The organism is Fictibacillus solisalsi (assembly GCF_900103485.1).
In the GTDB taxonomy this organism is placed as follows: domain Bacteria; phylum Bacillota; class Bacilli; order Bacillales; family Fictibacillaceae; genus Fictibacillus_C; species Fictibacillus_C solisalsi.
On sequence record NZ_FNHW01000001.1, the window covers coordinates 3,220,487 to 3,278,157 of the forward strand.

Here is a 57,671-nt window from a genome sequence, read left to right on the forward strand (position 1 = left end):
AAACATACTATTTCCAGTTCTAGCATGCACAAGAACTTCAGGTAAATTATACATTTTACTAGAGTTAACCAACATTCTAACCCACAAATAATAATCTTCATTCCAACTAAAGCTTTTATAATTTCCAGCTTTTAATACTGCTTGCTTTCTATACATTACCGTCATATGATTTAAAGGATTTCTTTTTTTTGCATAATTATAAATATCGTAATGATGAATTGGAACTCTCTTTATGGCTAAGACATTGTTTATGTTGTCCTCAAACTCTTCTATATAACTACCTACCAGATCAATCTCAATGTTATCTCTTAAATAACTTAATTGTTTTTGAAACCTATCCTTTACAGCAATATCGTCAGTATCCATTCGTGCAATTATTTCATAACTACACGCCTTAACTCCTTCTCTTAAGGCTTTCCCAAGACCCTGATTCTCTTTAAAATCAATAATTTTAAAAAGAGATGGGTACTTTTTAATATATTTATTTATTATCGAATTTAACTCTTCAGTTAATATTCCATCTTTAACTAAAACTATTTCATTGGGAACAATAGTTTGATTTATAATACTATTTATAGATTGATCTAGAAAATAAGGGTTTTCTTTAAAATAAACTGACATTAATACTGAAAATTTCACAGAATCACCTCGCTTAGCTTTTATTAATTTCACATAATTCTTTTTCAATTTCAATTAAAGTCCTTTTGCAACTACCCTCATTAATTGCATTAAAGAACTCATTCACTTTCTTTCTTTCTTCATAGAAATAGGTTTTATCACTTAATAAATGTTTAATTTCTAATAAAAACTGTTTCTGGCTTTTAGGCTTAGGGCCTGGCGTAACTTCATCATAATCAAAATTTAGTCCTCTAGAAGATAAGTAATCCTCTCTATCATAATCAAGAAAAACAATTGGTCTCTCAAGTATCAAATAATCTATAAATATACTTGAGTAATCTGTTATTAATAAGTCAAAAAGTTTCAAAGCCTCCATTATATCATCTACTTTATCGCTATTAATAAAGAAGATTCTTTTTAAACTACTTAATTCATCTAATCCCTTTTCTAAAGGATGGTTTCGTATAAAAATAATCAATTGGTTTTCCTCTAAAAACCTATCTACTTCGCTTAAATTCCGGTCATTAAAAGGGAAAAAGTTTGTGCAGGTATTTTCTCGGAAAGTTGGAGCATATAAAATAATCTTTTTATAAAGAGGAATATTTTCGAAGTAATCTTCTATTTTTGATGGTGATTTACAAAGCAATTTATCATTTCTTGGTTGCCCTAATACTCTAATTTTATCTTTGGATACAAGAAAACTATCTGCCATAACAGTTATTAAGTTTTTTGAACTAGTAGAAATGAATGAATAACATTTTGAATATACCCTTTTTATTATCAATTTTCTTATTATAGAAATATTATGATCCAGCAATCCAATCTTTTTTAAAGGAACTCCATGCCACAAATTAACAATTACCCTGTCCTTATGAAAAAAATTTAACCTTATTGGCATTCCAGTAGAGGTTATCCAAACACCTGCCCTCCAAATCTCTTTTAAATGTTTTAGGGATGAAGTTGATATAAAAAACTCTCCTACCTCTTTGTTCAAGTAGTTTCTTAAAAACTCATTATTAATGATAAATTTACAACTGTATGAAGAATTACAAATTAAATATTCAAAAAAGTACTTAGAATTGAAATCATATCTCTCATTTTTAAAAGAATTGAATATAAATAAATTATGATCCTTTTTTCTCCAGGAAAAAAATATTACACTAATTGCTATTAAAATAGTATTTTTAACTCTCTTCATTTACATGCACCATATCATTTATTTTATTATATTCCTCTTTATAAGTTTTAATTAATTTATCCCATGTAAATTCTCTGCCTAGCAATCTTGCATTCTCATTATATGGATACGCATTTTGTTGATAATCTTTCAATGCTTCTACTAGTCCATTCCCTTTATTTTCATTGAACTCCCAACCTGCTTGACTTTTAACCACTATATCAGACATGTTTGTACCCTTTGATAAAACGCATGGTAAGCCATTTGACAAGGCTTCAATGACACCCATCGGCATCCCTTCAGTTTTTGAAGTGAGAATAAATAAATTATGGCTTCTTAATACTTTAATTTTTTCTTTTCCTGTTACTTTCCCATGGAAGGTTACAATTTTCTCCAAATTCATTTTTTTAATCGATTTTAGAAGTTTTTCAATATCCTTATTAGCACCAAAACCATAAAAATTTACCTTAACATTATTTTCTTGTAGATACTCCTTACACTCAAAAATCTTTTTCAAAAGAATATCAATACCTTTAAGTTTAAAATCAATTCTACCTAGATATAAAACCTTTATCTCTTCATAATTATTGTTTTTTTTATTTTCTATTAAGTCCACTCCATTAGGGATAAAGAAAGTATTAGGATGTTGAAAGAAAGAATTTTTCTTTTCAAGCTGATTTAAAAAGATAATACCGGTCGATTTTTTCAAAAAGTCATTGAACAACAATAAATTTGCAACCTTTTTTTTAAAAAAGCCCTTTTTTTGAGCTACTTTTGAAAGTCCCCCATGGGGTTTTATAAAATACGGGATTTCATTTTTAATAATTGTTTTATAAATTTTCAAAAAGCTTGTTTTATAAAAAGAATGAAACTGAACAAAATCCGGATTAATCTTCCTAAGTAATTCATCAAAATCATTTCTAAGGAAATAATATTTAAAATCAATATCTCCAGGTATGTTGACACTTTTCTGGGAAGTTAATAATAACTCTGATTCTATATCATCAAGATGATTTTCATATTTTAATTGCTCTGGCAATACAGTATTAATTCCACCTCCAACAAAAGTGATGTCAGATACATGCAATATTTTCATTTTCAACCTCATTCCCTATTTGTTCCTTCTTTTTTGCTATAGATAACATAATAAAAATAGAAATCCAAAAGGGGAGAAAAAGTATGGTCCAAATAAATGTTGCAATTATTAATTGTGAAAAAAATAAAGCATATAATATATTTTTATATTTACTTTTTCTTATCTCCCTAAAAGTCAAAAAAAGGATCCATAAAAAAATAATAAAGTTTATTATTCCTTGTTCAATAAAAACAGCAGAAAATGTGTTGTGTATTCTAGTTGTATTTAAAGAAACATAATATTTGTACTTTGAAAAATGTTCTATTGCACTTGTAGAGCCTATTCCATTACCCATGAACAAAGAAATAGGATTGTCTTCCATCATATTTAATCCTGTTCTTATTTCATTTATCCTCATAAAGGATGAATTTCCATCAGAACTTCCCTCTTCTGCACTAAATCTTGCCATAACGTATTTTATCTGTTGCTGAGAGTCGTTTAAAAACGTCTTATTTACACTTATAATTAGAAAAAAAGATAATGTTAAGATAAAAAGTAAAAAAACAAATGATTTAAATAGTCTAATAAAGGTTCTATTTTTCAACTGAAAAAGAAAGTAAAAAAAGTAAAATGTCATAAGAGCCAAGATTCCAGATCTCGATGCTGTAAATAATGTTATTATGGATAAAACAATAACTGCAGTTACTGATAGTACCTTTTTGATTATTGAAAGGTTTTTTGTATGATTTAAGTCTAATAAAATAAAGAATATAAACAGCACAATGGCACTGTTAAAGTAGTTCGAATCATTAAAAAATCCTTGATATCTTCCATCGTTAAGATGGCTAATAAAATTTATAAATATAATAACAATACCCAGCAGTGATAAATTAGAATAAGTTCTTATTGAAGAGATATCTACTACATTGGAAATCACATATGTAATTAGCATAATAAGAGTAATTACACCGACACTTTTTAGTGTTACTAAAACAACCGTATTATCATTAGAAAGAATTGCTGGAAGTATTGATAGAAAAGAGAAAAATACAAACAAAGCAAACAATTTATTTTCAAGATATACTCTGAAGTACCTTTTAAATGAAAACATAACAATTATCAAAGGAAGTAAAAGATAAAAAATCTTTATACCTGATAAACTCACATTATTTAAAAAGAAAAATAGTATTAATACTCCTATAAATAACTCCAAGGTTTTATTTATTTTAAGAACCATAATTCCCCACACTTTTTTTAAACAAAGTAATATTTATCTTACTCTGCATAGTTTTTTCGTATATTATCTTGCCCCATCACCACTAAAGCAAATCAATACTGTTTTAAGAATTATTTTTATGTCTAAAGAAAGACAATAGTTTTTAATATAGTAATCATCAAGTTTAAGTTTTTGTTCCGGCGTTAAATCATACCCACCATTTATTTGAGCCCACCCAGTTAATCCAGGTTTTACCGTAAGTCGTTCTATAAACCCAGGAATTTCCTGATTAAATTGTGCAGTAAAGATTGGTCTTTCCGGACGTGGTCCTACAACACTCATATCTCCCACAATTATATTTATTAATTGTGGTAATTCATCAATTCGCGTTTTTCTAATAAATGCACCTATTTTAGTTACTCTAGGATCATTTTGTTGCGCCCATTGCGCTCCATTCTTTTCAGCATCCAATGTCATCGATCTTAGTTTTATAACATTAAAATATTTCCCCTGATAACCAACCCTTTCTTGAAAGAAAAAAGCTGGCCCTTTAGACTCAATTTTAATCAAAATCGCAAAGATCAATATTATTGGACTTGTAATAAATAAGCCTGTAATAGCAAATAAAATATCAATGCATCTCTTTACGAAGAAATATAATATATCCTGTTTGAGTTTATCGGTCTCAACCCAACTATTCTCTAAGGTAGCTGCGTATTCAATAAAAAAGTTATCCTTTCTCATCTATTTTCTATCCCCTTTTTCAGTTCATTAGATATTTATTTCTATATTTGCTCTCTTTTGTATAAATCAGTTAATTTATCAATTTGTTCAAGTAATTTCAAACGTATGTCATCATTTTTTAAAGCAAATTCAATCATTGTAGTTATGTAACCCAACTTTTCACCAACATCATATCTTTGGCCTTCAAACTCATAAGCAAAAACTCTTTGAAACTTGTTTAACTCTTGAATTGCATCGGTCAGTTGAATCTCTCCACCAGATCCTTTTTCCTGTTTGTCAAGATAGTGAAAAATTTCAGGAGACAGGACATAACGGCCCATGATTGCCAGGTTGGACGGTGCTTCACCTTGCGCTGGCTTTTCTACAAAGTTTTGAACTCCATATAGTCTTCCGTTTTGAGAAGTTGGATCCACAATGCCGTAACGGCTGGTTTGATCCTCAGGCACGGTTTGTACACCAATCACAGAAGAGCCTGTGTTTTCATATTGTTCAATGAGCTGCTTCAGGCAAGGCTTGTCCGCCTGGACAATGTCGTCACCGAGCAATACAGCGAACGGTTCGTCACCAATGAATTTGCGTGCACACCATACGGCATGACCAAGGCCTTTTGGTTCCTTTTGGCGGATGTAATGTATGTCAGCCATTCTTGAGGACTGCTGTACTTTTTGAAGTAAATCGATTTTGCCTTTTTCAAAAAGATTCTGTTCCAGTTCGAAAGCATGGTCGAAGTGATCCTCAATCGCACGCTTTCCTTTACCAGTTACGATAATGATGTCTTCAATTCCAGATTCAATCGCTTCTTCTACGATGTATTGAATCGTGGGCTTGTCTACAATCGGCAGCATTTCCTTTGGCATCGCCTTTGTCGCCGGCAAGAATCGTGTTCCCAGTCCAGCTGCTGGAATAATTGCCTTTCTTACCTTTTTCATCCCTATCATCCTTTTCAACTTAAAAGTTTTGTTCTTTAAAAAAGACCTAACAATTTTCTCTTTTTGATTTGGGTTGGTTCCTCTGCATAAATACTTTCATTGTTAAATAACAGCTGCGCGTTTTCTCTTAGGTAGTAAGACACAGTATGATCAAACTTTTTACCTATTTTGTCGTACGCTTCCCATAAAGAAAAGCCTCGTGACGAAATATTATGAGCGTCGGAAGCTATAAAGTGTGTCAAATGATGGTCGATTAGTTTAATAGAAAACGAGCTGATTTTCTTACCGAAGGCACCGGTAATGCTTGATGCGGTCACCTGGGTAAGTGCGCCTTCTTTTACAAGCTCGTATAGAAGATCTGGATTCTCCATGATCTCGCTGTTGCGTTCTGGGTGGACAATAACAGGTGTAATATCCTGAAGTGTGCATTCATATATCATTTGGCTGGTGTAACTGGGTACGCGGTTTGATGGAAGTTCGATCAGTATGTATTTCTCCTGGTTGTTTAAGGTAAGCAGCTCACCTGCTGCCAGGTCATCCAGAAACTCGGAATAAATACGCACTTCTTGCCCGGGAAGTATGGTTAGAGGGATTTGATGTTGTGATAAAGCGAGATTTAATTCATCCGTTTTCATCAGGATGTCGTCTTTGCTGTTTTCATATCGGCCATTTCGATGGTGAGGTGTAGCATATACAGTCGTAATTCCGTTTTCGACCGCCTGTCGGGCCATCTCAAGACTTGCTTCCAGATTCTGAGCACCGTCATCAACGCTCGGTAAGATGTGACTATGGACATCAATCAAAAGACCCACTCCCCTTTCATAAAAAAAGGTGTAAAGAACCACGCTTGTATGTCAATGGTTCTTTTTACCATGTTTTCTCATATATTTCCTATCGTAGCATAATTACTAGATTTGAAAAGGGGCGTATTTTGTCGAATGTGTAACTTTTTTGTTAATTTGCCCCATAATAGTAATAATAGCTATTTTCGTTCATCTCTTTTTGGTTTAAAACAACGCCCAAAATCTTCGCATTCGCATTGTCCAGCAATTCCTTTGCTTTGATTGCTGCTTCTTTTTCTGTTTTTCCACTGCTTGTTACAAGTACAACGCCGTCACATCGGTTCGCTAATATTTGAGCATCCGTCACAGCAAGAACCGGAGGTGTGTCGAAGAGTACATAGTCATATCTAGTTTTTGCTTCTTCTACTAATATTTCCATTGCTTTAGAGTTTAATAGTTCAGAGGGATTCGGCGGAACCGGTCCGCTTGGTAATACAGACAAATCATCAACGCTTGTTTGTACAGCTGCATCTTCTAAAGAGATTTGCCGGGTAAGAACGTTTGTGATTCCTTGGATGTTACTGACCTTGAATGTATAGTGAACCGTTGGTTTTCTTAGGTCTCCATCAATCAGCAGGACGCTTTTTCCCTGCTGGGCCAGTACAACGGCCAGGTTGGCAACGGTGGTTGATTTTCCTTCTCCTGGACTAGATGAAGTAACCATAATGCTTTGATACTGTGTGTCAATGGATGAAAACTGTATGTTTGTCCGGATCGTACGGTATTGCTCAGAGATGGGCGACTTTGGGTTATTGTGTGTGATTAAGCTTCTTTGGGTTAAATCTTTAATCGTCTTACGCAGCTTGCGGCTCAATGCAATTTCCCCCTATAAATTTATCCTGCTTTTCTTCGGTTAGCTGGTGCTTTAGGCGCTTTTTCATCATTTACCGTGATTTTTGGAATGGAGCCCAGTACTGGGAGCCCCAGGTACTTTTCGATATCCTGCTCTGTTTTTAATGTGTTGTCCATGTATTCCAGTAAAAAGGCGAGTCCAACTCCTGCCATCAGTCCGACAACAAGGGCAATAGCCATGTTCATTTTCGGATTCGGTTTGACGGGCGATGGGCTATCTTTTAATTCTGCTTTAGAAAGTACACTTACGTTGTCTATTTTCATGATGTTTGGTACTTCTTCTTTAAAGGTTGAGGCTATATTATTGGCAATTTCCACAGCCATCGCTGGATCTTCGTCCTGAACGGCTACGTTTAATACTTGGGTATCTTGTTCACTGCTGATGGTAAGTTTTTCGTTGAGTGCTTCGACAGTTGTATTAAGGTTGAGGTTATCTATCACTTTACCAAGAATGGCTGGGCTTTTCATAATGACACTGTATGTGTTTACCATCTGCAAATTGGTTTGGACTTGATTGTATTCTGGTACATCTTTCGACTTTTTCTGGTTCACGAGGATTTGCGTAGATGACTGGTAAACTGGGGTTAATACAAAATAAGAAACAACGCCGGCAATGGCTACTGCAATGACTGCAATCAAGGCAATCATGACGATTCGCTTTCTTATCGTTTGGTAAATATCTTTCAGACTTATCGTTTCTTCCATAACACCCTCCGAAAATATGTATAAGTAAAATTTTCACATACGCTGTATTATAGCATAGGAATTTGGTATTTAAAGACATAGTTTTATAATTTTTGTAAAAAATTTTCATATTTTGTTTTCTCTGAATAATTTTATGAAATAACTACCAATCTATTTTCGCTGGTTATCCCTCTTTTTGCGTACTATAATATTTTTATGAAATAGGAACTATATGCTTGAAATCAATGGTTACAATTTAAAAACATCGTTCTTTCCATAGGCCCTATTACTCATAATGTGGTGTATTTTGTATTAAACTATTTATTTTGTGTAGGATATATGGTTTAATGAACTAAAGTAGTTCTTTATTGAGAACGAAAACAACGAACACCCGGAGGATGATTATGTCAGAACTTCATGTCGTGATGGTAATGCCGGAAAAGCGCCCGTATATTACCGACATTCCGAACTCACCGAAGGAATTTGAACATCTGGTTGGCGGACCGGTGGATATTCTCAATTTCCATCAGCAGCAGTATCGGTTAGTGTGCAACATTGACGAAGGCTACGACCTGACCTACAACAAAAAGAAGCCCTCGAGTACTTTTTTTATCGTTAAGTACCAAGGGCAGTTTGAGAGTTTAAGTGAAGCGGAAGCGGAAGAAGTATCCCATGTTCTTAAGCTTAAGTTAAAGAAGTGGAAATAAAATGATTGAAAAGGGAGTGCCTGGCCGCACTCTCTTTTGCTTTTATGGATCAATAAACTCTCGGTACGTCCACTATATCGGACGTTTTTTGTCGTTGTTTAGTTGTTTTTTATATCGTGATGTAATGAACAGTCAAAAAGATCACTAGCCAGATCGGCAATGACATTCCCAACCCCCACATACAACCCCTGAAGAAACTCAAGTCGTCTGTCATGTACATTATCTCCTGCTCTATTTAATGGGTCTATAGGTATCATAACCTAGATTTGTCTATTTCTGTATTGGGAAAATCGGTCATAAAGCCCCTTGTTTATTGTGTAGTTTTTTGTGGGATTTTCCCGTGTTTTGTCGAAACCTGATTTCTTTTTTTAATTTACCGCTGAGAAGTAGGAATCCTGTTTTTTTCTGTGAAATGGTTTAGGGAGTCAAAATTTCCTTCATGGAAGGATGTTGTATATTGAAGATCAGAAAAATGTATGCGTTTACTTTGGGCCTTTTAATAGTAGCTTTACTTTTACCCTCCCCTGCGTCTGCAACTGCTCCATCTTCAGAAATGAAGCTGTTTAGGAACCCGGTTGTTGGTGATGGGGCCGATCCATGGGTGGTGAAGCACACGGACGGCTACTACTATTACATGCAGACGACCGGGAACAACCTGACCATCCGAAGGTCAAAGACGCTCACTGGGCTGGATGATGCTGAGAAAAAGGTCATTTGGACGCCTGAACCTGGTTCGGAAAACAGCGGAAACATCTGGGCACCCGAGCTGCACTATCTGGATGGCAAATGGTACATCTACTTTGCGGCTGGTGACGGGGATATGGGCAAGCAAAGGATGTATGTTCTGGAATCTGAAGGCTCTGACCCGTTCGGGAAGTATTCCTATCCAAAGGGAACCCACCTTGGGAAAATATCAGATCCATCGGACAAGTGGGCCATTGACGGCACAGTTCTGGAATACAAAAACAAACGGTATTTTGTCTGGTCCGGCTGGGAAGGCGACGAAAATGTCAGCCAGCAAATCTATATCGCTCCAATGAAAAATCCCTGGACCATTTCCGGGGACCGTGTCGAATTATCGCGACCGGCGCTTCCCTGGGAGAAGAACGGTACTCCTCTTATAAATGAGGGACCACAAATTTTGAAGAACAAACAGGGTGATGTGTTTATCGTTTATTCGGCGAGCGGCAGCTGGACGGATGACTATTGTTTGGGAATGCTGAAGCTAACTGCGAAGGATCCATTAAAGGCGGAGAACTGGTCGAAGAATCCTGAGCCGGTGTTTAAGAGCAGTCCTGCTGATAATGTCTATGGTCCGGGGCACAACAGTTTTGTAAAGTCACCGGACGGCAAGGAAGACTGGATCGTCTATCATGCTGCCAAATTCAAGGGAGCGGGCTGGAACCGGAACGTTAGGATGCAGAAGTTCTCGTGGAATGCAGACGGTACACCGAACTTCGGCACTCCGGTTCCTGCGGACACCTTGTTACGTGCGCCATCAGGTGAAGGTGGCGGAAAGCTTGTTCCCGCTCTTCCTGGGATAATATATTCCTATGAAGCCGAAAGCGGAGTAGTAAACCATGCTACTATCGTGAACAATACGGGTACTTCCGGCGGCAGCAAGGTCGGCATGATCGATTACAATGACAGCTACGTGGAATTTAATGTGGATGCACCACCAGGGGACTATACCCTGAAGGTTCGCTATTCCAATGGCATGGGTGAAACCTCTACTCATCAGTTGGCATTGAATGGAGAATTATTAGGTGAAGTGAAGTATCCAAGCTATGGCTGGGATACTTGGCGGGACGCCGAACGAGACATCCATCTGAATGCAGGAAAGAATAAAATCAGGTTATCCAAAGCAACACTTTTTGCCGAAATTGATCGTATTGATTTGGTTCCAAAGAAGACGAAGGTCTTTCAGTATGAAGCAGAGTTGGGATACTTGAAGAACGCCAAGGGTGTGAATGAGTATGATGCGGCCAATCATCAAAAGGTCGGTTTGATGTCTGCCCATAACAGTTCCGTTCGATTTCCCATTTCTGTTGAGAAATCCGGTACGTATGAGATCAACATCCGGTATAAACAGCCTGAAGGCAATCATGCAGTTCAGGTGATTCACGATAATGGAAAGAAATCATTGGTCCTATATAAAGGTGAAGGCAGTGACCAGTGGAAGAATACAGCAGTGAAGGTAAAGCTCAAAAAGGGAAAAAATGAAATTTCTTTTAGTAAAGGCAGAGGTGCAGTAGAGCTGGATTACTTCAGACTAAATCAAACGAAATAAAAAAAGAGAGTGCAGATTTCCTGAACTCCCCCTTTATTCTAATAGCTAAAATTACTTCTGTGGTAATTGGCTTTTTGTATTAAATTTTCCTTTAATTTAGGGTCCAGACAATCTCTCGCCATCTGATGATAGTACATGAATTTCAACTGGTGCCATTTGCTTTTTAGTTTTCTTATCATTCATATCACCTCAGAATTTTATGATTGCCCTATGTATACTCTCTATTCCCTCTTTTTATACAAATCTATCAAAAATTTAAAAGAGGAAATAAGGGTTGCAAGTAAAACTCTTACAGATAAGATTCGCTCAATTGATTTGATTTGAAGGTAGTGTTTATAAAAATATTTGGGGTGGTTTTAATTTGAAAGGATTGTACTGTTTTCCTTCCCTAATCCCCCAGAGCGTCCAAGCTACCCGGAAGCCCGCGGGCTCCGGCATCTGGCGTTTGAGGTGGAGGATATTGACGAAGCGGTCGAACATTTGCAGAAACACGGCATTTCGGTGGAGCCCGTCCGGGTGGATAAATAGACCGGAAAAAGGTTTACGTTTTTCAATGATCCGGACGGTTTGCCGCTGGAGCTGTATGAAAGGTAAGCGTGCAGGGAAATCTTGTACGCTTTTTCCTATGGCTTATACGGTTTTCCATAGCTAGTGGAAGATTAGAAACACGATCTTTTTCTGTTTACCAGAGTTTCGTCCAAGCCCTTTTTATCCTCTCGCATATAGTAGTAGTGTTCCTGCACGGCAGTGTACTGCGGGTACATTTTATTCAAGGGGGATTATTCATCTAATGCGCAAAATGATTAAGGCAAAAAAGCCAAAAGGCAGTTGGAAGGGCTTTAGGCATTTACAAAGCAAAATCTACGGGTCGCTGAATGGCACACCAGCCGATTTAACCCAAGCCCTGACGGGAGTCAATGTGGATTTCGTGGCTGCTGGCCCGACATACGGCATGATTGCCAATCCGGATGACGATACCATCACAGTAAAGACTCCTGGCGCTTACGACGTCACTATCTCGCTAACCAATGAGTTTATTAACACCAGCCGCGTATTTGTCCAATATTCAATATTCATTAACGAAGTGATGGCCGATGCCTCACTTTTCAGTTTCTTTAAAGAGCAGGGAGAAGAGCCAACTGCTTCTGAAGAATCCAAGACCATTACTTTAAACCTTAATGCCAATGACGTCATCTCCGTACGTCCTATTGTTGTTGGTGGCCCAGCAGCTTATTACCGCGATCCGACATTGGTCGTTAAGGAAGCGGAAGTGAGCTTATTTTCGTAATCCGACATTGGTCGTTACGGAAGTGAATAAGCAGAAATAGGACCGGGCCGGGTTTCCGGCCTGTTCCTATGTACATAGTTAGGAGTGATTATCTGGCGGAATGACATTGACCATAAGGCTCAAGCTCGTTTAATAGAGCTCTTTCTGCCTGAGTTTTACCTTCTAGCTATCATCTCGATTTCAACCTGTGCACCAAGAGGCAGGGATAACACACCTATCGTTGTACGAGCAGGATATGGCTCAGAAAATTGTTTAGAATACACTTCATTCATTGCTGTGAAATTATTCATATCTGTTAGGAATACATTCACTTTTTCCACATGATCAGGTGTTAAACCTGCTGCTTCCAATACATTGAAAAGATTCTTAAAACACTGATTGGTCTGTTCAACAATATCACCTTCAACAAGCTTTCCAGTCTGTGAGTCTACAGGTGTTTGCCCAGATAAAAATAGTAAATCTCCTGTTTCAATTGCATGGGAGTAAGGACCAACAGCAACAGCTCCGGGTGCATTAAAAGCCTTTCTCGGCATATAAAACTCCTCCTTTAGATATAAAGAAAAAACAGGTGCATAATTCCTTTTTGAATGATAGACCCGTACAAATTGATTGTAAGGGCTAAACCATCAATCGTTAGTCGTGTGACTTCTCTAAAGCCTCTATTGCCAGTTCAATAGCGGTTATCCGCCTTTCAATGATCGTCTTTTGGGCACTGCCCTCTTTTGCTTTCACATACTGTTTTTGGATCGAAGGAAGTAAACTTTGAAGATTTAGTTTGGCAGATCGAATGGCTTCTTCATCATATGAGAATTCCGTCCCATGCCAAGCATTCTCCAGGCTGTCTAACCCAATTTTTACGGCATCACGCCTCTTTTTGACAAGGGTTGTATTGGAATGGTTCTCGGTCATCCTTTTATAAGCATTTTCAAGCTTACGAAGAGTGGACTTTAGGGATTCAATAGACAATAATTGAATTTCTTCGCTAACGATCTTCATTTCTCTCCTGCCTCCCTTTCTTTTCAGGAAATCCATTGTTACATAGTTCATGGTATGTAGCAATCGTATATTTTTGCTCTGTTCAAAGGGGGATTCAAAGGCTTTCTATGGAATATACAGGTGTTACATAAATTTCATAAGGGAGCGAATTCGCATGCCAAATCAAACGCAATCACCAGCTAGCATTTTGGGGACGAACGTGATTACGCAAATAGGGATTCTCGTTCATGACATTGAAAAAACGGCACAGGCGTACGCCGACTTTTTTGGCGTGGAAAAGCCGCCGTGCAACTGGACGGATCGTGCTGACATTGCCCAGACGGAATACAGGGGCAAGCCGTCTGAAGCACGCGCCATGCTGGCCTTTTTTGACATGGGGTCCCTGCAGCTGGAACTGATTCAGCCGGATGAGAAACCGAGCACCTGGCGGGAGTACCTTGACGAGCATGGAGAAGGTCCGCATCATATCGCATTTGTGGTCGAAGGCATGAAAGAAAAAGTGATGCTCATGGAAGGCCAAAACATGTCCCTCCTCCAAAAGGGAGAGTATACAGGCGGCCGGTACGCGTACATGGATACCTTCAAGGATTTGAAGATTATTTTTGAATTGCTGGAGAATGACAAGTAAAAGTAGTGGGGCAACCTTTCAGGGAGGTGTTACGTGAATACTGTTCGGCCTTATAAGATCTTGGCCATATCCGGAAGCTTAAGGGAGAAATCACTAAATTCAGCATTATTGCGTTCTGTTCTTTCAATGGTTCCATTACAGGCTACCATTTTAAATGATCATGAAATGGCCCAGCTCCCCCATTTTAATCCGGATTTAGATGGTAATGAAATGAACACACCTGTTGCGCAGTGGCGCAGACTTCTCAAGGAGGCGGATGGTGTACTCATCTGCACACCCGAATACGCCAAAGGAGTTCCGGGCTGCTTGAAAAACGCACTGGATTGGGTGGTGTCCTCCGGGGAACTCGTCAACAAACCGGTGGCTGTCATTTGTGCCTCTCCACATCCCGATGGAGGTGCTGCCGCTTTCGCTTCTCTTCTGGGTACACTTAAAATGATGGGTGCATCAGTGGTTGAAGGGGGTACATTGACGGTCCCTTTTATCAATAAAAAGTTAGGTGAAGACGGAGAAATAAAAGATGCAGAATTGAAGGTTCACATTGAGAACCTGTTGAACGCCCTGTTTCAAGAGATCAAGTAGATGTATACTGTTTTATCCAAAGCTAACTTTAAGGAGGAAAAGCAATGAGCAACTACCTGTTTACACAGCTTCGCTTTGTCAGGGGAAATACACTGAAACTCGTGGAAGGTCTGAGTGACGAGCAGTCTGAGATCATTCCGGAAGGTTTCAACAACAACATCAAGTGGAACCTGGGGCACATTTATAACATTTTGGAGAGAAATGCGTTTTATTTTGCTAAAGAAGAATGGGTCATGCCCGAGATGTTTCCGTCGCTTTTCAACCCGGGCACCAAACCGGAAAACGGACAAAAGATGCCGGTCCGTCTATCTGAAATCCGAAACCTGCTGGAAGGTCAGATAGACCGGATCGAGGCCACATTCAGCGGCCGTTTGAAGGAAAAGACAGCGGAAGACTATACCACATCTCAGGGGCTTTATATGTCCACGGTCGAAGAGTTTTTGAGCTGTAATTTATATCATGAAGGCATGCACCTGGACCGGATCAAGGTGCTGAAAAAACTGAGCAGCACAGCGGCCAATCAAGGCATGAAAGAGTAAATCTCCTCGTAAAATAAGGAGTATGTATTTTTAAGGATCAGGAGGAATCTCCATGGCTATCCTTACGTTTCTTTTACTTGCGGTATCATTTATCGCGTTGCATGGGGCCATCAGGAACCGAACGTTTTCGAAAAGCCTTCTATTGTATTTGGCTTTGTTCGTTTCGGCGTTCCCTCTCGCCTATGCTCTGTATGATGATTACAAGCATCCGAATGCAGATGCAAACATCGGGCTCGGTCTGGCCTTTTTCCTGACCTGGGGCATTACAGCTGGTGTGGCGATTGTCGCTTTTGTTAAATACCTGATAAACCGGAAAAAAAGCCTAGGAAACCCTGATGATTAGGGTTTCCTATTTTTCCATTTGAACCTTCATACCCGCGCTTTATACGCCCTCATGGCAAAGAAATAAGCCACGATTATAATTCCAATGCACCAGGCTAACGCAATCCATATCTCATTTCCCACTGGCTGGTTTGACAGCAGCGCACGGATGGATTCCACGATTGAGGTGACGGGCTGATTTTCGGCAAAGGCGCGGACTGCTGACGGCATTGACTCGGTTGGTACAAACGCTGAACTGATAAACGGCAGGAAGATCAAAGGATAGGAAAAGGCGCTTACACCGTCCACCGATTTTGCGGACAGTCCGGCAATTGCTGCAATCCAAGTGAGGGCGAGGGTAAACAGTGCAATAATACCGGCTACAGCGAGCCATGACAGCACCCCGGCTGATGAGCGAAAGCCCATGATGAGCGCTACAAGTATGATGATGACAACAGAAAGGGCATTGGATACGAGAGAGGTGAGCACGTGCCCCCACAGGACGGTGGAACGCGCAATGGGCATGGAGTGGAATCGTTCAAATATTCCCTTTGACTTATCCAGAAACAGCCGGTAAGCCGTATAAGAGATACCACTCGCAATCGCGATCAGCAGGATGCCTGGCATCAAGTAGTTCACATAATTACCCGTACCGGTTTGAATCGCACCGCCAAACACATAGACGAACAGCAGCAATAGTGCAATCGGCGTAATCGTTACCGTGATGATGGTATCCATACTGCGGGAAATATGGCGCATCGAACGCCCAACCATAACTCCCATGTCACTGAAGAAATGTTTATTCATCCCAACTTTTCCTCCTTTTTATTGATGATCGTGAGGAAGATCTCTTCCAATGAAGGCTGTTTTTCCACATATTCCACTTTTGCAGGCGGGAATAGCTTTTTCAGTTCCTGGAGCGTACCGCTGGCAATCACCCTGCCCTCATGCAGAATGGCAATTTGATCGGCAAGCTGTTCCGCCTCCTCCAAGTACTGGGTGGTCAGGAATACCGTCGTCCCACTGTCAGCCAGTTCTTTGACGACCTTCCAAACCTCGATCCGCGCTTCGGGGTCCAGCCCGGTCGTCGGTTCGTCGAGGAAAATAATCTGCGGTTTGCCAATAAGGCTCATCGCAATGTCGAGCCTGCGGCGCATGCCGCCTGAATAAGTAGACGCCCTCCGGTCAGCGGCATCGGCCAAACCGAAGCGTTCCAGCAGTTCATCCGCCACTTGGCGAGGTTGTTTAAGATGCCGCAGTTTGGCCATCATGATCAGATTTTCCCGCCCGGTCAACACCTCATCCACGGCGGCGAATTGCCCGGTCAGGCTGATCGATTGCCTTACATTTTCAGGGTCTGATACAACATCGAAACTGTTTATGGAAGCCGTTCCGCTATCCGGTTTAAACAGCGTAGACAGAATTCTGACAATGGTCGTCTTGCCCGCTCCATTGGAGCCAAGCAGGGCGAAAATACTGCCCTTTTCCACCTCAAAATCTACACCCTTTAGGACCTGAAGCTTCTTATAGGACTTTTGCAAACCTTTTACCTGAATGGACGGGTTTTGCATATTCTTCTCCTCCTCTTCTAATCCTTTAAATAACCGTTACCTTGGATAAATCAGCTTCCAGTCCTTTAAGCGCGGCATAGGTCAGTTTATCCATTCGTGCATCGTCAAAGCAGATCGTCTTGATGGCACGGTAAAATCTCTTGGACAAAGCCGGTCCTTTGAAGGATACATTCTTGAGGGTTGCGCCTTTAAACGTAACATCTTTCAGCCCGGCCTTATCAAATTTGACGCCGATAAAGGTTTGATGATCCAGATTCAATCCTTCCAATGAAGAATTGGTGAAATCTACGCCGTCAAAGGTACAATTTTCAAAGGTGGTTTTGCTAAGGTCGGTCATAGTCATCTTTACATCAGTCATGGTGATATCTCTGAATGTGACGCCGGCGAGCGACGACTTACTGAAGGTTGTGCGCACAAGGATGGAATGGTTGAAGCTTGAATTGGAAAGGTCTAAGGTGGAGAAGGTGCAGTCTGTCAGATTAGCGTTGTCGAAATTGGCTTCACGCACATCGCTTGATTTAAATGAGCTGCCGGTCAGGTCTGAGCTGGAAAAGTCGGAGCCGTGCAAGGAGCTTCCCGCAAATTTTCCTTTGTGTGCCGTAACCCCTGCAAAGTCACTATTTGTTAAGTCGCTTGAGCTGAGGTTGGTCAGCACCTGGCGCTCCAATGAGCGGGTGAGGTTGGCAACCTCCTGTACCGTTTGTTCGATATCACCAATGCTGTCAATCGTCATCTCTAAGGCTGTTTCATCATCCTTGCCCTCTTTTTTCAGTTCGTTGAACCGCTCCTGCAGATCAGACAGCAGATCCGCCTGTAATTCATCCACACTTTTCACCCCGTTATAGGGTGCAAAAACGCCATTTACGTATTGATTTAATTTTTCGTTCATACGTCACGTCTCCTTATAATAATTTTTCTAATACTTGTTTTGCGTACTCCCAATTGCTTATGTTGCTGGCGTGAGTCGCTTTTCCCTTTTCGGTAATCTTAAAATACTTACGCCGTCCTCCCTGAGATCCATCGCCCCAGTACCACTCCACATCGCCGTCAGCTTCAAGCCGGCGAAGGCTGGAGTACATCGTGGCTTCCTTTAACTCATAATTGCCGTCCGACCTTTCAGCAATCAACTTCACAATTTCGTACCCATAACGATCCGCTTCGGACAGAAGCCGTAAAATCATCGTATCGGTATGGCCGCGCAGCAGGTCGGATGTGATTTTGTTCTCGCTCATAAAATTACCTCCATATCTGCATTATGCAATGAAGTACTGTGACTGTCAAGGTAATATTATAATTTATATACTATGGATGAGAAAATAATACGTGCATATATTTACCACCTACTTTAAAAATCAGCAACAGCCGTGGTTTTGGACCATAAAAAAAGCCTCTACCCTCTCCTCATTGGAGTATCAGGTAGAGGCTTTTTTGTTTTTGCAAATGATGTTCCTTTAGGAATAAGTCCTAAATTATGTAAAAAGACGATAGTATAACATAGGTACATCATACCTATTCTTCAGCAAAGAAAATAATTGCTAATCGGGAGGTCGTTACATGGAATTGGAACGAGCGAAACCTCAATCAAAGTGGACGAAAGCAGTAAAAGTCGCGGGGATTATTGCTGGGGCAATTATTATTCTGCTGATCGGTGTGGTTTGGGGATCATGGGGAGCAAAAGTATCCCTGAATGAGCGCAAGCTGGATTCCATTGCCCTTGAAAAACAGATCGACAAACAGAAGAATGAGTCCGAGAAATTACAAGGCGAGTTAGATGCTCTGAAAAAGGACATTTCATCAAAGCAAGAGGAAAAGGATAAAGTGGCTGCCCTTATAGCTAGCCGGGAGCAAGTGGAGAATGAACTAAAGAATACAAAAGACCAGCTGAAAGACACCAAAGGAACGTTGGACACTGAATTAAAAAATGGCCGCGGTAAACTTGAGCAGCAGCTTAAAGACGCTCGTACGAAAGCGGATGAAAAGATATCAAGCATTAACAGCGAAATGGATGACGTAAAAGCCAAGTTAAAAGATCTGCAATCCGAACTAAAGAGCAAAAAAAGTGAACTAGCTTCATTAACTGGGCAGGTGCAAAAAGCGAAAGGCGCACCAAAAATTCTTCAGGCTGGTAAATATACTGTAGGAAAAGACCTCCCGGCTGGCCGCTATTTGGCGACACCAGTAGGATCCGGAAGCAACTTTGTGGTATGGGATTATGGCGGCGGCTTAGAAGTGAATACGATTCTAGGCAGCAACGGAAACCCATCTTATACATTCGAAGCCGATGAGGACTATACGATTCAAACCGAAGCCACCGTGAAGTTAACACCGATTCGATAACCTCTGACTAAAAGAAGATATTAACTGAAAACAATCCAACGATGCAAATCCCGTATAACGACGAGGCTAAAAGTTTGTTGCTTTATTATAACGGAAAAAGATTGTAGCGAAATTTATCGAAATCCAATAGGCATTAACCATTTGAGAATAAAAGAGGACTTTTTGAGAGTAAATAAATGGTTTTTGAGAATAAGTCGTATATTTTTGAGAATAAAAGAGCTGATTTCAAGAGTAAGTTAAATTGTGGAAGCGAAAAAACCGCTCAAAAAGAAGAGTGCAGGTCAATCTGCACTCTTCTTCTGTTCTTTCCCGCCACAACAGAACGACTATGCAGCCATAAATGATAAGATTTTACCTTTTATGCCGTCAACGCTGGTGAAAAGTATGTATGTTCATTTTTTTGCTTTTGATTTCGAAGAGTTCCATTCTAACCCCCTCCATTCTTCTCTATGTGCTGTTCATTACAATTTTAACGCAAATTGTAAAAGGAACAGCCCTGATCAGCGGGCTGTTCCTTCCTTATGCTTCAACTAATGATACTAATGATTCCAAAATCTCATTCAAACTCAATTCCGCACATGCCATCGATGTATCTGACACGCCGTAGTACATTCTCACCGTATCCCCATCAACCAGCGCTCCACATGAGAATACGACATTCCCGAAGAAGCCGTTCACTTCATAGTCTGCTTCAGGCTCGAGAATCGGAGTTTCCGAGCGGGCAATAACCTTGGTCGGATCGTTCAGATCAAGGAGTACAGCGCCCATGCAGTAGCGGTTGTCCTTGCTGGCGCCGTGGTAGAGTTCCAGCCAGCCTTTATCCGTCTTGATCGGCACAGCTCCCCCGCCGATGCGGCCGTCGTCCCACATGCCGTCGCGCAGTCCGAGTAAATATTTATGATTTCCCCAATGAAGCAGGTCCGGAGATTCTCCAATCCAGATTTCCGGCGCGCCCGTGCTTTTTGGCACCGGGCGGTGAAGCGCGTAATATTTGCCGTTCACTTTTTCCGGGAAGATCAGTACGTCCTTGTTTTCCGGCGCAAAGATCATGCCGTGATGTTCGATGCTTTGAAAGTCTTTTGTCGAAATCATCGACTCTCCCACACCAACCGGTGAAACGGCACTGAAATAGATATAGTACGTATCTCCGATCTGTGTGATGCGCGGGTCCTCGATGCCAAACGACTCGAGCTCGTTCGTTGGATAGTAGAATGGCTCGGGATCGATCGTAAAGTTACGGCCGTCCTTGCTTCGGGCAATCCTCAAGTAGGACAGGGACGTAAGATACGCGAACCGGCTCAGGTCCCCGCTTTTCCGGATCGTCCGCGGGTCGTCAAAGTCGTAGTGCCCATCAGATGGATCGAACTCAAGAATTTCAAGTTCATTCTTTTCTGTGTTAAAAACAGGCGCCTTCACAACAGCAGGATCGTCACTTAACGGCCGCTCTGCCACTCGAAGCAGCATGATGACTTCATCCTTGTATTGGGCGATTCCTGCGTTAAATGCACCGATCACTTCAAAATCATCTCGGTGAGGTTTAACATCACCAGGTGTTACTAAGGGATTCTCTTCATATCGATATACGTTCATACTGCAGTCTCCTTATCTCTCATAGGGTAGGAACGGATCTTGAATCGTCAGTTTATGGGCCTCGGCGTCCGAGATCCCGGCATACAAATCGGCTGTTCCGTCTTCTTTTCGTACCAATCCGCCACTGAACACCACATCGACCAGGTCGGGACGCTTCGTTTCTCCCGGCAAAAAGTCATTTCGTACAGCGATGAGCTCGATGTCTGAATGCTCACCGGTTTTCGGATCCACAATAAAGCGCATCGGATAGTAATGGCGGTCGCCCTGTTCATCAAAGCTTGCGATATGGCCGAGCACACCAATCCGCCCGCTGGAGAGGACATGAAGCTCGTTCGCCCCTCCCCACTCGTCGTCAATGAACTGATTTTGGAGCAATGGCGCATTGTCGATCACTTCCATGCTCAAATCATTAAGTGAAGGAACAGTCGTAAACCCGATCTTCCCTCTTCCGCCTTTTTCGCCCTGCGGCCGTGTAAAAATCGCAATCGAACCATTAAGCAGCTCCGCGATCCGAAGATCCTTCATGCCGTCCGGCCCCTTGAAAAACTCCTTCAGGTCCTTGATTCTGCTGCCTTTATAAAAAACGGTGCGCCAGCCAAGGGCGTTTTCAATGGCAGGATGAGGAAAGGTCTGCACGCCGCCGAGAACAAGCTCGCCTGCGATATGGGTAAAAAACGGATCCTGCAGCTTCAGGACCGGTGCTCCCTCTCTTGGCACCCATGTATCTCCTGATTGGATGAAGAAATGAACCTCGGACTGCTCGCTGTCACGGGCTTCCACCCGTCCGGCGATCACGAGCTGGCCGTCATCTTCAAATGGTGCTGTGATGTTGTAGACGTCATGGTTTCCCACGCCTTCAAACGTCAGCTTTTCCGGCAGACCCGGCTTGTCCTTTTTTTTGTATTGGTTCAGCAGCCCGCTGCACGTTTTCACATCGGTTTTCGTTAATTTCAAAGGGTTCACCTTCCTTATTTCAGTGTAAATTGCATACCTTCCTTAAACTGCTTGGCAAAGAACAAGAACAGAATGATAATCGGCACGGTCAGGATCACGGATGCCGCATACATCGGTCCCGGATAGCCGCCGTACGGACCAAACATTTGTGATAAAAGAACGTTCAGCGTCAGCATGTTGTCACTTTTGACGACAATCATATCCCACAGGAGCTCGGTCCAGCGTTCCATGAACAAGAACAGGAAAACGACGATCGTGATGGATTTGGACATCGGCAGAATGATTCGGAAAATGATCTGCCAATCGGAGGCCCCGTCCAGTTTTGCCGCTTCAATAAAGGTATCGGGAATGGCCCGGAAGAAGTTCGTATACATGAAGACGGCCCACAAGCTCAATGCTTTTGGAAGAATCATCCCCCAGTAGGAATCATACATACCCAGCCGCTGGATGATCAGAAACGTCGGCACAAGCAGAATGATCGCCGGGAAAAACATCTGAAACAGGATGGCGTTGTTCAAAAAGTTACGGCCGCGGAACTGCAGCTTGGCAAGCGCATAAGCAACGACCACACCTGTAACCATCATTAAAACGGTTGAACCGGTCGATACGATCAGGCTGTTGAAGAAGGCCCGGATCCACGGACGCGGTTCGGCGGACTGCCCGCCGCTCAAGAGCCATTCATACGAATGAAGCGTGAAGCTCGTCGGGATCAGCTTGCGGTCCACCTGGCTCCAGTCCGCAAAGGAGTTGAGCACCATGTACAGGTACGGAAACACCATAATCAATAGCAGAAGGAACGCGATTATATAGCGGATGGTGAGTGATTTTTTCTTATGTCCAGCCATTTCGTTTCCCCCACATTTCCAAGAATTTTCGAATGATAAAAATCGAGATGAACGTCACGACCGATGCGATCAAGGCAACGGCAGAAGCATAGCCGGCGGACAGGTTCTGGAATGCCTGCTTGTAGATTTCCATCTGCCACGTGTTGGTCCCAAAGTTCGGTCCACCGCCTGTCAGCTGGTACACCTCGGTAAAAATCCCGAAGGTTACGCCAATCGAAAGAATCAAGGTCGTGAACAATGCTGGATACAATAGCGGCAGGGTAATTTTCCAAAAGCGCTGCCAGCCGTTAACACCGTCAATGGCAGCTGCTTCGTAAATTTCCTGGTTAATCGATTCAAAGCCGGACGTTAAGATGAGCGCGTAATAACCGGTAAATTTCCAGGCGATAATGACCGCGACAAGAAGCAAGGCGGACAATGGTGTGCCGAGCCAGTTGATGTCAAGTCCGAACTGCCCTCTTAGGAAAGTGTTCACCGGGCTGTTGTAGGAAAGAAATCCTTTCACGATAAAGGACGATACAACGCCTGATGCAAGATACGGCAGGAAGAAGCCGATCAGGAACAATCCTTTAAAGCGCGGCAGGCCGTGTACGACAAGCGCGACGATCAAGGATGAGGCGATTACCATCGGAACAAAGACGATCATGAATTTGAACGTAACGAAAAAGGCCGCATGAACGCCTGGGCTTTTCAGTGCTTTGATGAAGTTATCTATCCCAACATGATGAAAAACGGGAGCGATCAGGTTCCAGTCGGTGATCGAGAGATAAAACGACCAGCCGAGCGGGATGAGAAAGAAAATCAGCCCGTATAAAAGGTAAGGACTGGCAAATAGCCAGCCCATTCCGTTGTTATTTTTGGCTCTCATTACTTGAGATCCCCCTCAATGGCCTCTTTCATCTTTTCCCAGCCTTTCTTCGGCTGTACTTCTCCTTTTACGACTGGGTTCACGGCATATTGGCCAATGTACGTTTGAAGCTCATTGTATTTCGCATTATCAATGGACGGCACTGCGTTCGGAATGGCTTCGGCATATGGCTTCAGCGCAGGATTCTTCTCATAGATCACTTTGAACGCGTCGTTCGTTGCCAAATCGTCACGTGCTGGCGGAAGGTTCGTTTTCTCCATCCACTTCACGTCATTTTCAGGTTTTGAGTACACCCACTTGATGAATTCCATCGCTGCTTTTTTCTCATTTTCAGGAGCGGAGGAATAGATGACAAGACCTTTTGTATCCGCAAACGTAGACACATTTTTTGTATCCGTGCCATCCGGAACCGGTGGCGTAGAAAATGCAAAGGTTTCATTGTATTTCATTTCAGGGAACTTCTCTTCCCAGTATTGAAGGGTCCATGGTCCGATGTCGGTAAAAATGCCAAGACCTGTTTCAAACGGATCCTTGGATTGCTTGGTCAGGATTCCTTTTTCCTTGCGGATGTTGTCCATAAAGTTCAGCACATCCACACCGGCTTTGTCATCCGCAACCAGCTTGTTTCCTTCAATGAACTTGTTGCCGCCAGATGCTGCGTCATACAGCATGAAGAAGTCAAACCAGCGCTTCCATGCGGTTGGATCAGCAAGATCAGGCTTTGCCCACAAATATTTGTCCGGGTATTTCGCTTTCAGTTTCTTGGTTACATCAAGCACTTCACTGTATGTTTTTGGCGGCTCGTTAACCCCCAGCTTTTTCAGGATATCAAGTCTCCAGCCAAACAGCATCGCGTTGGAGTAGATCGGCAATACGTACTGGTTGCCGTCAGAGAACTTCCAGCCTTTGATCGTGTTGCTCATATTACGGGACTTCAGGATATCGTCGTACCCTGCCATCTTGTTCAGCGGCTCGATCGCCTTACTTTCTGCCAGCTGTGCGGCAAATCCGCGGTTAATGTTTTCCGACATGGTTGGCGCTTCCTTACCCGCGATGGCGGACTGGATGCTTGCTTCGGATGTTGGGCTTTCCTTGATCGGGCTCACCTTGATCTTGATTTTCGGGTGATCCTTTTCAAACGCTTTAGCAGTTTCCTTCCAGTAGGCTTGCTGCGGCGGGTTTGGCGCAGCCCAGAATTCAATCGTGGTCGTTCCGTTCTTGGACGTCGAATCCTCGCTCGCCGGGTTTCCGGTTGAACAGCCCGCAAGTGAACCAGCCAATACTGACGCTCCAAGCAAAAGTGATGCTGCCTTTTTCATTTTCATCACAATATCCCCCAATACGTTTTTTGATAGCGCTATCATTCAATGGTAGAAAAAAATCCAGCGCCTTTCCTCTTCCTTGCTGGAAAACATTACATTTTATCCTATTTGTCACTTTGTAATGTGATTATTAACCTTACAATTACAGTTTTACATGATTACAAAAGTTCTGTCAACTTTTTTTCACGTGAGTCTTATGGATGATTTTTATGAATAGTTGTTTACCAGTTTCTCTAATTAGGTTATGATTATTTTGTAACGTGACAAAATTACGATTGTCATTATCCATTGAAAGGTTTGAGACCCTATGGCCAAAAAAGTATCCATGCAGGATATCGCAGATGCATTGAATATATCGAAAAACTCCGTTTCCCAGGCTCTGTCCGGAAAGCCGGGCGTAAGTGATGCCACCCGGAAACGAATTGAACAAAAAGCTCAGGAGCTGGGCTATCGAGTGAGAAAGCAGACCCTCTCGATGGATTCTGTCAGCCGGGGAACCGGCACGATCGGCTTGATTGCGTCGGACTATGCTTTTTCGCTGAAAAGCTTTTTCGGTGAAATCTACCTGAGCATAGAAAAAGAAGTGACAGCACGCGGCATGAACCTGCTCATTCAGTCAGTGAACACGGAGTCACGTGACAACCTCGTGCTTCCATCCTTTATCGCCGAGGGAAAAGTGGATGGCGTGCTTATTCTTTCCCACATCAGCAACGCGTACACGAATGCGGTGATTGAAACCGGTATTCCGACCGTCATGATCGACCATCACCACCCCCTCATTCACGCAGACGCCATTTTAACGAATAACCGGTTCGGCGCCTATACGGCGGTCAAGCACTTGCTTGAGCTTGGCCACCGGGACATCGCGTATGTCGGAAACGCGAAACTTTCCCCGAGCTATCAGGAGCGGTTGGAGGGCTATGACTTGGCGCTTGCCGAGCATGGGATCGAGCGGAAGGGTGAGTTTGTTTTTAGTTCGATAGATGAAGATGAACGGGATGTGAATGCACTGGTTCAGGGGCTTGATGTGCAGCCGACCGCCTGGTTCTGTGTTAACGACGGGTTTGGCTTTTTCGTACGATCCGCCCTGCAGCAGCACGGCATCTCTGTACCGGACGCGGCGTCGGTGGTTAGTTTTGACAACGGTATGCTCTCCCGGCTGACCACCCCTAAAATCACCACCATGAACATCGACCTTGATCTGTACGGCCGTAAAGCAGTCGAGCAGCTTACCTGGCGCATGCAGCACCGGGACGAGCCGATCATCGAACTGCTCCTTCCAACCGAACTACTTGTGCGGGAGTCAACCGCAAAAGCGAGGTCGAACTCGTGAATCAGATTTACATTTTTTCCGGACCGTGCGGGGTGGGTAAATCGACGATCACCAAGATGCTCGCTGAGAATATGGAAAAAGTGGTCCTCGTTCATGGGGATGACATCCATTCGATGTTTATCGGCAGGGATCAGCCGTCCTGGGATGAGCAGCTGTCCATCGTCTGGCAAAACACCCTCTCCATCACGCGCAATTTTCTTGATCATGGGTTGAATATCGTCCTGGATTATGTCGTGGAGGATGAGCTGGAGTGGTTTTGCCGGGAGCTTTCCGGGTATGATATTGAGCTTTATTATGTTGTGCTGCGTGCCGATGAGGATGTCCTTGTGCAGCGGCTGCAGGAACGGGGAGATGTGGACCTGATTGACCGGTCGCTGATTTTACTGAGGCAGCTGCAGAATGACCCCGCCAATCGGCCTTATCTATATGACACCACGAACAAGTCACCAAAAGAGATTTTATTGGAATTGCAGAACCGTTTTCATGAATTCAGGCTTTAACTTAGCACATTAATAATATTTTTTAGAGATTTTAAACTGGCGGCAATACAGTGAAATTGGAGAGGGATTTGCTTAAGGGACGTAATTTTTTAAAGTGAAATTATAATTGAGAAACTCATCGGCCTTAGATGAGTTTCTTTTTTTGTGCAATTTACCAAGATTATCATAATGGCTGGGTTATAATGAACTCGTACAAGTTGACAGAGAGGGGTCAGATACGATGATTAAAGGTTTCGGCGGAATATTTTGGAGAACGAAGAATCTGGAAGCTACGAAAAAGTGGTACGGTGAAGTGTTGAAGCTGGATCTGGAAAATTGGAATGGGACGATGATTACACCCGAATCAGGAACTGAGACCATCTTTTCCTTCTTTACCGAGGATGACAGTTATTTTCCAACAGAACAACAAGTGATGTTGAATTTTCAAGTACATAACCTGGACGAGATGCTGAATCATCTTGAACTTCTTGGTGTCCCTCTCGAGAAGAAAAAAGAGATGAGTGAATATGGAAAGTTCATCTGGATTAAAGATCCTGACGGCCGACTGGTCGAGCTTTGGGAGAAATAGTGTGCAGGACCTCATGATCCGGTGGATATGAGGTCCTTTTTATCTCAAATCGATGTGGGTACGAACGCACCTCGTGTTGAATAAAAAAGCGTGTGAATTTTACTAAAGGGTTCCGTTTTGAGGTACAAAATTGAAAATGACGAACTGGCAAAGTTTTCGCACGCCTCTACCTTTATTTTATCTATATCATAGAATCGTTTTTATTAAAGTAATGCTACCCGTTAATTTAATCTTTCCTCTTTCAATAATGGACCTTTTAATGATATACAGGGCAGGAATATTTGGGGGGAAGTCGAATTCATCGAATAGCAACTACGGTATCGAATCTTTGAAAATTATTTAAATGATGGCATTCACGAAATAAGGTTCGCGAATATTTCAAAAGTAAAGAGTTTACGAAGTGTGTTGTTCGTTAACAAGATGTTAATTTTCACACGCGAGGAGGGTGAAACTATGGCAAATAACAAATTACTAAGGATGGACAATGTCGGCATCGTTGTAGAATCCCTTGATGACGCCATCTCTTTCTTCGAGGAGATTGGCTTGAAGCTCGAAGGGCGAGCCACTGTCGAAGGTGAATGGGCTGGTCGCGTAACCGGATTAGGTTCACAGTGCGTAGAGATTGCTATGATGGTTACCCCAGATGGCCACAGCCGGCTTGAACTTTCTCGGTTTCTCACGCCACCTGCTATAACAGATCACCGGACGGCTCCTGTTAACGCCCTCGGATATCTACGCGTCATGTTCACCGTTGAAGACATTGACGAAATGGTATCCAGACTCACTAAGTATGGTGCCGAGCTCGTTGGCGAAGTGGTTCAGTACGAGGACTCGTACCGGCTCTGCTACATTCGTGGAACCGAAGGACTTCTAATCGGCTTGGCGGAACAACTCGGTAACAAATAAGGAAGTGCGGTTTTCCGATTTATCCGAGTAGTGTTTCGTGGATACCACGGATGATCATTCATTCTTTCTTAGCGTGTTTCTGATAACCAAAAAACCTGATCTCCAGTAAGAAGATCAGGTTTTTTATCATTACGCTACTTGTTGTTATGATTACGGGCTTCTCCGCCCTTTTTTCCAATTTCCTCGTAAAATTCCTTATCATGATTTTTAGAGGTGGCCTCTCCACCCTTTTCACCAATTTCCTGGTAAAACTCTTTATCATGATTTTTGGATGTAGCTTCTCCGCCTTTTCTTCCAGCTTCTTCCCTGCTCATTCCATTTCTATTATTCGTAGCCATGTTTATTCATCTCCCTTTCTAAAATGCTCAAGTTTGATCTTGGCTATAGTAAAGCAGTTCCCTTCTGCATCACTTTTAAACCTCCATGGTTAAATTACCAAAACTATCCTGAGCATGGACATTACGCATGCCCTAAACCTCAACTATTGCACCCATTACTTCAATACGAATTTTACTAACGAATGTATGCCGATTTTCGATTCGCAAGGGCATCTTTTAACCATCGGGGATGCATTTTCAATAAGTCTTGAGGGAGGTTCTGCTGTTCAAAAAATTTAATTTCTAGAGACTCAGAAGAATTACACCGCAGTTCTCCTCCAATAATTTCAGCAAGAAAACAAGTTGTTATAAAATGCACTGCTTTACCATTTGGATAAGTAAATACCTGTGAACTTGGGTCAGAGTACACACCAATAAGCTTTTTAATTCTTATATCTAAATTCGTTTCCTCTTTTACTTCCCGAATAGCTGCCTCTGAAACGGTTTCCCCTATTTCTATATGTCCTGAAGGAATACCCCATAGTCCTACATCTGCCCTTTTCTGTAACAAGACTTGGTTTTCCTCATTTAAAAGAATGACTGCAACCCCAGCTTTTAAATCATCAATTTTATTCATACAATAAACCTCCTTAAAATAATAAAAAAGGCCCGAGGTAAAAGTTTTCAACGCATAACAAATACGCTGAACTTTTCCCCTCGGACCTTTTATGTCAATAGGTGCCTTTTACATATGGTAAAAGATATAGCCCTTGGTCACTGACCTACATAGATAGCGGAACCCTAGCTACAATTTTCCAGTTCATATTTATTTTACAACCAATACATAGAAGATGAAAGATGTTCTTTCACTAGAAGCGGAACAAGAAAAGCGATTGCTCTTATTGAACAATCGCATCAGTATAAGCAGCCGAATGACCTGCAACTAACGCATCCGTTGGTTTACAAACAATCACAAAAAGGCAGCCTCAACATGAGACTGCCTTTTTGTTTCATCTTTTATTTTTATTGTCTTTTTCCGATTAAAATCTCTAAATCAACAGTTATTTGAGCAGAATCCTTATTAAGAAAAGATTTTACTCGTTGCTCTGTTGCTGTCCAAGTTAAAGGAGTCATCTGAACCAACAACTGAATTAAAGATTTGTTAAGGTTCAATGTATAACTTAACCTAAAGGAATCTGCCAACTGGAAGTTCTCATTAAATCTCTCCACAGTCTCTGCATTAGAATAACTTTGTTTTTCAGGTTTATGAAAAAGGTATTCCCGTAGCTCCTTTAAATAACCATTTTGAGGTACAATTTTAATTAATAAACCATCTGATTTTAACAATCTATTAAATTCAACATAATTTGAGGGAGATAAGATATTAAGAATGACATCAAACTGTTTATCCTTATATGGTGTGTTTGCAAGGTCAGCCACGGCCCAAATCTTATCAGAATAATTCTTAGAAGCTGACAAGATGCCTTCTTTAGAAAGATCGATTCCTACTCCAACTACACTTTTGAAAAAATCAGAACTAACAGTATCGCAAATAGTGGAAAGATGTGAACCCTCGCCACACCCCGTATCAAGTATAGTTATTGTTTCTTTTTTCTCACCAACATGTTCATTTATAACCTTTGCAATTGCATGGCTTAACGGTTTATAAAAGGAACCTTCTGTAATAAGTTTTCTTCGTGCCTCAAAAAGTTCCTTGCCGTATTTTGTTTTTATCGAGTGAGAAGTAAAGTTAATGTAACCTTGCTTGGCAAAATCAAACGTATGATGCTTTGAGCAGATTAAACTTTTTGATTGAATAACCTTCATAGTCGAATGACAAATAGGGCAAGCAAAAATAGCTTCATAATTGCTTACATAATTTGCACTCTTTATTCTTTTGCTCTCTTGTAACAAAGAAGCCACCTCATTCATTCGTTTTTAGATAAATGAAAAAGGCATAGACAAATAAACCCTCATCATATTTTCAAAAAAAATACGAGTTTGGATTTGAAAGCAGTCTATACCCTTTTCTATCTAAAGCGAATGAATTGTATAATCATGATAGTAACTCCTTAGAAATAGGATTAAACCCTTAAAATAATACTATCAAGATTGTAAATAAAATTACAGCCTTTTTATTAACTCACCTGCCCCGTTTGTTCAAAAAAGAAACTAAAAAACTGGCGGAGTCACTGAAAAAAGTATGGCAGCATGTTCATTAAAATGATTTTCCCATTTATGCTTCATTTGTGCTGGTATTTTTACACTATCACCAGGTTCCAATATGTATTCTTCATCATCTAAAAATACTTTAATTTTCCCCTTTAATACATAAGCGACTTCTTCTCCCTTATGCTCCAGCTGTTTCTCAGATGAAGCAGTATTCGGTGGAAAATTCATAATAGCTGTTGCCAGATTCCCAGTAAAATCAGGCGAAATGAGCTCATAAGATAAGTTTTCAATAACCATTTTCTTTCGGTGATCAGACCTAACCACTAAATCGACCGTGTTTATTTCTTCAATAAAAAAACTAAATGTAGGAACGTCCAGGGACTTTGCTAAAACTTTAATCGTCTGAATAGAGGGGTTTGCTAAGCCACGTTCGATTTGGCTCAACATGGAAGGCGTTATTTCAGATAACTTAGCCAATTCTCTAATACTTAAGTCTTTAGCTTTCCTATATTTTTCAACCTTTTTACCAATATCTATTTCTTCCATTCGTATGCACCCCTTGAAATGTAAATTGTTAATTATAATTTAACAAAATTAAATATGAATTAACAATTGAAGTTGTTCGTGTTAAACTGTATTTAACATTTATTAAATTATACTTTACTTGGTTTCGGTGAATATAATCAAGTCAATGAGGAGGCGTAATAAAGTGAAAGATATTGAATTTAGAGAACTAGAAACATGGAAAGAACACTATCCTTTACTAAACCAACTCATTTCAATGAAGGAAATATTTTGGTTAAATCCAAATATTGAAGAGTTTAAAACAGGAATTAAAAAATCCCCCCTTACTCAAGAGGATGTAAGGGATGCAGAGGAAAGGCTGAAACGCTTCGCTCCATACATTGCCAAAGTTTTCCCGGAAACAAAAAAGATGAATGGGATAATAGAATCTCCTTTAAGACGAATTCCTTCCATGAAACAATCCTTAGAGCACAATTATCAACAACCTATACTGGGTGAATTATTGCTTAAGTGTGATAGTCACCTTCCTATATCAGGGTCTATAAAAGCAAGAGGCGGGATTTATGAAGTTCTCAAACATGCAGAAGAATTAGCTCTTCAACATCAATTGTTGACGATACAAGACGACTATTCCATTTTAGATAGTGACAGGTTTCGGACATTCTTCTCACACTATTCAATCGCAGTAGGCTCGACTGGAAATTTAGGACTTAGCATAGGCATAATGAGTGCAAAGTTAGGATTTAATGTGACCGTTCATATGTCGGCTGATGCAAAACAATGGAAAAAGGACTTACTTCGAAACAAAAATGTGAATGTAATTGAATATGAATCGGATTATAGTAAAGCAGTAGAGGAAGGTCGTCTCCAAGCAGATGCGGATCCTGCATGTTATTTTGTAGATGATGAAAATTCTAATGATCTATTTTTAGGATACGCAGTAGCAGCATCTCGATTAAAAAAACAATTAGAAGAGTTAAAGATAACCATTGATGAAAATCATCCTTTGTTTGTTTACCTTCCATGCGGAGTAGGCGGTGGTCCCGGCGGTATAGCTTTTGGATTGAAGTTATTGTATCAAGAACATGTTCACTGTTTCTTTGCAGAACCGACCCACTCGCCATGTATGTTACTTGGTTTAATGACTGGACTTCATGATAAAATTTCCGTACAAGATATCGGGATTGATAATGTAACAGATGCTGATGGACTTGCTGTTGGAAGACCATCTGGATTTGTGGGTAAAACCATAGAACCGTTTCTAAGTGGGAATTATACGGTTAGCGATGAACAGTTGTATAAGTTATTAAAGGAACTAATTGATACAGAGGGAATTCATTTAGAACCTTCAGCACTGGCAGGCATGATAGGACCAATTAAATTAAGTAAAGAAGGAACCGATTATTTACGAAAGCATAATTTAACGGAAAAAATGAGTAAAGCTACCCACATTATCTGGGGGACTGGCGGAAATATGGTTCCTGAAGAAATGATGATGCACTATTATCAAAAAGGATTAAATTTAACACGGGGTTAGTTGACCCTGTGTTTTTTATTAAACTATCCTGCCGTTAACTCCATAAGAAAAAGCTGCCGCAATGACAGCCCTAATCCTCAACTATCGTGCAGCACCATCAAGATAACCATCCCCATTATTACACCTAAGACGATGCCAGCCTGTGTGGTTATCATCCATGCCAATGGTACTCTGGGGAGGGCGGCGCCCCCATATTCTTTAACATAAGCACCCGAGTGTTGAAGAAAACCCCAATCATTATTTACTTATGTCCAAACACCAGTTGCGCAATGAGTTATGTTACCTGGTGGATACTCAAATTCGCAATCTGAAATAAATGAAAAGTTGTGCTTCTCTAAATCGAACCGGAATCTCAGGTGGTCAACCGGATATTCATGGTTTTGCAAAACTTTGGGATTTACACGGTTTTTTTGTAAATAATAAGATTGTTAAACAAAAATTTAAGGAGGAATTCTATGCAACAGGATCAACAAGCTAAAGGGAACTCAGGTTCAATGAAACCAGAATTCTCTGGAACTGATGCCCAAAAAGTGAAACAAGAAATTCAAAAAGATGTAAGCGAAGGACAAGGCGCAATGACTTCCCGAGAGGCAGGAGCAATGCGCGATTAAAAAACCACTCTGAGTGGTTTTTTATTTTTCTGAGCTGTTTCCAAAATTGGACGTCATCTGGTGGTTCCTTGATGTTTATACGTTTGCGGGCTTATACATCTGATAACTAATTTGAAAATCTCGCCTGTATCACGTTTAAAAACATTTCAGTTGCTGCAGAAAAAACCTGATGCTTTTTCCACACAAGATTTAAACCAGATTCAAGTTTTGGCTCCAGCGGTCTGAAACAAAGGTTACTGTCGCTAGATGTATTCACTATTTTATCTAGGGTTATTGCATACCCAATGCCCTCCTCAACCATAATGGCTGCATTATAGGCAAGATTGTAAGTCGTCACAATGCTTAATTTATCAAAATCTTCCCCAAACCAGTCCGCAAATTCATTTGTAGAAAATGTCTGTTTGATAGCCTGTCGTGAACAGATTAATGGAACATTTACTAAATCGACTGCCTGAATGGTATTTTTCAAAGCAAGAGGACTGTCTTTTCTCATAACCACACCCCAAACATCCTTGGCTGGGATATCGATATAATTGTATTTTGATAAATCAGCTGGTTGGATTAAAATACCGAAGTCCAGCAATCCCTTGTCCAGCCGCTCAGTTACATCATCCTCGTTTCCGCTGTAGAGGTGATACCTTATATTCGGATAACTTAACTGCAAATCTTTTACTGCATGTGCAATCTGTTTCATTGCGTCTGTTTCCCCGCCACCTATGTAAACATCACCACTAATGGTTTCTTCCATGGAACGGAATTCTGCCTCTAATTTATCAACCATATCCACGATTTCTTCTGCTCTTTTTCGCAGGAGCATACCTTCATCTGTAAGAATGACACGGTGACTACTGCGAATAAATAGCTTTTTCCCTAACTCTTGTTCAAGGTCTTTTAATTGCCTGGATAAGGTTGGCTGTGTAAGATGCAAAAAATCAGCAGCACCCGTGATGCTCCCCTCTCTTGCCACAGCAAGAAAATAACGCAATACTCTAAATTCCACGCTGCACTCCTCCTTCATTATGTTCTAGTATACCCCTTTTTGAAATGCTCACAAGGCATAATGTGATATTAGATATAGGTATTTGTTATATGTATAAAGCACAGCTAGAATAAACAACAAAGTAGGTTATTAACACATGGGAAGGGGATTTAAAATGAACAAAAAGTCTATTTTCACCAGTGTAATCACAGTAATAGCACTGGGCCTGCTTTTATCCCTGGGCACATCCAGGATGGGCGTTGACGCTGCTTCCACAAACCGCAATGACGTCCCAACCAAGACTGACGATGGATACAAGCCAGACATGTCCAATGGAGCGGATAACTTTTACAAGAGCAAAAAGGTAAACAAGAAAAAGGTTACGTTTAACAATCAATACAACATGAAGGTTGCAGGGAATCTTTTTACTCCCAAAGGGTTGAAGAAGAAAACGAAAAACCCCGCCATCATTGTCGGGCATCCTATGGGCGCAGTAAAGGAACAAAGTGCAAATCTGTATGCACAAAAAATGGCTGAAAAGGGATTCGTTACTTTGTCCTTGGATTTGTCTTTCTGGGGAGAGAGTGAGGGTCAGCCTCGCAACGCTGTTTCGCCCGATATCTATGCCGAGGATTTCAGTGCTGCGGTGGATTTTCTGGGTACCCGGCCGTTTGTTGACAGGGATCGGATTGGCGTTCTGGGAATTTGCGGCAGCGGGAGCTTTGCCATCAGTGCAGCCAAGATCGACCCGCGCATTAAAGCCATCGCGACCGTCAGTATGTATGACATGGGTGCCGCCAACCGTAACGGACTTAACCACTCGCAGACCCTTGAGCAGCGAAAGAAGATTCTCGAAGAAGCAGCGGAACAACGCTATGTGGAGTTCACAGGGGGTAAAACCAAATACACCAGCGGAACGGTACATGAACTTACTGAAAACTCTACAGCGATTGAGCGTGAGTTTTATGATTTCTACCGCACTCCAAGAGGTGAATTCACTCCGAAGGGCTCGTCACCCGAACTGACCACACATCCTACGCTTACCAGTAACGTTAAATTCATAAATTTTTATCCGTTCGAAGACATAGAAACGATTTCTCCCCGCCCGATGCTTTTCGTCACGGGTGAAAACGCTCATTCCAGGGAGTTCAGCGAAGACGCCTACAAGCTGGCGGGCGAACCAAAAGAACTGTACCTTGTTCCTGGCGCAGGTCATGTGGATCTGTACGACCGTGTGAATTTAATCCCTTTTGACAAGCTCGGGGCTTTCTTTAAAGAAAATTTGAAGAAAAAGTAGAGCATAAGGTGCCAATATTACTTCAGTAAAACCCACTGTGTGAATCCCGGTTTTCTAGTCGGGGTCCACACTTTTTTCCGAATAGGATAAATCACATTAGTGAAGGTTACAAATGAATTGTTTGCAGTTGTAGATTCAGCTATTAAGAAACGCTTAGATAGGCTTTAGAATAACACCGGAGTCCTGCTAAATACTCCTCTTCAGCAGTTATTGATAAAACGATTAGTTATCTACTGAACATTGCAAATGATTTAAGACAGGAGTTGCTTTTTTGACTAAAAGAAATCATTTACTTGTATTCATATTGATCCTTGGGGCTTTTGGCATCATAAATACTGAAATGGGCGTTATCGGGATCTTACCCTACATTGCAGATCACTTTCATGTCAGTGTATCAAAAGCAGGGCTGCTGGTGAGTCTTTTTGCCCTTGTTGTTGCTGTATCTGGTCCGACGATGCCGTTATTATTTTCGGGGATCAATCGCAAGAAGGCAATGTTACTTGTACTTGGTATTTTTGTTCTATTTAACATTGTGTCTATATTTACATCAAGCTTTGCCATCGCCATTATTGCGCGTGTGATTCCAGCTATTTTTCACCCCATCTATTTTTCAGCAGCTTTTACAATGGCTGCCAGCTCTGTTGGCAGGGAAGAAGCTCCAAAAGCTGTTTCAAAAGTTTTTATTGGTGTATCTGCCGGCATGGTACTCGGCGTCCCTATCGCAAGTTATCTTGCTGGTACCATTTCGTTCGAAATATCCATGGCATTTTTCGCAGTAGTAAACGCGATTGTATTTATTGCTACACTAATCTTTTTCCCTTCCATGCCTGTTAAAGAAAGACTCTCTTACGGAGCTCAATTATCCGTATTAAAAAAACCAATTACCTGGCTGTCCATCGTTGCTGTCCTTTTATTAAATTCCGCAATATTCGGGGTATATAGTTACCTTGCTGAATTTCTTAAAACCGTTACGCAAATCTCCGGGAAATCTATTAGTTTAATGTTAGTTATTTTCGGGGGAGCTAATATTATTGGAAATATTGCAGCAGGCAGGTTACTTACTAAGGATGCCATCAAATCTGTCGTATCTTTTCCTTTTGCATTGGGAGCCGTTTACATCCTCTTATTCTTATTAGGACAGTTTACATGGCCTATGGCGATCATTACTTTAGTTTGGGGAGTATTAGCAGGAATAGGGGGTAATATTAATCAATACTGGATTACGTCTGCAGCTCCAGAAGCACCTGATTTCGCAAATGGATTATTTTTATCCTCCGTTAACTTAGGAACAACAATTGGTACAGCTGCAGGAGGAGTGTTTATTTCTCAATTAGGTACACCATACGTGGTATTAGTGGGATTACTATCTCTGGCATTAAGTTTGGTATTTATTATGTTTAGAAACTATTTGAATACTCCTGCACAGCAACTTTCTAGATAAGGTGCTCTTGCAACTGCAGTTGAATATCCCGTCATGTTCACAAATGACCTCATATAAAAGACAAAAAGCACTCCGCGGAGTGCTTTTGTGCTTTTTGAACGGTATTTATTGAACCAATTCCTTCTTGATAAGGTTTCGGCCAGATGTAAACTTCGGAAGATGCTCTTCATGTGCAAGTAGCAGTTCATTGGTCATTGACCACATCTCCTCAAGGGATAATACAGATGCTGTATGCGGATCCATCATCACTGCTTGATAGACATAATCTATATTTCCTGTTAAAACCGCTTCAACCACCAGTTGCTGGACATTAATGTTTGTCCGGTTCATCGCCGCGAGTTGTACGGGAAGATCTCCAACGTGACAAGGCTGGATACCAGATTTATTAATCAGGCATGGCACCTCCACACATGAATCTGCAGGCAGGTTTGTAATTAAATTTGTATTCAGCACGTTCCCCCAGATCACACGATTTGTACCTGTTTCCATAGAGTGAATAATAGGTGCTCCATATTCATGGCTCTTTTCTGTATGAAATGCCTCGCCTCTCTCTATTTTATCTTTAGTTTCCGAAAAGCGCTCAAGGTTTCTTTCACTTCTTCGTACATATTCATCGATTGGAATATCAAATTGCTCAATTAATTTTTCATCCTTAATGAAGTAAGGTGTATATTCAGACATATGCTCACTGGATTCTGTGACGAAATAATTCAACCTGCGCATCATCTCGAAACGCACCTTGTCCTTACTGAAAACATCATCCTTTTCCATTGCTTTAAACAACTCGGGATACAAATCGACTCCGTTCCTTTTAAGTTCAAGAAACCAGGCCATATGATTAATCCCAGCCACCTTATATTCAAGTTCTTCCACCGGAATATTCAAGTAGGATGCCAAATCATCCGCTGTATTCTGAACACTGTGGCAAAGCCCGATTGATTTAATGGAACTTGACTTAGCTACTGCATGCATGAGCATGGCCATTGGGTTTGTGTAATTCAACAATAACGCGTTTGGACACACCTCTTCCATATCCCTGCAAATGTCCAACAAAACTGGAATCGTCCTGAGTGCCCGAAAAATCCCACCTACCCCAAGAGTATCAGCGATGGTTTGCTTTAAGCCGTATTTTTTGGGAATTTCAAAATCGATTAGTGTAGATTGGTGCATGCCAACTTGAATGAGATTCAAAACATAGTCTGCACCAGCCAATGCTTCCCTCCGATTTAACGTTGCCTCTACCTTTGCATAGCCGCCATTCTCTTCGACTATTCTTAGAGCCATCTTTTCAGCTGTGCCTAATCGCTCTTGGTTAATATCTGTTAATGAAAACGTAGTGTTCTTTAGTTCGGGAAAGCTCAAAATATCAGTAATCAACCTTTTTGCAAATACTACACTACCTGCTCCGACAATTGTAACTTTTGCCATATTACAGCCTCCTATTCTTTCATTCCGGAACCAACCATACCTTTGATAAAATACCGTTGAAAAATTAAGAACACGATTAAAATGGGGATAACTGAAAGCAAAGTCAGTGACATGAGCTGAGTCCAATTAATAAAGTGTTCTCCCTTCAGCATCGCTAGCCCCAATTGAACGGTATACATACTCTGTTCGGAAACAGCAATAAGCGGCCATGCAAGCTCGTTCCATCTCCACATAAAAGTAAAAATGACCAGCACTGCGATCAAAGGTTTGATATTGGGTAAAATCACTTTCCTAAAAATTTTAAATTCACTCGCACCATCAATTCTTGCAGCTTCGATAAGAGAGTCAGGTATATTCATGATGTATTGTCTGGCTAAGAACAGCCCAAAAGCTTCTGCAGCCCTTGGGACAATTAATCCTGCATAGCTGTTAATCCATCCCAAGTACTTTAGAATATAGAAATTGGGAATCATCGTTATTTGAACAGGGATAATCAAGGTACTCAAAATCATCAGAAAAAGGATATTTCTCCCTCTGAATTTATATTTTGCAAAGGCATATCCTGCCAAACAGTTGATAAACACAGTTAAAATTACTGCTAATATACTTACGATCAGGCTGTTTCCAACATAACCAGCAAAAGGAGCCGCGTGCAGAGCGTCTGAAAAGTTGCTCCACATCAATTTATCCGGAATAATATGGGTATCTTTTGCCGTTACTTCTGCCGGAGTTTTTAACGCTGTAGACAACATCCAAATAAATGGGAGCAGAAAGAGGAAAGCCATCCCGCATAAAACCAGAAAGATTACAGTAGTTTTAATCTTTTTCGGACTCAGTCTCGGCAAGGAAAGGGGCTGAGAAACGTCAAGTTTACCTTCTTTTGCAAGCAAGGCTTTATTATCACTCATTGTTTTTCCCTCCCTAACCTCATTTGTACCAAAGTAAGAATCATGACAAGAATAAAGAAAAATGTTCCGATGGCCGAAGCGTACCCCATCTCACCTTCAGTAAAAGCCTTTTGATAGATATATTGCACGATAACGGTAGTTGAGTAGCCGGGACCGCCCTTTGTCATGGTGAAAACCAAATCAAAAACCATAAACCCATGAATAATCTCCATTACTAGAATAAAAGTAGTGGTTGGCTTAATCGTGGGTAAAGTAATACGCCAAAACTTTTGCCAGCCATTGGCACCGTCCATATCCGCTGCTTCATAAAGTGAGTCGGGTACTGCCTGGAGACCAGCTAAGTAGATCACCAGGCAATAGCCAATTCTTACCCAAAGTGTTGTTAGAATAACAGCCGGCATTGCCCAGGTGGATGAGGAAAGCCAATCTACTCCATGGACACCGAACTTGCTCAAAATCTCATTAAACAATCCATAATTAGGATTAAACATCCATGACCAGATAAGGCCAGCCGCTACTAGAGACACGACAACAGGAGCAAAAAATATCGTTCTAAAAATCGCGCGCAGGGGAACCTTTTGATTCAGCATCAGGGCACCAATCAAACCAAGTGCTGCACTAAACGGAACCGTACCTGCCGTATAATAAACTGTATTTCGCAGCGATATCCAAAACACTTTATCCCCAAACATCCGTGAGTAATTCTCAAGCCCGATAAAGCTTGGCTTTCCAAACATCCCCCATTGTTGAAAACTGATATAGAACGTAAAGAAAATCGGGATAACCATAAAGGTCAGAAATAGAATGATATTCGGTGCGATGAACAAATAAGGGGCAATTTTTATCGATCTCTTTTCGTACCATTTTGAAAGACTTGAAACCATTGTCCTCCCCCCTTCATTCTATTTCAGGATTGAATTTATTTTTTCTTCCAAATCTTTCGCTGTTTTCTCAGGAGAAGCATTCTGGGTATATAATGCTTCAAAAGAATCTCCTAATGCCTGATTCACTTTACTGAACTCCGGAATGGTTACCGTTTTCGCTAAATCTACAGGCACGGTTTGAGATTGTTCAATAAATAAATTCATCATTTTTGGATCTTTGATTTTGTATTCAAACGGCCCCTTAACATCTGTGCGGCTAGGCAAGAAAAGACCCTCTTCTACAAACGTCTTCATGTTTTCCTTTTCACCCATAAATGCAATAAATTTCTTTGCTGCTTTGGAGTGTTTGCTATTTGCCGGTACCGCCAATCCGTTTCCTCCTAAATCCGACGCAGCACTATCCTTCACAGGCATGTATGTAACGCCCCATTCATCCTTCATATCTTTTTCAAACAATGGAATCATCCAGTTCCCCGTAATAAAGAGCCCTGCATTACCTGAAGTAAATAACATATTTGGGTCATCTGCGCCTTTCATGCTGTTGCCTTTAGACATATAGTTCTTATACATTTTTTGAAGAAAGGCTAAAGTTTCGGTTGCTTCAGGTGTATTCACATTTGCTTTCTTTAAGTCTTTCGTTAGCAATGAAGCTCCATTTTCAAAAAAGAAGGGAAGTGTTCTGTAGGCAGATGAGGCAGATATGTTAGCCGCTATACCGTTTGGTGCTAACTTTTTGTCCTTGATTTTTTTTGCAACATCTAATAATTGATCCCATGTCCATGCATCCTTCAAATTGTCAGGAGCTTTTATATTCAATTTATCAAGGAACGTTTTATTGTAAAAAACGGCTAGCGTGTCTGTATGGTGCGGCAAGCCATAAATCTTATTTTCATAAGTAACAGCTGTCAGTAAACTTGGATTGTAGTTTTCCTTGTCTTTACCTACAACGTCTGTCAAGTCCATCAATGCGCCCTGGCTGGAAAACTCGCCAATCTTTTGATATTGGACCCGGAAGACATCAGGTGCATCATCTCCACCCATTCGAGTTTGTATTTTTGTATAATAATCACCCTGATTCGGAGGAGGCACTTGGCTTTTCTTTACTTTTATATCAGGATTCTCTGATTCGAATTTGCTTACTAAATCATTAAATCCTTTTTCTTCGCCCCCAGCTGCTGCCCAATACACAAACTCAATTGTTTCTTTGCCGTTCTTTTTTCCTGCGTCCTCTGAAGTATTCGAATTCGATGCGGCACATCCACCAAGGAGAGAAACTACTAACATCAACATAAAAAGGTTTTTACCAATTAAAAGCGCTTTCATTTTGAATCCTCCCTTTTCAATATGTGGAACAATTACTTAACGCCGATCCCCCTTTCATGGAAAAAATTTATGTTAATGGTTCGCAGCTTTCACGAACAATTAATTCAGTAGGCAAGTAAGTCGTTAGCGGAAAGCGAATACTATCATCCATTCTTTGGAGTAACATTTTGACAGCGATTCTGCCCATTTCCTCCTTATGAACATGAATGGTAGATAACTGCGGATTTACGTATTTTGACATTTCGATGTTATCAAAAGAAACAATAGAAATATCCTTAGGAATGGACAAACCATATTCCTGTATGGCTTTATATGCACCGTGAGCCATGCGGTCACTTGCTGTAAAAACAGCAGTAGGCAACTCTTTATCCATCAAAATTCTCTTCATTGCTTTATAGCCGCCTTCAATTGTAAAAAGTCCATCTTGAATCCACTCTTTTTTTAATTGCAGCTTGTGGGAAGCCAATACTTCCTGAAAGCCAATGAATCTATCATCTTCTTCCGCAGGTATATTAAGAGCGGAAGAACTTGAACTAATACATGCAATTTTTTCATGCCCCAACCCTATCAAGTAATCAGTCGCCCTTTTAGCAGCTTCTTTAAAATCTACTGTTACATAATCAATATCAAGCCCCGGTTTACCTCCTACAGAAATTACATAAGGGACACTATTTGATAGATTCTTCAATAAATCTTCATGCAGTGCTCCAACCACAATAACTCCCAAAGTATCATCCTTATATTCTTCTTTAAGATCCAAATGGACTAAGTCTTTATCATTGTATGAAAAACTCATTTTATAACCTTGCTCAATCAGCTCCCGCTCTACCCCATAAATCATTTCAGAAAAGTAGGGATCCTGGTATTTACTTTTAATATTATTAATTACACAACCGATTTTTTTCTCATTTATTTTCTCGTTTTTTCTATTATTAAGTTTTTTATATCCCATTTCTTTAGAAATTTTAAATATTTTTTCTCTCATTTCTTCAGGAATTGAATTAGCATGATTATTCAATACCCTTGATACAGTTGAAATAGATAGGTTTACTTCCTCAGCGATATCCTTCAAAGTGACTTTCATTTCAGCAACTCCTTATACACTTACAGAAATAAAACAGAAAAATTTTCTATGTTTTTCCGAGTGATTTAATCATATCAGCTTATTGTAGATTAGACAATTATAAATTTTCTGAATTTTTCAGTTTAATAGGGGGTTAGATACAATGATTAAAGGTTTCGGAGGAATATTTTGGGGTTAAGAATCTCGAAGCTCCAAAAGGTGTACGCTGAAGTGCTCTGAGGATTGATCTGGAAAATTGGAACGGTACGATGATTACACCCAAACCAGGAACTGAGACTATCTTTTCTTTCTTTACCGAGGATGACAGTTATTTCCCAACGGAACAACAAGTGATGTTGAATTTCCAAGTACATAATCTGGACGAGAAGCTGGTTCACCTTGAACATCTTGGTGTACCTCTTGAGAAGAAAAAAGAGGAATATGGAAAGTTTACTTGGATTAAAGTTCCTGAAGGTAGACTAGTCGAGCTTTGGGAGAAATAGAGGATATAATTAGTTGATATTAAGTATAAGTATCCAGCTGGAGTGTGTAACCGGCTGGCTTTTTTTTGGTTAGTTGCGTTTCTACAAGGTTTAGTTGCGTTGCATTTCATGTCATTTCATAACCTACTATAAACACCAAAAAAGCACTCCGACGAGTGCTTTCCTTCATGTTAGGACTTTATCTGTTTCAAAACTCTCTCTCTTTGATTCAGACGCATCGTCCGAAAGGTAGTCTTGTAAATTTAGCTCATCATATCCCGGAATGGTGATTCTCTTATATCTCATGGGTTCACTATTTAATGGGATGGTGCAGTCAAAACCTGTTTTTGAACCTAAGCCGTTATCGGTAGATGGATCGAGCTTTGAACCTTGGGCATCGTGAATCACAACCATATCTTTGCTGGCCTGGAAGCGTGTGGCGATAGCCCATTCGACTTCCTCCATATTAAAAATATCAACGTCTTCATCTGCAACTACAACATGTTTAATGTCAAAGCTGTTGGCGAAAGCCGCGAGAATGGCATTCTTGGCTTCACCTTCATTTCGTTTTTTTATCGAAACGATGGCATGATATCGACACGTGCCTCCCGGACTCATATGGACAGCCGCTACAGAAGGGACTGTCTGTCGTATGCTCTCGAGGAGGCTTACCTCCCGGGGGATACCGCCCAGCAGGAGATGCTCGTAACCCGCCGGTATGATCGTGTAAAAGATGGGATGATGCCGATGGGAAATGGCAGTGACCTGTACAATTTCTTTGTCGCTTCGCGGTCCATAATATTTAGGGAATTCTCCAAACGGCCCCTCAGGTTCCCGTATATGAGGAAGGATTTTTCCCTCTATTACAATTTCGGCACGGGCAGGCACATCGATATCCACCGTTTCGCATCGGACGGTTTCAAGCGGTTCAGAATGCAGCGCGCTCGCAATTTCCAACTCATCCACTCCAAATGGCGTACTGGCCTGCGAGGCAAGCAGCGTCAGCGGATCAACACCAATGACGATCGCGCATTCCAATGATTTCCCCTGCTCCTCTGCCTGTTTGTATAGATGATGAGTGTGCCTTGGAAGCAATAATGCACCAAGCCTGTCCTTACCTGAAATTTGCAGGCGATGAATCGATACATTTTGCTTGCGCGTTTCCGGATCGCGTGTAATGAACAGTGCCGCTGTGATGTAATGACCTGAATCCATTTCATGATGTATCGGAATAGGAAAGGTTTTTAGTATATCGATGTTTTCCGTTATAATATTCTCTTTTACTGGGGCATCCTCTTTTTCTAGTAATCTGCACGGTTTTGGAATTGACACCGCCTTAGAGAATTTAGGAATGATTCCTTTTTCGTCGGTTTCCAAGGCATCTGCAAAATCCTGCCGGCTCGAGCATATTCCTGAAACCAGAGGAACTTTATAACCATCTACATTTGAGAAGTAGGCCGCTTTTTGGCCATCAAGCTTTTTGGCCACTGCCGCAATCTCAAAATCGGGACTCACCTTTTTATTGATTACGGCCAACCGTCCCTTTGATTGAAGATGGTCCAGCCATGTACGGAATGTTCTAGCTTTCATACAACGGCCTCCTTTTACTTTAAATTCTTAAATCGTAGGTCAATTTAATGTTCCTCCATTATTCAGCTCACCGAAACGACTCCGAAAATATCCTTCAGGCGGCGCTCAAAAAGTTTCATCACGCGCTCCCGGCCGTTTACCACAGGGGGAACAGGGATTTGGCGGCCGTCGACGATAACCGGCTGATCATACCGGATGGCAATGAGCGGACGATATTCTTCATACACTCTCCGAATGCTGGCTGCATGCTTTTCCTGTTTGGCGAGCAGCTTCAGCATGCGGAGTCCAAATCCGACATGACGCCCTTCATCTTCCTTGATCCGTTTGAATCCTTCCTTTAAACCCGGCAAAATCCCTTTACTGCCATACACGGCTTCAAAAACGTCGTAACCTGCCATGGCCTGTACGCCTTCAATGATTCCCTGGTAATGAGCGAGCCCCTCCACCAGCGCCTCTTCCTTCTGCACTTCACTGCCTTCCAGAGCGTTCAGCATCCTTTTGCCCCGCTCATCCAGCTTTTGCTGAACCGCATTTTGTACACCTTCAGTCCTGTGAATGCCGAGTACTTCCTGAAAATAGCGAAGAAAAAATTCGGTATGCTTGAATTCTTCCACGAGCTGCGTGCTAAGAAAGGCCTGCTGCTGAGTAGAAGCCCCGAGCATGATCCATGGACAGAATTTCAAGGCTACATTTTCTTCCGCGTCGAGAAAACCGGTACAAAAGTGAATCAGGTAATCTTGCAAATCCTTGTCCAGTCTTTCATAGTCCTCCCTGTCACGTGACAGGTCAATTTCAGCAGGATCCCACGTGCCAAACCGAATCGCTTTTCGATACAGCTTCCAGGCCACCTCATCCGTACTTTCATCCAAACCAAACACCAATTCTTCAGCCATCGAACATACCTCCCCATTGGATTAGTATATTTTCTTCAACAGTTCCAGCACCTCAGCCTCGGACGGCTGTTTCGGGTTCCACTTCATCATTCCGCTTTTGAAAGAATCCAAAGCGATAACACCAAGCTGATGTTCAGATACATCAACGTCTCTTAACCGTGTCGGCAGACCAATATCGGAAACCAGTTGAGCTACGGCTTCTGCTGCCTGCCCCGCCAGGGAGGAAGATGATCCATTATGGATTCCAAGCAGGTTCGCAATGTTTGCTGCTTTTTGAACATTTTCTCCCCCATTGAACTCGATGACATGCGGAAGCAACAACCCGATCGCTATGCCATGGGGCACGTGACAATGACCTGAAAGCGCGCTGCCAATGGCGTGCGCCAGTCCAAGCAATCCGTTATTGAATGCCATGCCTGCGAGCAAGCTTCCATGCGACATCCGGGTCCTGGCTGCCTTGTCATGGCCTTTCTCCACCGCTGCTCTTAAAGAAGATCCTATCGTTGCAATTGCCTCTGTCGCCAGTGCGTCGGTTGCCGGGCTGGCCCGGCGGGAAAAGTAGGTTTCAATTCCATGGGCCAATGCATCAATTCCGGTGGATGCGGTTATTTTTTTCGGCAGGCCCAATGTCAGCTCAGGATCCACAATCGCCAATGTCGGTGCCATATATCGGCTGTTGACCGTTACTTTCACCTGGTTTTCCCAGTCCGAATAAACTCCGAAAACCGTAACCTCACTGCCCGTCCCGGAGGTGGTCGGTACCGCGACAAGCGGAATAACCGAACCACTTTTGATCCGTTCGACTCCTGCGTAATCCCCAATACTTTGACCGTGCTGGGCTACGATTCTTATTCCTTTGGCCGTATCCATCACGCTGCCTCCCCCAACGGCGATCAGGACATCGCAGTTACTTTTGCGAAAACAATCCGCTCCTCTGTCAATCGTTTTAAAACTGGGATCCGGTTCCACCTCCAGATAAAGTTCAGATGAGATGCCAGCTTCTTGAAGAGAGGCATTAATGTTACTTAATAATCCTGCGGACACCACTCCCTGGTCACTTACAATAAACGCCTGTTTCACTCCCATAGCGGCAAGCTGTCCGCCAAGTATGGAGGCTTTGCCAAAGCCGAATTCAATTCGGGTCGGCAGATGAAAGGAGTAGCTTCGCTCCGACTGTTGAGTCATGGAACCACTCTGCATCAGACTTCCTCCCCCGGCTCTTCGACTTCAATATGGACATGCTTTGTTTCACAGTATTCCATCAAACCATCCACGCCCCGTGTCCGGCCCAGACCGCTTTGCTTATAGCCGCCAAACTCTGCTTCAGGGAAGTTTTTATTATACGTATTGATCCATACGGTTCCAGCCTGGATCCCTTTTGACAAACGCATGGCCCGGTTAAGGTTGGAGGTCCATACTCCTGCAGAAAGCCCAAAGTCGCTGTCGTTTGCCAGATGAAGCGCTTCTTCTTCGCTTGTGAACGTCTGGATAGCGAGTACCGGCCCAAAAATTTCTTCCTGGACCACCCGGCTGTCAGCTGGAAGGCCGTCAATAATGGTGGGTTTGAAGTAATAGCCCCGGTCGTGTGATCCCCCGGTCAAGCGCTCACCGCCTGTTACAATCGTTCCTTCCTGATGGCCAAGATCGCAAAAGCTCTGAACGATGTCCAATTGGTTTTGAGACACAAGCGGTCCCATATCGGATGTTTCCAAAAGCCCGTTATCCACCTTGAGCCGTTCGGCATATTCTTTTAACCGCTGAACCACTGTTTCCTTAATGGATTCCTCAATAATTACTCTGGATCCGGCCATACAGATTTGGCCGGCGGAAATAAAAATGGAACGGCCGATGATTGGAATCGCCTTGTCGAGATTTGCATCCTCAAAAACAATATTGGGGGATTTGCCTCCAAGTTCGAGCGCGATCTTTTTGATAGTTTTGGCCCCTGTTTCCATGATCGACTTTCCGGTCGCTGTATCTCCCGTAAAACTGATCATATCGATCTTTTCACTGGCTGCCATCGCCGCACCAATTTCTCTTCCGGGACCTGTTATCAGGCTCACGATTCCCTTTGGAAAACGAGGGATCTCAGCGATCAGCTTGAAAATTTCAGCAGAAATCGAGGGTGTCAGACTCGCCGGCTTAACGATAACCCCATTACCGGCAGCAAGCGCCGGGGCAAGCTCACGGACCATCAGCAACGCGGGCCAGTTCCACGGAGAGATGATGCCCACCACCCCGATCGGTTCTTTAACAATCACCCCGAAGTTTGCAGGTTCCAGCTGCATGGAGCGCCCAAACACGGTTCTAGCAGCCCCGGCAAAATATTTAAGAGTGTCGATGCAGCCCGCCAGTTCCCCTCTTGACTCCCGAATGGTCTTCCCCTGGTCAATCGTGAGAATTCGGGAAAGACGCTCCAGGTTCTTTGTCATGTGTTCAGCGAGTGCCAGCAAGGCTTCATAGCGGCGCTTTGGATTTACCGCCCAGTCACTGGTCAGAAAGGCGTGCCGTACGGACTCGATGGCAGCTGTAACATCTCTTACATTTGATTTTTGCGAGTAGCTAAACAGGTCTCCAGTAGCAGGATTGTACGACTCAATCAGCTCATTGGACGTGGATTCTGTCCATTCACCATCGGCAAAATTATAGTAGGTTGGTACTTTCTGAGTAACGAAAGTGGACATCCCATCATACTCCTTTCCGTTTTAGATTGGATTGTTATCGCAGCCTTCCTTTGGTCTCTGGTATGATAACGCTTCCAACAATGTAGACAAGATAGATGACAATGGCAAAATACATTAAAGTGTGTGGAATATTATCAACCGTTCCGCTTGCTAGGGTGACAAAGGTAGGCATCATGCCTCCAATAGCAAAACCCATGTTCCAGGACAGGCCGGTGCCTGTGGATCGGATGGAGGTCGGGAACCGCTCGTTTAAGAATATCAGGACAGGAGCGTAGGCCGCATTTCCCAAAAAAACAAGACATACCACGTAGAAGTAGATGGCAGTAACTGAGCCTGCATCGGCCAGAGAGAGATAAAAATACGGCAGGCCGATCACATTTAACAACCCGACAACCATGAAAACCTTTTTCCTTCCGTACACTTCACTGAGATGGCCGGCAATCATGGCCGCTATGATCGTCGCTATACTTGCGGCGATAAGAACGCCTGACAGAGTTGCAGAAGATACCTTATTGACAACATTGAGGAACGTTGGAATAAATCCGGCAGTTAGATAATAACCGGAGCCTCCCCCGATTACGATCATCAAGTTAACCAGCAAAATTTTTGAATATGTCGTAAATAGGGCTTTGACGGGTTTTTGTTCCACCACATTCTGATTCTCATTCTTTTTCATTTCCGTCCATAGTGGGGATTCTTCCAGTGTCCGGAAAACAAAAAGACCAGCAACTGATCCCAAAATCCCCGTAAAGAACATAACTCTCCATCCCCAGCCCTCAAATGCTTCACCAGGGAACAGGGCAGAGACCACCATAAATGCGATGGAAGCAAACAGTGCACCCAATCCTGCACCGCCTCCACCGATCAACCCCGACATGAGCCCCCTCCATTTAGGAGGCGCTGATTCGGTTCCGATCGTATGGGTGGAGGCTACGACCCCTCCAACAAAAACACCTTGAACGAGGCGAAGCAATAAAAAAAGAAGGGCAGCAAATAACCCGATTTGAGGAACCGTGGGCAGCAACCCGAAAACAGCGGTGCTTAAACCCACTCCTATAATGGCTACGGTCATCGCATTTTTTCTTCCATGCTTGTCCGCATAGGAGCCAAATACGGCGGATCCCAGCGGCCGCATAAGCAGGGTAACCGCAAAAGAAGCATACACCGCAGCAAGAGACAGCGTAGGATTGGTTGTTGGAAAAAATAGTTTTCCTATGGTAGGTGTGACATATAGCAGGATGAAAAGGTCATATAAATCGAACGACCAGCCCAGTAGAGAAGCGGCGGTAGCCGAAACGATCTGCTTGTTTTCCGTTTTTTTCGGTTCTGTTTCTCTTACTACACCTGTAGATACAGCATTTGACATCGTCATTTCCTCCAATACTAAAGTTTTTAAGTGACTTAGCTTGGATGAGTTATAAACTGAATATTCAGTTTTTTGCGATTGCAAGAAAAACGGGTTCAGAGTAACCCCGCCGGAATCGCGGGATTACTCTCATCCGTTACTTCCCAGTAAATTTAGGTTTTCTTTTTTCCACAAAGGCATCGACGCCTTCTTTAAAATCCTCCGTGCATCTCAGCATTCCGTAAGCTCTCCCTTCAATCTCCAAACCTGTACTCAAAGGGCCTTCTTCGGCGGCATTTAGGACTTCCTTGCAAACCCGCTGTGCCAAAGGAGAAAAACGGACAAGCTCGTCAGCCAAACTGTTCACTTCATTTTCAAGCTCGGCCTTGCTAACAACCTTTGTCAGCAATCCCCATTGATAGGCTTCATCCGCAGGAATTCTTCTTGCCCTCATGATCATATCCTTCGCCCTGGTCAGTCCAACCGCTCGTGCTACACGCTGGGTTCCGCCGCTTCCGGGAATCATTCCAAGGTTCATTTCCGGCAATCCAAGCAGTGTATCATCGGCGGCGATCCGGAAGTCGCAAGCCATCGCAATTTCAAACCCTACACCGAACGTATATCCTTGCAGCTGGGCAATAACCGGTTTTGGAGAGCGTTCGGGTGCAGCCACATTAACTCTTAAACGGGACAGTTCTTCAGGATGGGTTTCCATGAACTGCGGAATGCTTCCTCCTGCACTAAAGCATTTGTCGCCTTCCCCCTTTATGATAATTACGCGCACATCTTCATCCGCATTTAATTCATCAAAGATCTTGGAAAACTGAGCTCTCGCCAGCATGCTGATATAATTCATTTTTTCTGGCCGGTCAAAGATAATTGTGGCTGTTTGTGCCGCCTTGTTTTTTTCCACACGGATATGGTCATATTGAGTTGCAGTTGTCATTTTTATTTCTCCTCTCATAGATCAGCAATTACACTACTTTTTCTGTTCCAAATGGTTCAAATTCTCCGTCTCTGAGCTTCCGCCTCATGATTTTACCAACCGGGCTTTTTGGGATTTCCTTAACAAATACGTATTTGCGCGGCCGTTTGTAATTGGACAGTTGGGGATGATTCTTGCAAAACTCATCAAGCTCCTGGATGGACAACGTATGGCAGCCGGGAACAACAAAAGCGGATACAATTTGCCCCCACCTGTCATCCTCTTCCCCGACGATTGCAACCTCCAGTACCTTATCATGTTCGGCCAGCACGTCCTCTACCTCCAACGGATGGATATTCTCCCCGCCCGATATAATCATGTCATCCACTCTGCCGACCACGTACAAGTCACCGTCCTCATCCATCACTCCCAGGTCTCCTGTAAAATACCAGCCATCACGAATCGCTTTCTGGTTCGCATCTGGCCGATTCCAGTACCCTTTGAATGCTTCTCCCGATTCCAGGTTGACGATGATCTCCCCTATTTCATCTTTGCCCACGATTTCTTCACAGGTTGCTGTTGCATCCGGGTCCGCCCTGACCAGCCTGATGTTTTGGTGGAATCCCGGTTTACCGGCACAGCACGGTTTTTTGAATACGTTCGAATTGATCGTAAACGTGTAAACCTCTGTGCTGCCATAGTGGTTTACAAACACCTCGGGCTTTAGCTTCTCGATGCACTTTTCGGTCAGCGATGTCGTCATCGAGGCTCCCGCGTATCCGATCTTTTTCAGGGCAGAAAGGTCGTATTCGGCAAATTGGGGATGCTTCAGGATGTCATGGTACAGAGTGGGAACAAGATACAGACAGGAAACTGCTTCTTTACTGAGTAATTCAAGCGCTTCCTTCGCATCGAAGTCAGGCAGTATAACCAGTTTTCCGTTTAAAAAGGTAATGGAGAGCAGAGAACGCATGCCCATCGTATGGTAAAGAGGCATAGTGCCGAGTGTGCTTTCCCCTTCCGAATATTGATTCTGGATGATATGAGCAAGTGCCGACGCATACTCATTTTTATGACTTCTTGGCACGCCCTTTGGCTTTCCGGTTGTTCCCGATGTGTAAAGCATTAGCGCAATGTCCTCATCCTGAATGGCGGGTCTCTCATAGGTATTGGGGCTTCTGTCAATCAGTTCGGAAAAATAGATATCCGCTCCCTCTACTCCATTAAGACCAATATATACCGGCCGTTCGTTAAATCTTGCTTTTAACACAGCCTCCTGACTCGCATCTTCATAGACAATCGCCGTTGCTTCCGCGTCATTGAAGCAATATTCTACCTCCTTTGCCGATAGCCTGAAGTTCAACGGTGTGTAAATGGCTCCCAGCTTTTGCAGGGACCAATAAAGGATTACATTTTCTACCCGGTTTTTGAGCAGAACCATGACGCGATCCTGCTGCTTGATTCCAATCCGTTGAAGCGATGCAGCCAGTTTATCAATCTGGTTGTTCAGTCTGGCGTAAGATATACGCTCTTCTTGCTGTACAACTGCATCCTTGTTCGGAAACCGCTCAACTGCAAATTCAAGTAACGTTCCAAGATTCATGGATTCAACTCCTTTGCAAGACTTCTTTTTGGTTATCCTGAACCGTTTTCTGTACAGCCTTTACAATTCCGTCATAGCCTGTACAGCGGCACAGATGCCCTGACAGGGTCTCTTTGATTTCTTTTGTGGATGGCTGAGGGTTCTTTTCAAGGAAATCGGTGATGGACATTAAGATTCCGGCGGTGCAAAAACCGCACTGCAGACCATGGCATTCCACAAAATTCTTTTGAAGCGCTGTCATTTCTCCGTTGCAGGCCAGTCCTTCGACCGTCTTTATTTCCCTGTTATCAGCCTGCACCGCAAAGATGAGGCAGGACCGGACAGCTGCACCGTCCATGCTGATGGTGCACGCGCCGCACACGCCATGTTCACAGCCGACATGGGTGCCTGTCAGTCCGCATGTTTCACGAATGAAGTCACTTAGCAGCATTCGCGGTTCCACCCATTCGGCGTATGCTTTGCCGTTGATCGTCACATTTATCTCGGTTAAGGACATACTCCTCACCCCTTTGCTCTCTCGTATGCTTGGTGCACTACTCTCGCCGTCAATACCTTCGCCAATTGTGTCCGGTAAGCCGCAGAGGCGTGCAGATCCGATTCAGGCTCCACACTGCCAGCGACCACATCGGCCACTTTTTGCAGTGCTGCATCCGTAAGCCTTTCTCCTGCAAGAAGTTCTTTGGCATCGCCAATTAAAAGGGGAATCGCCTCGACGCCGCCAAGAGCCAGCCGGATATCTGAAATTCGGTCATGAGCATCAAGCTCGAGCTGACAGGCGGCGGCTACAAGAGCAAAATCCCCATGACGCCTCGCTATTTCCTGAAAGGAAGACCCGACCCGTCCCTTCCAAATAGGCAAATGAACTTCAGTCAGCATTTCGTTGGGCATCATGTCTGTCGTTAAAAATGTGAGAAAAAAATCCTCCGCATTCACGCTTCTTGTTTCGTCTTCTGAAGAGATATGAAGCGTACCATTGAGCGCCATCATTACTAGAGGAAGCTCGGCACTGGGATCGGCATGGACAATGCTTCCTCCGATCGTTCCACGGTTTCTCGTTTGAAGATGGCCGATATGTGCAACCGCTTCGGTAACGAGGCCGCATTGATCTTTGATGAGTTGTGATGTCTCCACCGTATTTTGCCGGGTCATCGTCCCGATCTTCAACACATGATCATCGCTCTCGATAAAATTCAGATCCTGAAGACCGTTAATGTCGATTAAACATTCAGGTGTGGCTAACCTCATGTTCATAATCGGCACCAGGCTCTGTCCCCCTGCAATAATCTTGCCGTCAAAGCCGCTTGACTCGAGAAGAGACAGCGCTTCCGGAAGATCCTTAGGACGGTAGTAATCGAATTTGGCCGGTTTCATTATGTGCTCTGCCCCTTTCTTTAGGCGCTCTGTTCCATTCGTTTTAATTCCTTGCCGAGTTTCTTAAAAAAGTCCTGAATGACCAGTTTTGCTACCCCTCCGAGCATTCGCTGGCCCACCATCGCTACCTTTCCGCCTACTTCCGCTTCATAGGAGTAGTTTAGGAGAGTCGAACGATCGCCATCCGGCGTTAAATCTACGATTCCGACGGCTTCTACCGTTCCCGGAGCTCCCTCACCCTTGACTGCCAATTTGTAATGACGGGGCTCTTCCAGGTCGAGGATCTCAATCGTTGAAGAGTAGTTTCCTTTGATAGCAGCTATTCCAATGGACAGCTCTGCTTCATACTTGTTGTCATCCACCAGCACAAGTTTTTTGCAGCCCATAATGCATTTTTCAAGCACATCAGGATCAAGGAGTACTTCATACGCTCTGTTTACTCCTGCCTCCAATACCATATTTCCTTTTCCTTCCATCAGACGGTCACCTCTTTATTTTTGTTTTGCTTCGCTTGATTCAGAAGCGTCCAAATTCGATTGGGACTGAGCGGTAATGTATCAATTTCTACTAAATATGGAGTGAGGGCATCACTCACCGCATTGGCGACAGCCACCGGTGCACTCATCGTATTGCCTTCCCCAAGGCCCTTGGCTCCGAGCGGAGTCATAGGAGATGGTGTTTCGATATGCTTGATCGTTACGTTAGGAATTTCAGGGGCAGTCGGACACAAGTAGTCCATGAATGATCCGGTTAGCAGCTGCCCTTTGTTGTCGTATACGAGCTCCTCATAGAGCGCCCCGCCCAGCCCGTGGGCAAGCCCGCCAAAGATTTGTCCATCGACGATGAGTGGATTCAGTAGTTTCCCGGCATCGTGAATTGTGACATAATCCAGAATACGTACCTCCCCAGTATCCGGGTCAATCTCCACGGTTACCAGATCAGCCACAAATCCGTACGTGACGGATGAGTTGATGAGATCATTTTCATCAGGCGGCTCGGCCGCTTTTACAGAGTAATAGTATGTTTCATAAATTCCAGGCTCCATTCCTTCTGGAAGTGAAAGAGGGTTCCAGTGGGCAGATCCTGCCGCTCTTTTTAATGCATATTTTTTTGTGGGGTCGTTCTTTTCATAAAAAGCACCGTCTCGCAGTTCCAGTTCACTCTCACTCACCTTCATCTGGTGAGAAGCAATTTTCATTAATTTATCCTTCACCTTGTGGGCTGCATAAAAGACCGCGCTTGAACCCAATGAAGCAAAACGGCTTGAATAGCTGCCTGACGCAATGGACCAGGCGCTTGTGGACGTGTCAAGCTCTGCCACCACCTTGATTTTATCCGCCGGAATGCTCAATACCTCTGAAACGATTTGTGCCGCAACGGTTTCATGCCCTTGTCCGGAAGGTGTTGTGCTGATTCTAACGTTCACGCTTCCCATTGGATCCATCGAAACGGTAGCCGCTTCCGAACAGCCCGATTTCGGCAACGATTTTGCCCGTTCTTCCGGAGTCAGTGCCACCGTGATATATCCCATGTTCGATCCGGATGGTTCGACGATACACGCAAGGCCGACACCGAGGATTTTTCCTTCCTTTCTTGCTTTTTCTTGTTTTTTGCGGAACTCCTCATATTTTCCGGTCTTCAGTGCCAGTTCGAATCCTTTCATATAATCCCCGCTGTCATACATGCCGCCTGAAGCCGTCTTATATGGAAATTGCTCTTTTTTAATGAGATTTTCGCGCATAACATCCGCCGGATCCAGATTCAGCTCGAACGCCACCCTTTGCATGATCCTCTCCAGAGGAAAATACAGTTCCTGGCCACCATAGCCTCTGATCAGCCCCGTAGGCAGCTTATTCGTCATAATGGCGTAAGCATCAATATGCAGGTTGGGAATATCATAGGCACCCGTTGAATTTGCGTGTGTACGGTACAGGCAGGCGGGCTCGGGGGCCCTGATGTAGGCGCCCACATTATCGATCATCTTCATGCGCAGCCCGGTTACCTTCCCGTTGTTCTTGACCGCAGCTTCAATATAGGTTACCCTGTCGGTTCCGCTGGAGCTGGCCGAAAGGTGCTCCTGGCGGTCTTCAATCCACTTTACCGGACATCCGGCAATCCGGCTGGCCACCGAAAGGAGCACCATGTAGGGAAAAGTTCCCGCTTTGATGCCATAGCTTCCGCCAATGTCCTTTGGAACAATAATTCTCAGCTTATTGCTTGGTATCTTCAGTGCCTGAGCCATGATGGCCTGGATAACAAACGGTCCGTGAAAATTGGCGTGCACCGTATACTGATTTTCACTCGATTCATAGTTTGCGATAATGCCGTATGTCTCCACAGGGGTTGCGGTATACTTTGGAAAAAGGTATTTATGCTTAATGACCCTGTCCGCTTCTTCAAACGCCTGATCGACTCTTCCGTAATGAAACGTACGGTGATTGGCGACGTTGGATCCAACGTTTTCATGAAGGATGGGTGCATCTTCCTCCATTGAACCCTCAATATCAATGACCGGCGGGAGCGCTTCATACTTCACTTTGATTCGTTCCATCGCATCCTCGGCGATATATCGGCTTTTTGCAACCACAACCGCCACAGGCTCTCCGACGTATCTTACTTTATCAACGGCGATTGGATAATAATGAACGGGCGCGCTGACACCTACACTGAACGGGTCAAGGTATTTCTTCACCTGCTCACCGGTTATTACTGCTTTTACTCCTGACACCTTTTCAGCCTCAGCCGTATCGATTGAAACAAGATTGGCATGGGGGCTGGAGCTTCTTAAAATGGCCGCTTGAAAGGTCTGGGCAGGGGTTCCGATATCATCAATGTATTTGCCTTGTCCGGTCAACAGCCGCATGTCCTCGACTCTTGTCACGGCCTTGCCGATAACTTTGCCCATTAGGAGACCTCCTTTCTTAATAGCCTTTTGTAATCGTCCTTGGTATCAATATCAAAAGGGTGACTTCTTCCCATTTCAACGGTTTGGGTGTCTCCGGAAAATTGCCTGATCACCTCGCGGCCCCCTTTGTCGCCCTTGACATCAAGCAGCCGGTCGAACATACGCCGTTGAAACAAGACAGGGTGCCCCTTCTTTCCCCGATAGGACGATTGATATATGGAATAAGCCTGGTTTCCCTGAAACTCCTCCAGAAGTAAATTAATCTCTCTGGTGGTGACAAGGGGCTGGTCCCCCAGCAGAAAAATGGCCGCTTCTGCTTCTGACGGCAACACATAAAGGCCTGATTTCAGAGACATCGACAATCCGCTGTCCGACTGATCATTCAAGAAAACCTTGCTGACCCCCGGAACAGAAACCTCTGCAAGCAAACCGTCTACTTCCGGGTTAATCACAATGATTACACCGTCTGCTTTAGAATTTACAGCCGCGTCTATGACGTGATGGATAAGTGTTTTTCCCTTGTGGCGCAGCATCATTTTTGGCGCTCCCATTCGTTTTGACTGCCCGGCTGCCAAAATGATGGCCCATGTGTTTTTTTGGAGAGTCACAATGCCAGTTCACCCACTTTCTTTTCCATGTATTTCGTGAAGCTCGTTTCCTTCATAACATGAAGCGGATTTCCGCTTCCCTTCTCCCGGTAGATCATGGTGATTTCCGCCAAAATACTGAGCGCAATTTCTTCCGGTGTTTTTGAACCGATATCCAAGCCAATGGGACTGTGGAGACGAGAGAGTTGCTCCTGGGTAAGCCCGACATTCATCTGATCCAACAGCTGGTACGTCCGTTTGTTCGGACCAAGTACCCCTATATATGGAGCAGCTGTTTTCAGTGACTGCTTCAAAAAAAGAGCATCCTGTTCAAAATGATGGGTCATAATGACCACAAATGAAAAGCTGCCTATCCGAAGGTCCGGCCATTCTCCCTTTGAAACACAAATGAGATGATCAGCCTCCGGAAAATATTGTTGGTTCACAAAAGCAGGACGATGATCGATAACGGTCACTTGCCAGTTCAATTGCTTTGCTCCTTTTATGAGAGGCACTGCA

At 42.9% G+C, this 57,671-nt stretch carries 58 protein-coding genes and 3 pseudogenes (2 of these 61 running past the window's edge); 18 read left to right on the forward strand and 43 right to left on the reverse strand.

The genetic code is table 11. The features are described 5' to 3' along the window. The 9 genes from BLT53_RS16220 to BLT53_RS16260 form a co-directional block, all read right to left on the reverse strand. Window positions 1–639, reverse strand: partial view of a glycosyltransferase gene (locus BLT53_RS16220; RefSeq protein ID WP_090236947.1) — the 5' portion only. 186 nt of this gene lie to the left of the window's left edge; only the first 639 of its 825 coding nucleotides appear in the window; the start codon lies at window positions 637–639; its stop codon lies beyond the left edge, outside the window. A 13-nt stretch (window positions 640–652) separates the two neighbouring features. Next, on the reverse strand, window positions 653–1,816 hold the full coding sequence (locus tag BLT53_RS16225) for a CDP-glycerol glycerophosphotransferase family protein (protein WP_090236265.1): 1,164 nt from the start codon (window positions 1,814–1,816) through the stop codon (window positions 653–655). Next, on the reverse strand, window positions 1,803–2,891 hold the full coding sequence (locus BLT53_RS16230) for a glycosyltransferase (RefSeq protein WP_170834376.1): 1,089 nt from the start codon (window positions 2,889–2,891) through the stop codon (window positions 1,803–1,805). The genes BLT53_RS16225 and BLT53_RS16230 overlap by 14 nt, the downstream gene beginning before the upstream one ends. After that, the gene (locus BLT53_RS16235) at window positions 2,869–4,107 is read right to left on the reverse strand and encodes an O-antigen ligase family protein (protein ID WP_090236268.1); all 1,239 of its coding nucleotides are present in this window, start codon (window positions 4,105–4,107) and stop codon (window positions 2,869–2,871) included. Before BLT53_RS16235 ends, BLT53_RS16230 begins: the two co-directional genes overlap by 23 nt. Window positions 4,108–4,170: 63 nt before the next feature. Continuing rightward, the gene (locus BLT53_RS16240; RefSeq protein WP_090236269.1) at window positions 4,171–4,830 is read right to left on the reverse strand and encodes a sugar transferase; all 660 of its coding nucleotides are present in this window, start codon (window positions 4,828–4,830) and stop codon (window positions 4,171–4,173) included. A 41-nt stretch (window positions 4,831–4,871) separates the two neighbouring features. Then, window positions 4,872–5,759, reverse strand: a complete 888-nt coding sequence (galU, locus tag BLT53_RS16245) for a UTP--glucose-1-phosphate uridylyltransferase GalU (RefSeq protein ID WP_090236271.1) — start codon at window positions 5,757–5,759, stop codon at window positions 4,872–4,874. 35 nt (window positions 5,760–5,794) lie between these two features. Continuing rightward, a complete protein-coding gene (locus BLT53_RS16250) occupies window positions 5,795–6,562 on the reverse strand; it encodes a tyrosine-protein phosphatase (RefSeq protein ID WP_090236272.1) in 768 nt (255 codons plus the stop codon). A 151-nt stretch (window positions 6,563–6,713) separates the two neighbouring features. Further along, window positions 6,714–7,421 carry a CpsD/CapB family tyrosine-protein kinase gene (locus BLT53_RS16255; protein WP_090236274.1) on the reverse strand — a complete coding sequence of 236 codons (708 nt, stop codon included), beginning with the start codon at window positions 7,419–7,421 and terminating at the stop codon, window positions 6,714–6,716. Between the two features lie 14 nt (window positions 7,422–7,435). After that, window positions 7,436–8,158 carry a YveK family protein gene (locus tag BLT53_RS16260; protein ID WP_090236275.1) on the reverse strand — a complete coding sequence of 241 codons (723 nt, stop codon included), beginning with the start codon at window positions 8,156–8,158 and terminating at the stop codon, window positions 7,436–7,438. A gap of 383 nt (window positions 8,159–8,541) precedes the next feature. Here BLT53_RS16260 and BLT53_RS16265 point away from each other — a divergent pair, with 383 nt between their 5' ends. The 4 genes and pseudogenes from BLT53_RS16265 (at window position 8,542) to BLT53_RS16280 (ending at window position 12,422) form a co-directional block, all read left to right on the forward strand. After that, a complete protein-coding gene (locus tag BLT53_RS16265; RefSeq protein ID WP_090236277.1) occupies window positions 8,542–8,844 on the forward strand; it encodes a DUF3846 domain-containing protein in 303 nt (100 codons plus the stop codon). A gap of 457 nt (window positions 8,845–9,301) precedes the next feature. After that, window positions 9,302–11,134: a family 43 glycosylhydrolase gene (locus tag BLT53_RS16270; RefSeq protein ID WP_170834377.1), complete on the forward strand. Its 1,833-nt coding sequence runs from the start codon at window positions 9,302–9,304 to the stop codon at window positions 11,132–11,134. A gap of 366 nt (window positions 11,135–11,500) precedes the next feature. Further along, a pseudogene (locus tag BLT53_RS16275) lies at window positions 11,501–11,728 on the forward strand (VOC family protein); the annotation flags it as partial. A gap of 196 nt (window positions 11,729–11,924) precedes the next feature. Then, the gene (locus BLT53_RS16280) at window positions 11,925–12,422 is read left to right on the forward strand and encodes a hypothetical protein (protein WP_090236278.1); all 498 of its coding nucleotides are present in this window, start codon (window positions 11,925–11,927) and stop codon (window positions 12,420–12,422) included. A gap of 155 nt (window positions 12,423–12,577) precedes the next feature. On the opposite strand, the gene BLT53_RS16285 is transcribed toward BLT53_RS16280, so the two are convergent. Further along, window positions 12,578–12,955 carry a RidA family protein gene (locus BLT53_RS16285; RefSeq protein WP_090236280.1) on the reverse strand — a complete coding sequence of 126 codons (378 nt, stop codon included), beginning with the start codon at window positions 12,953–12,955 and terminating at the stop codon, window positions 12,578–12,580. A gap of 100 nt (window positions 12,956–13,055) precedes the next feature. After that, a complete protein-coding gene (locus BLT53_RS16290; protein WP_090236282.1) occupies window positions 13,056–13,418 on the reverse strand; it encodes a hypothetical protein in 363 nt (120 codons plus the stop codon). Between the two features lie 154 nt (window positions 13,419–13,572). Between BLT53_RS16290 and BLT53_RS16295 the strand changes: the two genes are divergently transcribed. Genes BLT53_RS16295 through BLT53_RS16310 form a run of 4 tightly spaced genes read left to right on the forward strand, consistent with a single transcriptional unit; the run spans window position 13,573 to window position 15,510 of the window. After that, window positions 13,573–14,046 (forward strand): VOC family protein, encoded by a 474-nt coding sequence (locus tag BLT53_RS16295; protein WP_090236283.1) that lies wholly within the window; start codon window positions 13,573–13,575, stop codon window positions 14,044–14,046. A gap of 33 nt (window positions 14,047–14,079) precedes the next feature. Beyond that, window positions 14,080–14,628, forward strand: coding sequence for an NADPH-dependent FMN reductase (locus tag BLT53_RS16300; RefSeq protein ID WP_090236285.1), 549 nt, complete (start codon window positions 14,080–14,082; stop codon window positions 14,626–14,628). Between the two features lie 44 nt (window positions 14,629–14,672). Continuing rightward, window positions 14,673–15,167 (forward strand): DinB family protein, encoded by a 495-nt coding sequence (locus BLT53_RS16305; protein ID WP_090236287.1) that lies wholly within the window; start codon window positions 14,673–14,675, stop codon window positions 15,165–15,167. Window positions 15,168–15,219: 52 nt separating this feature from the next. Beyond that, entirely contained in the window at window positions 15,220–15,510 is a 291-nt protein-coding gene (locus BLT53_RS16310) for a hypothetical protein (RefSeq protein WP_090236289.1), read from the forward strand. 26 nt (window positions 15,511–15,536) lie between these two features. Here the strand turns inward: BLT53_RS16310 and BLT53_RS16315 are convergent, their stop codons facing one another. From BLT53_RS16315 to BLT53_RS16330, 4 genes are read right to left on the reverse strand one after another with little or no spacing between them, the layout of a single operon-like run. Next, a complete protein-coding gene (locus tag BLT53_RS16315) occupies window positions 15,537–16,295 on the reverse strand; it encodes an ABC transporter permease (RefSeq protein WP_090236290.1) in 759 nt (252 codons plus the stop codon). Continuing rightward, window positions 16,292–17,059 carry an ABC transporter ATP-binding protein gene (locus BLT53_RS16320; protein WP_090236292.1) on the reverse strand — a complete coding sequence of 256 codons (768 nt, stop codon included), beginning with the start codon at window positions 17,057–17,059 and terminating at the stop codon, window positions 16,292–16,294. The genes BLT53_RS16315 and BLT53_RS16320 overlap by 4 nt, the downstream gene beginning before the upstream one ends. Window positions 17,060–17,084: 25 nt before the next feature. Then, window positions 17,085–17,948 (reverse strand): pentapeptide repeat-containing protein, encoded by an 864-nt coding sequence (locus BLT53_RS16325; RefSeq protein ID WP_090236294.1) that lies wholly within the window; start codon window positions 17,946–17,948, stop codon window positions 17,085–17,087. Window positions 17,949–17,961: 13 nt separating this feature from the next. After that, window positions 17,962–18,291, reverse strand: coding sequence for a PadR family transcriptional regulator (locus BLT53_RS16330; RefSeq protein WP_090236295.1), 330 nt, complete (start codon window positions 18,289–18,291; stop codon window positions 17,962–17,964). Between the two features lie 322 nt (window positions 18,292–18,613). Between BLT53_RS16330 and BLT53_RS25470 the strand changes: the two genes are divergently transcribed. Continuing rightward, a complete protein-coding gene (locus BLT53_RS25470) occupies window positions 18,614–19,396 on the forward strand; it encodes a hypothetical protein (RefSeq protein WP_244520437.1) in 783 nt (260 codons plus the stop codon). Window positions 19,397–19,915: 519 nt separating this feature from the next. Here BLT53_RS25470 and BLT53_RS16340 read toward each other — a convergent pair. From BLT53_RS16340 to BLT53_RS16360, 5 genes are read right to left on the reverse strand one after another with little or no spacing between them, the layout of a single operon-like run. Continuing rightward, window positions 19,916–20,986: a BtaManbiosPhlase gene (locus BLT53_RS16340; RefSeq protein ID WP_090236296.1), complete on the reverse strand. Its 1,071-nt coding sequence runs from the start codon at window positions 20,984–20,986 to the stop codon at window positions 19,916–19,918. A 12-nt stretch (window positions 20,987–20,998) separates the two neighbouring features. Continuing rightward, window positions 20,999–21,940, reverse strand: a complete 942-nt coding sequence (locus BLT53_RS16345; protein ID WP_090236298.1) for an MTP-1 family protein — start codon at window positions 21,938–21,940, stop codon at window positions 20,999–21,001. A 14-nt stretch (window positions 21,941–21,954) separates the two neighbouring features. Further along, on the reverse strand, window positions 21,955–22,785 hold the full coding sequence (locus BLT53_RS16350) for a carbohydrate ABC transporter permease (RefSeq protein WP_090236299.1): 831 nt from the start codon (window positions 22,783–22,785) through the stop codon (window positions 21,955–21,957). Further along, the gene (locus tag BLT53_RS16355) at window positions 22,772–23,653 is read right to left on the reverse strand and encodes a carbohydrate ABC transporter permease (RefSeq protein ID WP_090236300.1); all 882 of its coding nucleotides are present in this window, start codon (window positions 23,651–23,653) and stop codon (window positions 22,772–22,774) included. The genes BLT53_RS16350 and BLT53_RS16355 overlap by 14 nt, the downstream gene beginning before the upstream one ends. Beyond that, entirely contained in the window at window positions 23,653–24,972 is a 1,320-nt protein-coding gene (locus BLT53_RS16360) for an ABC transporter substrate-binding protein (RefSeq protein WP_090236950.1), read from the reverse strand. The genes BLT53_RS16355 and BLT53_RS16360 overlap by 1 nt, the downstream gene beginning before the upstream one ends. Window positions 24,973–25,282: 310 nt before the next feature. On the opposite strand from BLT53_RS16360, the gene BLT53_RS16365 reads away from it, so the two are divergent. The 4 genes from BLT53_RS16365 (at window position 25,283) to BLT53_RS16380 (ending at window position 28,282) form a co-directional block, all read left to right on the forward strand. Next, on the forward strand, window positions 25,283–26,308 hold the full coding sequence (locus tag BLT53_RS16365; protein WP_090236305.1) for a substrate-binding domain-containing protein: 1,026 nt from the start codon (window positions 25,283–25,285) through the stop codon (window positions 26,306–26,308). Next, window positions 26,305–26,808, forward strand: coding sequence for a P-loop nucleotide/nucleoside kinase family protein (locus BLT53_RS16370; RefSeq protein WP_244520439.1), 504 nt, complete (start codon window positions 26,305–26,307; stop codon window positions 26,806–26,808). Before BLT53_RS16365 ends, BLT53_RS16370 begins: the two co-directional genes overlap by 4 nt. A gap of 220 nt (window positions 26,809–27,028) precedes the next feature. Next, a complete protein-coding gene (locus BLT53_RS16375) occupies window positions 27,029–27,376 on the forward strand; it encodes a VOC family protein (protein WP_090236307.1) in 348 nt (115 codons plus the stop codon). A gap of 453 nt (window positions 27,377–27,829) precedes the next feature. Beyond that, a complete protein-coding gene (locus BLT53_RS16380) occupies window positions 27,830–28,282 on the forward strand; it encodes a VOC family protein (RefSeq protein WP_090236308.1) in 453 nt (150 codons plus the stop codon). 140 nt (window positions 28,283–28,422) lie between these two features. Here the strand turns inward: BLT53_RS16380 and BLT53_RS16385 are convergent. The 4 genes and pseudogenes from BLT53_RS16385 to BLT53_RS16400 all read right to left on the reverse strand — a co-directional run. After that, a pseudogene (locus BLT53_RS16385) lies at window positions 28,423–28,620 on the reverse strand (KGG domain-containing protein); the annotation flags it as partial. Window positions 28,621–28,795: 175 nt separating this feature from the next. Beyond that, window positions 28,796–29,236: an NUDIX domain-containing protein gene (locus tag BLT53_RS16390; RefSeq protein WP_090236311.1), complete on the reverse strand. Its 441-nt coding sequence runs from the start codon at window positions 29,234–29,236 to the stop codon at window positions 28,796–28,798. A 386-nt stretch (window positions 29,237–29,622) separates the two neighbouring features. Beyond that, complete coding sequence (locus BLT53_RS16395; RefSeq protein ID WP_244520440.1) at window positions 29,623–30,513, reverse strand: putative RNA methyltransferase; 891 nt, start codon at window positions 30,511–30,513, stop codon at window positions 29,623–29,625. A gap of 258 nt (window positions 30,514–30,771) precedes the next feature. Then, window positions 30,772–31,317, reverse strand: a complete 546-nt coding sequence (locus BLT53_RS16400; RefSeq protein WP_090236315.1) for a cupin domain-containing protein — start codon at window positions 31,315–31,317, stop codon at window positions 30,772–30,774. A gap of 163 nt (window positions 31,318–31,480) precedes the next feature. Between BLT53_RS16400 and dsdA the strand changes: the two genes are divergently transcribed. Beyond that, window positions 31,481–32,833, forward strand: coding sequence for a D-serine ammonia-lyase (dsdA, locus tag BLT53_RS16405; RefSeq protein WP_425284692.1), 1,353 nt, complete (start codon window positions 31,481–31,483; stop codon window positions 32,831–32,833). A gap of 455 nt (window positions 32,834–33,288) precedes the next feature. Beyond that, complete coding sequence (locus BLT53_RS25150) at window positions 33,289–33,444, forward strand: hypothetical protein (protein WP_164988954.1); 156 nt, start codon at window positions 33,289–33,291, stop codon at window positions 33,442–33,444. Between the two features lie 106 nt (window positions 33,445–33,550). Here the strand turns inward: BLT53_RS25150 and BLT53_RS16410 are convergent, their stop codons facing one another. After that, window positions 33,551–34,444, reverse strand: coding sequence for a LysR family transcriptional regulator (locus tag BLT53_RS16410; RefSeq protein ID WP_090236319.1), 894 nt, complete (start codon window positions 34,442–34,444; stop codon window positions 33,551–33,553). Between the two features lie 154 nt (window positions 34,445–34,598). On the opposite strand from BLT53_RS16410, the gene BLT53_RS16415 reads away from it, so the two are divergent. Both BLT53_RS16415 and BLT53_RS16420 read left to right on the forward strand, forming a co-directional pair. Then, complete coding sequence (locus BLT53_RS16415; RefSeq protein WP_090236320.1) at window positions 34,599–35,720, forward strand: alpha/beta hydrolase; 1,122 nt, start codon at window positions 34,599–34,601, stop codon at window positions 35,718–35,720. 271 nt (window positions 35,721–35,991) lie between these two features. Next, window positions 35,992–37,161, forward strand: a complete 1,170-nt coding sequence (locus BLT53_RS16420; RefSeq protein WP_090236322.1) for an MFS transporter — start codon at window positions 35,992–35,994, stop codon at window positions 37,159–37,161. Between the two features lie 105 nt (window positions 37,162–37,266). Here BLT53_RS16420 and melA read toward each other — a convergent pair whose 3' ends face one another. The 5 genes from melA to BLT53_RS16445 all read right to left on the reverse strand — a co-directional run bounded on the left by melA (window position 37,267) and on the right by BLT53_RS16445 (window position 42,788). After that, on the reverse strand, window positions 37,267–38,589 hold the full coding sequence (gene melA / locus BLT53_RS16425; RefSeq protein WP_090236324.1) for an alpha-glucosidase/alpha-galactosidase: 1,323 nt from the start codon (window positions 38,587–38,589) through the stop codon (window positions 37,267–37,269). A gap of 11 nt (window positions 38,590–38,600) precedes the next feature. Continuing rightward, window positions 38,601–39,497, reverse strand: a complete 897-nt coding sequence (locus tag BLT53_RS16430; protein ID WP_090236325.1) for a carbohydrate ABC transporter permease — start codon at window positions 39,495–39,497, stop codon at window positions 38,601–38,603. Continuing rightward, window positions 39,494–40,381: a carbohydrate ABC transporter permease gene (locus tag BLT53_RS16435; RefSeq protein WP_090236327.1), complete on the reverse strand. Its 888-nt coding sequence runs from the start codon at window positions 40,379–40,381 to the stop codon at window positions 39,494–39,496. The genes BLT53_RS16430 and BLT53_RS16435 overlap by 4 nt, the downstream gene beginning before the upstream one ends. An 18-nt stretch (window positions 40,382–40,399) precedes the next feature. Then, entirely contained in the window at window positions 40,400–41,704 is a 1,305-nt protein-coding gene (locus BLT53_RS16440; RefSeq protein WP_090236328.1) for an ABC transporter substrate-binding protein, read from the reverse strand. Between the two features lie 67 nt (window positions 41,705–41,771). After that, entirely contained in the window at window positions 41,772–42,788 is a 1,017-nt protein-coding gene (locus tag BLT53_RS16445; RefSeq protein WP_090236329.1) for a LacI family DNA-binding transcriptional regulator, read from the reverse strand. Between the two features lie 142 nt (window positions 42,789–42,930). Between BLT53_RS16445 and BLT53_RS16450 the strand changes: the two are divergent. Beyond that, window positions 42,931–43,270, forward strand: a pseudogene (locus BLT53_RS16450) (VOC family protein). Window positions 43,271–43,435: 165 nt separating this feature from the next. Here BLT53_RS16450 and BLT53_RS16455 read toward each other — a convergent pair. The 13 genes from BLT53_RS16455 to BLT53_RS16515 all read right to left on the reverse strand — a co-directional run. After that, the gene (locus tag BLT53_RS16455; RefSeq protein WP_090236331.1) at window positions 43,436–44,839 is read right to left on the reverse strand and encodes a UbiD family decarboxylase; all 1,404 of its coding nucleotides are present in this window, start codon (window positions 44,837–44,839) and stop codon (window positions 43,436–43,438) included. Between the two features lie 62 nt (window positions 44,840–44,901). Beyond that, window positions 44,902–45,732, reverse strand: a complete 831-nt coding sequence (locus BLT53_RS16460; protein ID WP_090236332.1) for a R2-like ligand-binding oxidase — start codon at window positions 45,730–45,732, stop codon at window positions 44,902–44,904. 21 nt (window positions 45,733–45,753) lie between these two features. Beyond that, on the reverse strand, window positions 45,754–46,932 hold the full coding sequence (locus BLT53_RS16465; RefSeq protein WP_090236334.1) for an iron-containing alcohol dehydrogenase family protein: 1,179 nt from the start codon (window positions 46,930–46,932) through the stop codon (window positions 45,754–45,756). Continuing rightward, window positions 46,932–48,416 (reverse strand): aldehyde dehydrogenase family protein, encoded by a 1,485-nt coding sequence (locus tag BLT53_RS16470; protein ID WP_090236336.1) that lies wholly within the window; start codon window positions 48,414–48,416, stop codon window positions 46,932–46,934. The genes BLT53_RS16465 and BLT53_RS16470 overlap by 1 nt, the downstream gene beginning before the upstream one ends. Window positions 48,417–48,450: 34 nt before the next feature. Beyond that, window positions 48,451–49,782: an MFS transporter gene (locus BLT53_RS16475; protein ID WP_090236338.1), complete on the reverse strand. Its 1,332-nt coding sequence runs from the start codon at window positions 49,780–49,782 to the stop codon at window positions 48,451–48,453. Window positions 49,783–49,918: 136 nt separating this feature from the next. Further along, window positions 49,919–50,707, reverse strand: coding sequence for an enoyl-CoA hydratase/isomerase family protein (locus BLT53_RS16480; RefSeq protein ID WP_090236339.1), 789 nt, complete (start codon window positions 50,705–50,707; stop codon window positions 49,919–49,921). Between the two features lie 28 nt (window positions 50,708–50,735). Then, entirely contained in the window at window positions 50,736–52,289 is a 1,554-nt protein-coding gene (locus BLT53_RS16485; protein WP_090236340.1) for a class I adenylate-forming enzyme family protein, read from the reverse strand. Window positions 52,290–52,293: 4 nt separating this feature from the next. Further along, on the reverse strand, window positions 52,294–52,785 hold the full coding sequence (locus BLT53_RS16490; protein ID WP_090236342.1) for a (2Fe-2S)-binding protein: 492 nt from the start codon (window positions 52,783–52,785) through the stop codon (window positions 52,294–52,296). A gap of 5 nt (window positions 52,786–52,790) precedes the next feature. Next, a complete protein-coding gene (locus BLT53_RS16495) occupies window positions 52,791–53,660 on the reverse strand; it encodes an FAD binding domain-containing protein (RefSeq protein ID WP_090236343.1) in 870 nt (289 codons plus the stop codon). A 20-nt stretch (window positions 53,661–53,680) separates the two neighbouring features. Continuing rightward, complete coding sequence (locus BLT53_RS16500) at window positions 53,681–54,136, reverse strand: SRPBCC family protein (protein ID WP_090236345.1); 456 nt, start codon at window positions 54,134–54,136, stop codon at window positions 53,681–53,683. Continuing rightward, the gene (locus BLT53_RS16505; RefSeq protein ID WP_090236346.1) at window positions 54,136–56,565 is read right to left on the reverse strand and encodes a xanthine dehydrogenase family protein molybdopterin-binding subunit; all 2,430 of its coding nucleotides are present in this window, start codon (window positions 56,563–56,565) and stop codon (window positions 54,136–54,138) included. The genes BLT53_RS16500 and BLT53_RS16505 overlap by 1 nt, the downstream gene beginning before the upstream one ends. Continuing rightward, entirely contained in the window at window positions 56,565–57,173 is a 609-nt protein-coding gene (locus BLT53_RS16510) for a nucleotidyltransferase family protein (protein WP_244520441.1), read from the reverse strand. The genes BLT53_RS16505 and BLT53_RS16510 overlap by 1 nt, the downstream gene beginning before the upstream one ends. Beyond that, on the reverse strand, window positions 57,170–57,671 hold the 3' end of the coding sequence (locus BLT53_RS16515; RefSeq protein ID WP_090236349.1) for an XdhC family protein. It continues 572 nt past the right edge of the window; 502 of the gene's 1,074 nt are visible here — the last part of the coding sequence; its start codon lies off the right edge, out of view — the gene reads right to left on this strand; it ends in the stop codon at window positions 57,170–57,172. Before BLT53_RS16515 ends, BLT53_RS16510 begins: the two co-directional genes overlap by 4 nt.

Excerpts from the sequence above, each read along its gene's own strand:
- BLT53_RS16355 (WP_090236300.1), bottom strand. The coding sequence starts at position 23,653 with ATGAGAGCCAAAAATAACAACGGAATGGGCTGGCTATTTGCCAGTCCT.
- BLT53_RS16280 (WP_090236278.1), top strand. The coding sequence starts at position 11,925 with ATGCGCAAAATGATTAAGGCAAAAAAGCCAAAAGGCAGTTGGAAGGGC.
- BLT53_RS16290 (WP_090236282.1), bottom strand. The coding sequence starts at position 13,418 with ATGAAGATCGTTAGCGAAGAAATTCAATTATTGTCTATTGAATCCCTA.
- galU (WP_090236271.1), bottom strand. The coding sequence starts at position 5,759 with ATGAAAAAGGTAAGAAAGGCAATTATTCCAGCAGCTGGACTGGGAACA.
- BLT53_RS16400 (WP_090236315.1), bottom strand. The coding sequence starts at position 31,317 with ATGGAAGAAATAGATATTGGTAAAAAGGTTGAAAAATATAGGAAAGCT.
- BLT53_RS16310 (WP_090236289.1), top strand. The coding sequence starts at position 15,220 with ATGGCTATCCTTACGTTTCTTTTACTTGCGGTATCATTTATCGCGTTG.
- BLT53_RS16240 (WP_090236269.1), bottom strand. The coding sequence starts at position 4,830 with ATGAGAAAGGATAACTTTTTTATTGAATACGCAGCTACCTTAGAGAAT.
- BLT53_RS16470 (WP_090236336.1), bottom strand. The coding sequence starts at position 48,416 with ATGTCCACTTTCGTTACTCAGAAAGTACCAACCTACTATAATTTTGCC.
- BLT53_RS16360 (WP_090236950.1), bottom strand. The coding sequence starts at position 24,972 with ATGAAAAAGGCAGCATCACTTTTGCTTGGAGCGTCAGTATTGGCTGGT.
- BLT53_RS16505 (WP_090236346.1), bottom strand. The coding sequence starts at position 56,565 with ATGGGCAAAGTTATCGGCAAGGCCGTGACAAGAGTCGAGGACATGCGG.
- BLT53_RS16380 (WP_090236308.1), top strand. The coding sequence starts at position 27,830 with ATGGCAAATAACAAATTACTAAGGATGGACAATGTCGGCATCGTTGTA.
- BLT53_RS16305 (WP_090236287.1), top strand. The coding sequence starts at position 14,673 with ATGAGCAACTACCTGTTTACACAGCTTCGCTTTGTCAGGGGAAATACA.
- BLT53_RS16435 (WP_090236327.1), bottom strand. The coding sequence starts at position 40,381 with ATGGTTTCAAGTCTTTCAAAATGGTACGAAAAGAGATCGATAAAAATT.
- BLT53_RS16390 (WP_090236311.1), bottom strand. The coding sequence starts at position 29,236 with ATGAATAAAATTGATGATTTAAAAGCTGGGGTTGCAGTCATTCTTTTA.
- BLT53_RS16495 (WP_090236343.1), bottom strand. The coding sequence starts at position 53,660 with ATGAAACCGGCCAAATTCGATTACTACCGTCCTAAGGATCTTCCGGAA.
- BLT53_RS16230 (WP_170834376.1), bottom strand. The coding sequence starts at position 2,891 with ATGAAAATATTGCATGTATCTGACATCACTTTTGTTGGAGGTGGAATT.
- BLT53_RS16260 (WP_090236275.1), bottom strand. The coding sequence starts at position 8,158 with ATGGAAGAAACGATAAGTCTGAAAGATATTTACCAAACGATAAGAAAG.
- BLT53_RS16455 (WP_090236331.1), bottom strand. The coding sequence starts at position 44,839 with ATGAAAGCTAGAACATTCCGTACATGGCTGGACCATCTTCAATCAAAG.
- BLT53_RS16315 (WP_090236290.1), bottom strand. The coding sequence starts at position 16,295 with ATGAATAAACATTTCTTCAGTGACATGGGAGTTATGGTTGGGCGTTCG.
- BLT53_RS16460 (WP_090236332.1), bottom strand. The coding sequence starts at position 45,732 with ATGGCTGAAGAATTGGTGTTTGGTTTGGATGAAAGTACGGATGAGGTG.
- BLT53_RS16480 (WP_090236339.1), bottom strand. The coding sequence starts at position 50,707 with ATGACAACTGCAACTCAATATGACCATATCCGTGTGGAAAAAAACAAG.
- BLT53_RS16440 (WP_090236328.1), bottom strand. The coding sequence starts at position 41,704 with ATGAAAGCGCTTTTAATTGGTAAAAACCTTTTTATGTTGATGTTAGTA.
- BLT53_RS16500 (WP_090236345.1), bottom strand. The coding sequence starts at position 54,136 with ATGGAAGGAAAAGGAAATATGGTATTGGAGGCAGGAGTAAACAGAGCG.
- BLT53_RS16325 (WP_090236294.1), bottom strand. The coding sequence starts at position 17,948 with ATGAACGAAAAATTAAATCAATACGTAAATGGCGTTTTTGCACCCTAT.
- BLT53_RS16415 (WP_090236320.1), top strand. The coding sequence starts at position 34,599 with ATGAACAAAAAGTCTATTTTCACCAGTGTAATCACAGTAATAGCACTG.
- BLT53_RS16320 (WP_090236292.1), bottom strand. The coding sequence starts at position 17,059 with ATGCAAAACCCGTCCATTCAGGTAAAAGGTTTGCAAAAGTCCTATAAG.
- BLT53_RS16365 (WP_090236305.1), top strand. The coding sequence starts at position 25,283 with ATGGCCAAAAAAGTATCCATGCAGGATATCGCAGATGCATTGAATATA.
- BLT53_RS16490 (WP_090236342.1), bottom strand. The coding sequence starts at position 52,785 with ATGTCCTTAACCGAGATAAATGTGACGATCAACGGCAAAGCATACGCC.
- BLT53_RS16235 (WP_090236268.1), bottom strand. The coding sequence starts at position 4,107 with ATGGTTCTTAAAATAAATAAAACCTTGGAGTTATTTATAGGAGTATTA.
- BLT53_RS16475 (WP_090236338.1), bottom strand. The coding sequence starts at position 49,782 with ATGTCAAATGCTGTATCTACAGGTGTAGTAAGAGAAACAGAACCGAAA.
- BLT53_RS16295 (WP_090236283.1), top strand. The coding sequence starts at position 13,573 with ATGCCAAATCAAACGCAATCACCAGCTAGCATTTTGGGGACGAACGTG.
- BLT53_RS16350 (WP_090236299.1), bottom strand. The coding sequence starts at position 22,785 with ATGGCTGGACATAAGAAAAAATCACTCACCATCCGCTATATAATCGCG.
- BLT53_RS16265 (WP_090236277.1), top strand. The coding sequence starts at position 8,542 with ATGTCAGAACTTCATGTCGTGATGGTAATGCCGGAAAAGCGCCCGTAT.
- BLT53_RS16445 (WP_090236329.1), bottom strand. The coding sequence starts at position 42,788 with ATGAAAGTCACTTTGAAGGATATCGCTGAGGAAGTAAACCTATCTATT.
- BLT53_RS16430 (WP_090236325.1), bottom strand. The coding sequence starts at position 39,497 with ATGAGTGATAATAAAGCCTTGCTTGCAAAAGAAGGTAAACTTGACGTT.
- BLT53_RS16465 (WP_090236334.1), bottom strand. The coding sequence starts at position 46,932 with ATGCAGAGTGGTTCCATGACTCAACAGTCGGAGCGAAGCTACTCCTTT.
- BLT53_RS25150 (WP_164988954.1), top strand. The coding sequence starts at position 33,289 with ATGCAACAGGATCAACAAGCTAAAGGGAACTCAGGTTCAATGAAACCA.
- BLT53_RS16330 (WP_090236295.1), bottom strand. The coding sequence starts at position 18,291 with ATGAGCGAGAACAAAATCACATCCGACCTGCTGCGCGGCCATACCGAT.
- BLT53_RS25470 (WP_244520437.1), top strand. The coding sequence starts at position 18,614 with ATGGAATTGGAACGAGCGAAACCTCAATCAAAGTGGACGAAAGCAGTA.
- melA (WP_090236324.1), bottom strand. The coding sequence starts at position 38,589 with ATGGCAAAAGTTACAATTGTCGGAGCAGGTAGTGTAGTATTTGCAAAA.
- BLT53_RS16225 (WP_090236265.1), bottom strand. The coding sequence starts at position 1,816 with ATGAAGAGAGTTAAAAATACTATTTTAATAGCAATTAGTGTAATATTT.
- BLT53_RS16375 (WP_090236307.1), top strand. The coding sequence starts at position 27,029 with ATGATTAAAGGTTTCGGCGGAATATTTTGGAGAACGAAGAATCTGGAA.
- BLT53_RS16285 (WP_090236280.1), bottom strand. The coding sequence starts at position 12,955 with ATGCCGAGAAAGGCTTTTAATGCACCCGGAGCTGTTGCTGTTGGTCCT.
- BLT53_RS16340 (WP_090236296.1), bottom strand. The coding sequence starts at position 20,986 with ATGAACGTATATCGATATGAAGAGAATCCCTTAGTAACACCTGGTGAT.
- BLT53_RS16485 (WP_090236340.1), bottom strand. The coding sequence starts at position 52,289 with ATGAATCTTGGAACGTTACTTGAATTTGCAGTTGAGCGGTTTCCGAAC.